We start from the raw sequence: 57,671 nt of genomic DNA on the forward strand, positions 1-57,671 counted from the left end.
CAGTATAGAAAAAGAGCAGGATGCTTCACAAAAATGATCTGTGTACAGGGTCACTTTAATTCTTAATTATCCCTTCTAGGCAATTATGGATATGGATATGCATAATCACCCAATGATGTGTTCTCACATGGTCGTGTGTATTTCCGTTCCTAATTGGGAGATACACAATGGAAAGAAATGTTTTAGACGAAATTAACAATAATAAAATGAGCCGTTACCAATGGTTCGTCATTTTGATTTGTATATTTCTGAATGTGATTGATGGCTTTGATGTCATGGTGATGGCATTTACCGCACCCTCTGTATCTGCTGAATGGGCGTTATCGGGTGCACAAATCGGAATACTTCTCAGTGCTGGACTCTTTGGTATGGCAGCAGGTTCCATTTTTTTAGCACCATTAGCAGATAAAATTGGTCGCCGTTTCTTAATTCTGATTTGTTTAATTATTGCAGGATTGAGCATGTCGGCCTGTGGAATTGTACAAAATCATACGATGCTGGCTGTGCTACGTTTTATCACTGGTATTGGGGTTGGCGGAATCTTGGCAAGTAGTAATGTACTGGCGAGTGAATATGCCAATGCACGTTGGAGAAGTCTAGCAGTCAGTTTGATGTCTACAGGTTATGGTATTGGAGCAACTTTAGGTGGCGTGCTTACCTTTGTTTTAATTGAACATCTTGGCTGGCGCTCCGTCTTTTTAGCAGGTGGTATCACTACGCTCATCATGTTTGCTTTTGCATTATGGTTACTCCCAGAGTCATTGGATTATTTGCTGGCAAAAAAGCCAGTACGAGCGCTGGAAAATACCAATCTGATTCTGCAACGTATGCAGTTGAAGCATTTACAAACGCTGCCGCAGTATATGCAAGTTGAACAGCATAAGAGCAGTGATGTTGCGAAACTGTTCCGTGGTCATCAAGGTTTTCAAACTTTGTGTTTATGGTTTGCGTTTTTCTTGGTGATGTTTGGTTTTTACTTTGTGATGAGCTGGACTCCTAAAATTTTAATTGCGATGGGTATGTCGCGAGATCAAGGCGTCAGTACAGGCATTTTAATCAGTATTGGTGGTATTTTTGGTGCTGCAATTATTGGGCTTCTTGCTTCACGGATTAAGATTTTTCATGCCCTTAGTCTGTTCTTGGGCTTAACAGCACTCTGTATTTTCCTGTTTGTAGCAGTTTCATCTCAAGTGAGCATTGCACTGATGGTCGGTTTGCTACTAGGTACACTCATTAACGGCTGCGTTGCAGGTCTTTATTCAATTTCTCCGACCATTTACGAGGCGGATATCAGAAGTCGCGGTGTAGGTTATGCGATTGGATTTGGCCGTATTGGTGCCATTTTATCTCCAACGATTGCAGGTTTATTTTTAGATCAAGGGATGACACCTCAGCATCTTTATGCGTACTACGGCATTGTCTTTATCTTGGCAATTTTTCTGATTTTAATCTTGGGTAAAGCGGTGTATCGACATCAACAAGCTCAAAATTATTCACTGAATACATCGATCTAACTAGCTGTTTTAAAATTAAAAGTTGAGATAAAAATGAAAAAGACATCTTTATGGATGGGGATCTGCTTGTGCCCAATTTTTGTGAACATGGCACATGCGCAGTTCATGGCAGATAGTCAGGCTGAAATTACATTGCGCAACTTCTATTTTGATCGGGATTATAAAAATGATCCTTATCCCTATACCGCTGCTCGAGACTGGGCTCAGGGTCTGATATTTAAAGGACAATCAGGCTATACCGATGGAGCTGTTGGATTTGGTGTAGATGTGCTTGCGATGGCGGGTTTTAATTTATTGGGCAGCACGGCAGATGATTATGCACGGACTGGTCTTTTGCCCGTCAATACCGATAATTCTAGAGATGATTATTATGGAAAAATTGGTGTAACAGGCAAAGCTCGCTTAAGTAAAAATGAACTTTTTGTTGGAGATCTGGTTCCTCAGTTACCCACCATTTTCTCTTCACCAGCACGATTATTCCCACAAACTTATCGTGGTGTAAGATTGGTTTCGACTGAAATTCCAAAACTGCAATTGGAAGGGTTTTATGTGGATAAAGTCCGCCAACGAGATTCGATTCGCTATACCGACGTTGGTATTGATAATATCAACCGTCGTTTTGAACGTGCTGCAACAACCGATGATTTCTATACACTGGGGGGAGCATATCAGTTCAATAATGCCTATCGCGTGCGGTTGTACCATGCCGAACTACAAGATATTTACCAACAGCAATTTCTAGGGATAAATGGCAAACAGCCTATCTCAGATCAGTATAATTTCTTAACGGATGTACGCTTTTTTAATAGCTATGATTCGGTCAGTGAGAAAATTGGTACTGTAGATAATCGTCATTTAAGTGGGTTATTGGGTCTCAATACGCAAGGGCATACACTCTCAATTGGTTATATGCAGTCTTTTGGTGATACGGGTCTACCATTTTTATCGGGTGCTGAAAGTCCTGTCGTTCTCGATTTTATGAGTTCGGATTATTCCAATAAAGATGAAAAAGTGATTTCTTTACGTTATGACTATGACTTTAAAAATGTCCGTTTAGGTGAAACGTCTTTAAATGGTTTACGCTTTATGACGCGTTATGCCAAAGGCGATGATATTGATTTATTAACATATGGTGATCGACGTTTTGAAGAGGAATCTTTAGAGTTTGAATTAGGTTATCGTGTACTCGAAGGCAGTTTAAAGGGCTTGGGATTTCGAACACGTTTTTCTCATTATCGCAATGATATGCCAACCAATATGACCTTCCATTCAGCAAATGAAACACGGATTAATGTGGATTATAGCTTTAAATTTTAATGAAGAACTTTGAACCATTCAGCCATCAACTTTGATGGCTGAATTGCGTGATAACTCAAGATTAAAGTAGATGAAAATTCAATTAACTCTGCGCCTTGGCTAAATAATTTGCCATTTCTTGCTCAGGTACCATGCCACCCCCCGTACCCCAAATAATATGATTAGCATTTTGCAATTGTTGCGCGGTGAAATTATGCATGGCTGCATATTCTGGATGTTGAGCAATCAACACAGGTCCTAACATACCCGCTAAGGCAGAGGGTTCCAGTTTCAGATGTTCAGTTTGATTAAGTAGACCGAGTAGTTGATACAGGGTTTGGTCATCCAACGTATAAAGCCCATCGAGGAGCCGTTGCATAGCACGTCCGACAAAGCCAGAAGCACGACCGACCGCGAGTCCATCCGCAGCGGTGATGTTATCAATCCCAATGTCCTGCACGGCAATTTGATCATGTAAGCCTGTAGCAATACCCAATAACATGCACGGGGAATGGGTGGGTTCGGCAAAGAAGCAATGTACATGGTCGCCAAAAGCCATTTTCAATCCAAACGCGACCCCACCAGGACCACCGCCAACTCCACATGGCAAATAGACAAACAGGGGGTGCTCTTGATCGACCTGAATCTGGCGGTGTTGTAATTGCTGTTTTAAACGTTCGCCTGCAACGGCATAGCCTAAAAACAGTGCCTTGGAATTTTCATCATCAATAAAGTGGCAGTTCGGATCTGCAAGTGCTGCTTTGCGACCAGCTTCAACCGCCACACCATAATCTTCCAGATATTCGACCACGGTGACGCCGTGCGCACGCAATTTATCTTTTTTCCATTGGCGTGCATCTGCAGACATATGCACAGTCACTTGAAAGCCCAGTTGCGCACTCATGATGCCAATAGAGAGCCCGAGATTACCCGTAGAGCCGACGGCAATACTATATTGACTAAAAAACTGCTTAAACTCAGGCAGATTGAGTTTGGTATAGTCATCTTCGAGGTTGAGTAAACCTGCATCCAGCGCCAGTTTTTCTGCAAAACACAGCACTTCATAAATACCGCCACGCGCTTTAATTGAACCTGAAATCGGTAAATGGCTATCTTTTTTCAGCCAGAGTGTGCCCTGAATCTTTTGTCCGAATTGAGCTTCAAGTTGCTGTTGCATGTTGGGAATTGCGGCAAGTTCAGATTCAATAATGCCATGCGTTAGCGCTGTTTCTGGGAATGCAGCCATGAGATAAGGCGCAAAGCGTGTCAGACGGTCACGTGCAGCATCAATATCTGCTTGATTCAGCCCAACAAAGGGCAATCCTTCTGCCAAAGTGGCGAAATTGGGGTTGAACCATATGGTTTCTTTGAGTTCGATTAATTCCTTGACGATAGGATGTTGTTCACACAATTGCTGGATTTGTTCAGGATTCATATTGGGTACTCATTCAGGTATTTACTGGCTTGCAACGCAGAAATATTCCATTTGCAGAAAACTTATTTTGGATTATTTGAATGGATTTACTGAGCTTGGTCAAATGATGATATTTGGATTTAACATTAAAATAATTCATCTGAAGTGAGAGAAATATCTTATAAATATTCATAAGGATGAGATAAATTAATCTTAAATTTGTGATCTATCTTGCTTTGCTGGTTAATGAATGAAATTGAATCCCGTGGAGAACGTACACATGGCAAAGAGTAATTTAACGGGTTTTCAACTTTCTAAATTGTATACCTTTGAAGTCGCAGCGCGACATCAGTCCTTTGCCTTGGCAGCAGAAGAATTATGTCTGACTCCAAGTGCGGTGAGTCATCAAATCAACCAGCTTGAAAAAGAACTGCAACTGCAGCTTTTTTCAAGATTACACCGCAAAGTGGAGCTAACGTCTGAAGGGCAGCATCTTTTTATTGCATTGCAGTCTTCACTGGAACATTTGAATCATGAGTTGAATGCCATTCAGAATCAGGCTTTGGCAGGCTCGCTCACCATTTATGCACGCCCTTCGATTACCCAATGTTGGTTGATTCCCAGATTGCAGGATTTTATGCAGCAATATCCGTTGATTGAGTTGTCGATTTTGACGGGCAATGACACAGTTAATTTTCAGCGCACAGGTATTGATCTGGCACTTTATTTTGACCATCAGCCTGCAGCCAATTTGAATGATCAGTATCTGATGGATGAGCAGATTATCCCTGTATGTAGTCCAGCCTATGCGAAAAAGATGAATTTGGTTGGTCATGTGCAGCAGCTACAAGATTGTACTTTGCTACATGACAGCCAAGCATGGAACAACGGAACGGGCACCGAAGAGTGGCAGAGCTGGGCACATCATTTCGGGGTAGAGCTGGATACTTCGAAGGGCATGCAGTTTGACCGCTCGGATCTGGCGGTTTTGGCAGCCGAACAGCATTTGGGTATTTGCATGGGCAGAAAAAGACTGGTTCAGTCAGCGCTAGAACGAGGCGAGTTGATCACTCCATTTCCTGAAATGTGGAAGGCGTGTGAGCAACATTATTATCTTGCCTCCGCACAAGGTCGCCTATTACCGAAAGTCGAGGTTTTTGTGACGTGGTTAAAAGCGCAGACTTGATCTTCTCAGCAATATACGCGCATAGTGAAAATAATTTTGTAAACATAAAAAGCCTGAATTCGGTCAAATATTCTGTGAAACGATCTCTTATAAAGCTCCTCAAAAATTAGATAGTGATATAAGAAATGAATTAAATCTATCATTATGATTTTTAATAATATTAATTATAAATTTGAAATTGAATATTTAAAGTATTTTCAATCACCACATCATGCATCTGTAGCATGAATGCTGCTGCGTGATTTTCTGTCCATATTGTCAATTTATGTCACAAAGTGCCGTTAAGTTCAGGTCGGCACTGGTCAAAAAAGCGATTTTTTTATACTATACGGCAAACTTTATAATTACGACATTCACTTTATATTTATTAAAAACATTATGTTGAATCATATTTATGCTGCTTTTGAACAGCTGGGATTCACTACACATAAACGTGTATTGCATATCCAGTTTGCTAATGCGCTGCTGAATCAGCAGGTCTATTTACAGCGAATAGACGGAACACATGGCTTAAACCAAGGCTTAACGGCCAGTTTAATTTGCCTGTCGACACATGCATTTATTCCCCTCAAACAGTTTATTGGCTGTCAGGTCGCGGTTGACCATGTGACAGACACAGGACAACTGAGTCGCATTACAGGCATCATTACCCAAGCTCAAGCGGGGGCAAGCGATGGTGCACTGACCGTATATCGCCTGAGGCTTGAAGACCCGACCATCTTATGGAAACAACGCCGTAACAGTCGCGTGTTCATGAATAAAAGTGTGGTAGATGTGGTCAACATTTTGTTCCAAGAGTGGCAACAAAAAAGTCCGCTGTTTGCCGCCAGTTTGAATCTTGATTTAGCAGGATTGAGTCGAGATTACGACATTCGTCCCTTCATCATGCAAAACAACGAAACTGATTATGACTTTCTGACACGTTTACTTAGAAGTGAAGGGATTAATTGGCTGATTGATGAAGCGCAAGCGTTGCTTGCTCAGATGCATCAACCCATTCAAGCACAAAAGCTACGTCTAATTGATGATAACCAGCACTACCAAGCTCTGCCACGACGCAGTGTCCGCTTTCACCAGAGCAGCGCTGTACAAACCGCAGACAGCATTACCCATTGGCAGGCGCAGCGCCAGTTACAACCGACAGCCGTGCATGTGCAACGCTGGCAAGCCGATGCACTAACCCAAGATGACGGTGCAGGCAGTGTGCAAAGCAAACATCAGCAAAGTGAACAATATGATGTTGCGAGTTTGGGGCTAGAGCAGGCATGGCATTTTTCCCCTGCGTGGATGCAAGACCTGAATGGCGAAGATGGTGCGACGGCATCGGGTAATCCGCAACTGGAGCAATTTAACCAGCAGCTTTCCGATTATTACAATGCGCAAGCCAAGCATTTTTGTGCACAGTCTACGGTGCGAGATGCCCATGTGGGTTACTGGTTCGAACTACAAGATCATCCTGAAATTAATCTGCACAGTGGTGCAGACAAAGAATTTCTAATTACAGAAAAAACTTTTTATAGCCAGAACAATCTGCCTAAAGATCTGAACCAGCAATTAGATCAACTCTTACAACAAAGTAACTGGCAATTCAGCTCTGTACTGGACAACAGCGGCAGTGAGCAGCGCCAAGGCAATCTGCTGAGCTTACAACGTCGGCAGATTAAGACTGTTCCCGCCTATCATCCTGAGCAGCATCGTCCATCGGCACATCCGCAACGCGCTCAGGTGGTTGGGCCGAATGGTGAAGAAATCCATGTCGATGAATGGGGGCGTATTAAAGTCCGCTTTCTATTCACAAGAAATGAAGACCATGCACATGATGGCGGTGCGGGCAGCAATGATAACGATACCGATTCTGCTTGGGTGGATGTCTTAACTCCATGGGCGGGTGAAGGTTATGGGGCACGTTTTCTGCCAAGGATTGGGGAAATTGTAGTCATTGATTTCTTTCAGGGAGACATAGATCGTCCTTTTGTGGTAGGACGTCTGCATGAAGCGCAACGCCATCCAACAAAATTTGATGATGCAGGGCAATTGCCTGGAACCAAAAAACTGGCAGGCATTAAATCTAAAGAATATCAGGGACAGGGTTTTAACCAGCTGCGTTTTGATGACACCACGGGGCAAATTAGTGCCCAGTTGCAAAGCAGTTATGCGGCCAGTCAACTCAATTTGGGTAAACTCAGTCATCCTAAAGACCAAGCGGAAAGTGAAGACCGAGGCGAAGGATTTGAACTTAGAACAGATCAGTGGGGAGCGCTAAGAGCAGGAGAAGGATTACTTCTTTCGACCTATAAACAAGATCAGGCTCAGGGCGAACATCTGGATGCACAAGTTGCCAAGCAGCAGTTGGAAGGTAACCAGAGTAATGCCAAAGCACTGAGTGAAGTTGCCAAAAACCAGCAAACTGATGAGATTGAATCGATTGAACAACTCAAAGAGTTTGCAGACCAGATTCAAGCGCAGATTGCAAAATTTGAAAAGGCGCTATTACTTTTAAACTCGCCAGATGGGATTGGTTTAAGCACCAATGCAGACATTCATGTCTCGGCTGATGGGCAAATTAACCAGTTTGCAGGCGACAGCATCAATTTCACTACGCAAAAAAATCTGATTACGCATGTCAGTGGTAAAGCAAGCTTATTTGCAGCACAGGGTGGCATTAAACAAGTTGCGGCCAAAGGAAAGTTTGAAATGCAGGCTCAGGGTGATGCCTTAAGTATTTTAGCCAAACAAAATATTCAGGTTGTTTCTACAGAAGATCGCATTGAAATTACCAGTCCGAAAGAGATTGTAATTACGGCAGGTGGTTCGCAACTTAAAATTGATGGTTCGGGAGTTTTTCCAACCACCAGTGGCAAGTTTGAGGTGAAGGCGGGGCAGCATGTGTTTATGGGAGGGGAAAAGGTCGAAGTCCCTAAAATACAATTAGAAAATAAACCATGTTATTTAACGTTTGAAATTGTCGATTTGGATGGAAAACCTGCGAACAATGTCGAATATATTGCTTTTAAAGCAGATGGTAGTCACCAGATAGGGCGAACCGATGCATCTGGTAAAACTCAAAAATTTCAAACAGATGGTTCAGAACAGGTTTCAATCCATATTTCTGATAAAAATGCATCAAAATATAAGTTAGTTACGGAAAGTTAGAACGTAATGGATAGATATAACACATTAGAATTTAGCATTATTTTCTATAACCAGAGAAATAAGGGGCTAGGAAATGTAAAATATAAATTGGTTTTTATTTCCACTTCAGGAAATCAACAAATATTTGCAGATATTACCAATGATAAGGGACGCACTAAACCAATTTTATTGACTCAAAATGGAAAACTGCAAATTTTTGTAGAAGGTTATGAGACAATTTTTAGTCAAAAAAAACTGATCAAGCCGAAGCTTGCCTCAGGTGATAATATTATTGAAATAAAAGAAAAAAAATTAGAACAAAATTTAAAGTTTATCACTAAGCAGCAATATGATATAAAACAACAAGTTGCAAAAAAAAATCTTGAGGAACTGAAGAAAATTGCCGCAATCAATAGTAAGTCTAAAATAGGTAATTTTTATAATTATTCTAAAATTACTCCCCCAATTTCACCAACAGTGAAAAAGAATTTAGAAGAAAGTCAAAATTTATCTTATGAAGAATATAAAAAGAGAAATACACATCTGATTAAGAAATCAGAATATTTGAAGTTTAAAACATATGTGATGTATCGATTTGTCGATAACAAAGGAAATGGTATTCCGATTATTGACTACCAAATATTTGGTCAGGGTAAAAACGAACCTATCGTTAATATGAAGCCAGCTAAAGTGGATGGAAAAGGCTTTACTCAACTAGCAGAGACTCATTTAAAAACCCAAGTTAAGTATCGCTTAGGAAGTACAGTCAAAGAGAGTGAATGGTTCGAACCGATTACTTGTGTTGATAAACAGTTAATTAATAAAATTATTTTTCCACTTACCACAGGTATAACCAATACTGATCCAAATAATAAGGTGGGCTTGGGTGCATCACAAAAGCCCCCTATCGTTATTAATCCTCACACTAATGAAGTACTGGTTTTACCGCCCGCAGTTTATGCTGAATTTGATCGAAAAACGCAAATTTTGTCAGATGCAGTAAAAAAGGTTCATCAATCGAATGCTGAACTCACGCGAGCGATTCAGGATAGAAAACTTGAAGAAATTAAAGAGCTAGAAAGTCGGCTAAATATCAATCAAGAAAAAGCAATTGAAAAAATTAATGGTGAGTTTCAGCAGTATGGCGAACTTAAAGAAGTTTGGGTGGTTGAAAGCACAGGCAAAGTCAACCAAAGTGCATCAAAATATAATTTAAAAAGACGTTATCTTAAAGTCACTGAATATGAAGAGCTAAAACGACAACGTCGTAATAATGAAGTAAGAGCAGATATTGTTGACCCTTATGCGACGCAATACACACCACAACGTCATGCTCAGATTCAAAGTAGTTTTGAGAAACTAGGTCAGCAGTTATTGACTGCTAAAGGAAGTATCGGTAGTGAAGAAAAAGCTGTTTATAACTTGATTGGTGGTCTTGGTGGAGAGATTGCAAAAGAATATAAAGACAGCCGAGATATTAATGTCAGTACTGAAGCACAGTGGATGCGGATGGTTGCAGGTGCTAGTGGTGAAGGAATGATTAGCGCCTCGTCTAAAGGTGTGACCATGAAACTTGGTGGAGATGCATCAACCAAATGGACACTTTTTGAAGGGGTAAAAGAATGGCGTAAGTTTTTTCCATGTGAGTCTGGATGGAAACTTGAATATGACAATTATGATTTAGGAACCATTCGTTTTTTGATTGGAGCAGAACTAGCAGGATTTTCTGGAGCAAATTTAGGCATTTCAGGTAACTTATCTGTCGATATTACCCATCAGGGAACCACGCAAATGCTGAAAGCTATGGTACGTAAACCAGAACGCTCAATGTCACAAATGTTTGATCGTCAGGGAAAACCCATGTTCCAACCTGCGCAAGGTAGCTTGAACATGATTGCTGCAAATCAGGAAAATGCAAAGAATCAGGCAAATGCAGGAATTAAGGTATTTGCAGGGGCACAAGTGCAAGGGAAATTGAAGGGCGGAATAGAATGGTTTAAACCCAATAATGACAAGGGGGGGGAAGGAGAATTTGTTTCTATCGCCTCTGTAGCTGGTGGTGGTGGTGTTAGTCTGGGAGCTGGTGCCGAAGGTCAATATCAGATTGGTTATGATGAAGGTTCTGGTAACTTTAAAATACTGGTTGCTGCACACTTGTGTTGGGGTATTGGTGCAAAAGGAGTCGCTGAATTTACGGTTGGTTCAGAACATATCCTAAACTATTTAGGATTTATTAAACTACAGCTACTACAGGCTAGCTTTAGAACGCTAGTCTATATTCATGGGGAGGCTTTCTCATTAATGGCACGAGTCTTAGCGTACTGTATAGGTGAGAATTATCCATTAACTCAGAACGTACAGGAAATAGCAGATGCTTATGATGTCTGGCTTAAGCGTTTGAATAAGGATCATGAGCGTTTAAAGACTGCGAATAATATTAATTCTGCCAAAGGCCGTGAAGAATTAATTTATGCCACACCAGAGACGAAAGGGATTCTTTTATATGCAGTTACACACTGGAGTGATCGTACAGCTCCAATTTTTGATATCTATGTGTCTTTTAGTGAGCGTGAAGTGGAACTTTTTCCTGCGCGAAAAACTGCAGTGATTAATATTCTAAAAACGTGTGTGACGACTGCCGAATGGCAAAATACCATTCAACATATTCACCCTAAAGCAAAGAAATTAAACCCATCTGAATTTGGTAAAGTTGAAGGTGATCTGATTCGGTTTTTAAACTATGGTGATGACGATAAATACGCTGAAGATCTTATCCGTTGTATCAATAGTGGAATAGAGTATGTTGGGCAAAATATTAACAAATGGTTAAAAGATTATCTTAAGTATCGTAAGGGAGCTAAGGCAGTAACAGGTACTTCATGGAATTATATGTTAGTACAAAGCCAAGATGATAATCGCTTTAGGCAGTTTGAGCTGCAGCAAGGCATACAAATGGGGTTTGAAGAGCAGTCATTAATGGCAAGTAATTTAGAAATCTTAGCACCTTTTGAGCAGAATGAGTTAAAACCAACCGTGTATCATGTTTAACATGATACACGGTTAATGTAATGGTTAATGGTTAGCAACGCAACGTACGGAGTTTTTTTGGTTTAGATCTAAGTTATATTTTTTTACAAGCTCTGATTTAGCTTTTTCAGGATCTTCAATAGGATGCATAGAGTGTCTTTGCATAGTTTTTCCACCAAATACTCGTAATGATTGACCATCACTTGGTGGAAAACTTCGTACTACCTTTAAAGTTCCTGAGGTTGGACCTTGAGGATTTTTCTCTGGAGATTTACTGTAATATTCAGGATCATACCAATCTAGCATCCATTCATAGTTATCAGTAACCATGTCATAAAAGCCTAAAGGAGTTGGTGGATATTTTTGCAGTTCAGATATATTTTTATAAACTTTAAATTTATCTTGGGACTGTTGTCTTTGTTCAAAACTCCATACATTACGCCCATTATCAATCTTGCCATTATCGGTCGCATAAAGAATATATTGCCCCCGATTACGTGCTGCATATTCCCATTGAGCCTCTGTGGGTAAGTCCATCTTTAAATTGAGTTGCGTACCAAGCCATTGACAATAATCACGAGCTTGTTGCCAATTAATACCTGCTGCTGCTGTAGGAACTCTTTGTTCAATCGAGTATTCATCAAAATTCCCGACGGCTTTTTGCCCTGTAACTTCTGTATAAATATCAAAATCTGCATAGGTGGCTTTGGTTGCACTTAAATAAAAATCGTCTAGCGTGACTTTATGTAAGGGTTTACTATCCCCATCACCATCATATGGAAGTCCATCGATACTATGTTCAAGACCAAAATCCCCCATTTTATAGGTACCACCTTTTACAAAAATCAGGTTCTTTTTTGTCTTGTCGAGCAGTTGTTGTAATCGCTTTTGTTGTTCAGGAGATAAGTCATTTTTCGTGGTTGGACTTAAAGCTTTCTGATTTGCACTGGAAGTTGGTTTGGCACAAGCAGCTAATGAGATACTTGAGAGTAGAATGATTGCAAGCTTATGTTTAATCATCATTTTTAAAATTATAAAGTTAAAATACAGTGCGGATTTTAAGGTAGTTTGTTGGTATTGAAAAGAAACAATGTGTAAAACCAACCGTGTATCATGCATAGCATGTTACACGGCTAATGATTAAGGATTTGCAGCACAACGTACTGAGTTATTTAAATTAAAATCGAAATAATATTTTTGGTCTTTAGAGTCTTTTACTAATTCCGGATCCGCTACAGGATCAATTGCATGGCGTTGCATAGTTTTGCCATTGAATACTTTTAACGATTGTACATCCGACGGAAGCATACTCCGTACAACTTTTAAAGTTCCTGTTTTTGGACCCTGAGGGGTTTTCTCTGGAGATTTACTGTAATATTCAGGATCATACCAGTCGAGCATCCATTCAAGATTATCTGTTACTATGTCATAAAAACCTAAAGGGGTTGCTGGATATTTTTGCAGTTCAGATATATTTTTATAAACTTTAAATTTATCTTGGGACTGTTGTCTCTGCTCAAAGCTCCACACATTACGTCCATTATCAATTTTTCCATTATCAGTTGCATAAAGAATATTTTGTCCCCGATTCCGCGCTGCATATTCCCATTGTGCTTCTGTAGGTAAGTCCATTTTTAAATTGAGTTGCGTACCAAGCCATTGGCAATAATTTCGAGCTTGTTGCCAATTTATACCTGCTGCAGAAGTTGGAATACGATATTTTTGCGTGATCTCATTAAAATCACCGACGGCTTTTTGTCCTGTAACCTCTGTATAAATATCAAAATCTGCATAGGTGGTTTTGGTGGCGCTTAAATAAAAGTCATCAAGGGTGACTTTGTGTAAGGGTTTGCTATCCCCATCACCATCATATGGAAGTCCATCGATACTATGTTCAGGACCAAAATCCCCCATTTTATAGGTACCACCTTTTACAAAAATCAGGTTTTTCTTGGTCTTCTCGAGCAGTTGTTGTAATCGCTTTTGTTGTTCAGGAGATAGGTCATTTTTCGTGATTGGACTTGAAGCTTTCTGATTTGCATTTGAAGTGGGTTTGGCACAAGCAGCTAATGAGGTAATTGAGAGCAGAATGATTGCAAGTTTATGTTTAATCATCATTTTTAAAATTATAAAGTTAAAATACAGCGCGGATTTTAAGTTAGTTCGCGAATGTTGAGTAGAAATATTGTGTTAAAATCAACATTATGCATTATTGAAAATCTTAAAAGGAAAAGATCCCTATCCAGAGGATTAATTTGAAAAGAAATGATAAAAATCGAAGGTCGTATAATAAATCTTCAGATTGAAGATTCTAAAATCCATCCATTTAAAAACATCGAAAATCAAGCTGCGGGCACTGCAATGATAGGAGCTTTAACTGCAAGTAGTAGCGCAGCAACTAATGCACCAATTTTGTTAATGGCAGCAAGTGGATAAGATGCTAAATCCTTTACTTGTGAAGTTGGTGATTATAGTGTGATTGGTCAGTTTACAACAGTACAATTTAAGAATGGCGATGAACTGGTTTGGGATAATTTGAACAGACTTGTTCGTACTGATCTGAACGGACAGATTACTGAATATGGTTATGATGCATTCGGACGACGGCTTTACAAGAAATCATCCCATGAACTCATATTGTTTGGTTGGGATGAAGACTTAATGATTTGGGAGTCTGTGCAATATCAAGATACTGAACAGAACTATACCAAGCACTATGTGTACGGACCGAATAGTTTTATACCGCTATTTCAAACGGGTTACAGAAGTTTTATACAGTTAATTGAATGAACTGTACCGGATTTGTCGGAGACCAACTTTCTTGAGAGAATGTTCCGATGAAAAAATCAAACTATACCCCTGAAATCAAAGAAAGAGCAGTTCAACTTGTTATTGAATCCGAAAGGGATTATCCATCGAATTGGGCTGCAATCACTGCTACTGCTCCCAAGATAGGTTGTACCCCTGAAACACTGCGTGTTTGGCATCAAAAATATTTGGATCAACAAAATCCAGTTAAAGTACAGCAGCTTTCAGACCAAGAACGTATCAAACAACTCGAACGTGAAAATAAAGAACTGCAACGCGCCAATGAGATTCTACGTAAAGCAGCCGCTTTTTTCGCCCAGGCGGAGCTCGACCGCCCACACAAATAATGGTGGATTTTATCCATAATAATAAAGAGCTGTACGGAGTCGAGGCGATTTGTAGAATTTTACCGATTGCACCATCGACCTATTACCGACAGCTGGAGCTTACCGAGAATCCAGAAAAGCGTTCAAAACGAGATTTTCATGATTAGCATCATGCTGAACCAATTAAACGAATTTGGAAAGAACGTTTGGGCCGATATGGCGCACGTAAAGTCTGGCAACAATTGAAACGTGAAGGCTATGTGATTGCACGTTGTACAGTGGTTCGATTGATGCAAAAGCTAGGTCTGCAAGGTGTTTGGCGAGGCAAGAATAAACAAACGACCCGTAGCCGAGATGATCAGAAAAGAGCAGATGACTTAGTGAAACGCAATTTTAGTGCTGATCAGCCTGACCAGCTGTGGGTTGCTGACTTCACTTATATTCAAACTCATTCAGGCTGGGTCTATACCGCCTTTATTATTGATGTGTTCTCACGAGCCATTGTTGGATGGAAAGTATCTACACGAATGAATACAGATATGGTGCTCGATGCATTGGAGCAGGCATTGCATGATCGAGGCATGCCAAAGAATGTGATTCATCATTCCGATAGAGGTGTGCAATATCTTTCCATTCGCTATACTAATCGTTTAGAAGCCGCAAATTTACGAGCATCAGTCGGTACAACTGGTGATTCATACGATAATGCTTTGGCTGAAACGGTGAATGGCTTATACAAAACAGAGGTGATTGAATATCTAAAAGCAGATTGGCAAGGTTTGGTAGATGTAGAACTTGCGACATTAAACTGGGTGGATTGGTTCAATAAAAAGCATGTATATAGTGCTCTAGGTTATGTATCACCATTTGAGTTTGAAGCAATGTACTATGATAAAATTAATCTGTTAGGTCAGGTAGCCTAACTAAAATAAAAAGTCTCAGACAAACCCGGTACGGTTCAGAAACACCAAACTATTCTAAATTCCAAACAGAAGCTTATTCTATTTATAAAGATCCGGTTTGGCGTGATGATTCAAGACGTAATAGAGCTGAATTGGAGCGAGTCAGCTTTTATCATTGTGACCAGATAGGTACAGCACAAACATTGAGTAATGCAGCAGGTGAATGTGTCTGGGAAATTACGCAGGATACGTGGGGTACTGCACTCGAGATTCAAATATTTAATAAAGACAATCCATTTGAGCAGAGTAATCTCAGATTCCAAGGTTAGTATTATGATCATGAAACAGGACTGCATTATAACCGTTATCGTTATTATGAGCCGTATAGTGCAAGGTATATGAGTAAAGATCCGATTGGATTAGAAGGTGGATTAAATACTTCGGCGTATGTCAGTAACCCTACTCATTGGGTGGACCCAATGGGGCTGCAGCCAGTAGGTGGAAAAAAATCAGGATTAGGTCTAGGTATATTATTACCTAATACAATGTCTGCTTTTGCTAAAAAGGCTGAAGATGCGAGAACTTTAAGATCACTGGGTGCGATTAGAAATAATAACCTAAAAGCAGTGGCAGTGGCAGTGGCTGGTTATGGACCTTATGCTGTGGCAGGGACAGCAGCTACTGGGTCAGCTGTGGCTCCAGCAGTTGGAAGATTGGCAGCACCATATATGGATACTGGAGCACAATTAGAAGGTGCAGGCTTAACTGCTAAAACAGTAGGTATGGCTGCTGCAAAAAGTGCTGGAGTTTGAGGAGGAATAGATGCAAGTATACAAGCATGGCATTGTAAATGCATAAAGGATATTAATTATGTTCGTGTTGGTGGAGTTGCTGTAACAAGTGCTATTGCTAGTGGTTGGGGGGCCGGAACATCATCAGCAGCAGGTTTTGGGCAGTTGGGTGGACTTAGTCTGGCTTAAAACTTACCTAAAATGGGGCAATTTGTAAAAAGTAATGCTTCTGGTCTTGTTATTCGCAAATGAGCAAATGATTGGGCAAGCTGGTTCAAGAGCAGTTAAAGCTGCAACTAATAAAGATAAACCAAGTAAGAAATAAGGCGTAATGATGTTAACAATGCTAGTAGAAGTAATCATGAGTGTTTTTATAGCGAACTTTAAAGTATCAGAGCATCCTATTCTTAATATAGTTATTAGAGGCTTTTTAATTGCAATAGTAATATTTGTTTTGGGTATATTTTCTGATATTAAGAATAGCAAGGAAATTTTTTTTATATTTGGTTTATCTGTAAGTTTGATTGGTGGTTTTTGTATAAGTCTTTTTCTTTTTCTTATTGATAAGTTGTTTAGCTATTTTGATAAGAAATAGTAATGCTGACAATGCTAATTGAAGTGATCAAGAGTGTTTTTATAGCGAACTTTAAAGCAGTAGAGCATCCTATAATAAATGTAATAGTAGGTGGTCTTTGGGGAGGGGCAACAGCAAAAGCAGCCAGTGTAGAGTTTATTGGGGCTACTTAAGTTGTACAGGCTATAAAGAATGGGAGCTGGGGAGGTAAATATTTATGCTAACCAAGCTATTATGCAGCAGCTTGGTTCAAAAGTTGCTCATGGTGTAATTAATGGGAATGAAAAAAACAAAAAATTCATCTAATTACCAAGAGAAATTAACATGCTTACTGTAATTGCAGAAACTATCATTTCATTTTTTGTCTCAACCTATGAGTCAAAAAAATATCCTTATTTAACTTGTTTCGTTAAAGGCATGATTATTGGGTTATTTGCTTTTGTAACAACTAATGTAATTGATTTTATTAATAAAGATATGCTGCAGCTAAAGCAGCAAATCCTCTTTTTTTGTCTTTCGGTTGGTTTAGGAATAATTATGTTTTTATTTTTCTCATTTTTTACATGGCTTGAAAGAACAGATTTTAGCAAAAAATAAGAAAAAAGTATGTTAACGATCCTAGTAGAAGTAATCATGAGTGTTTTTATAGCGAATTTTAAAGCTTCGGAACATCCTATTGTTAATATTTTAGTCAGAGGGGCTTTGTTGCACAAAGCTGTTCGTAAGGTCTGATTCAGCAATATAATTTCTGAATGAAGAAGCCTACACCCAAAACCTACCGTACAACCAACTGGTCCATATACAATCGAGCTCTCATTAATCGTGGGAATGTTGCCATTTGGTTTGATACCACGACTCAATGGTATGCTCAACCAAAAAGTAAACACGGTCGAAATCAAACTTACTCGGATGCAGCCATCCAATGCTACCTCATGATTAAATTTCTATTCCGTTTGTCATTACGCATGGTCACAGGCTTTGTCCAAAGCCTGATTAAACTTTACGGATTAGATTGGACAGCTCCAGATTATTCAACTATTTGCAGGAGACAAAAGCATATTGATATTCAAATTAGCTATGAAAAGAGTTGCCATGGACTGCATCTACTCGTCGATTCCACGGGCTTGAAGTTTTTAGGTGATGGTGAATGGAAACGTAAAAAGCATCAGCCTGAATATCGTCGCCAATGGCGTAAACTGCATATAGGCATAGATGCTGAAACACTACAAATACGAGCTGTTCAGCTCACGACGAATAATGTCAGTGATTCACAGGTACTTGGTGATTTGCTTGATCAGATTCCACAAAATGAGCAGATTGACTCCGTATATACCGATGGCGCTTATGACACCAAGCAATGCCGTCAGGTCATTGCAGATCGGCAAGCACATGCAGTGATTCCACCCAGAAAAAATGCGAAGCCTTGGAAAGATAAAAAAGTTCATTCTCAGGAGCGAAATGAATTACTTCGAACAGTTACACGTTTAGGCAGGACATTATGGAAAAAATGGTCAGGCTATCATCGCCGAAGTTTGGTCGAAACCAAGATGTATTGCATTAAATTATTAGGCGATAAATTAATGGCAAGAAGCTTTCCTAGTCAGGTGAATGAAATTCATGCTCGCGTAGCAGTCCTCAATAGATTTACGGAATTAGGTCAGCCATATACCCAAGTTGTCACTTAAATTTTAGTAACTTAGGGTAACTCTGTCTTTAAAGGCTTTATGCAACAAAGCCAGACTAAGTTAAAGTGCGGGTTTAATTTTTATTTAAAAATGATATTGGAAAGATAAACGCTGATTTTAGGAACTGTATATATACTTTCGTGTGGATCAAATCAAAGAAAAAGCATCTGAAACGGGTGTTCGAAAAAGAAGCCCCATGCATCATCTCCACTCAAATACAAAATTAACAATTTAGCTTCAAGCAATTTCGGACCAATGATCTAGCAGTAACAACCAATTCAATAACAATCAATAAGCCGTATTGCAGAGCAATCCATTCTTCAAGCTGTCCGAAATCTGCGCCGTGCTCAATAAAGAGCAAGGAATATATAGCAATTGAACCTGAAATTTCCCTTAGCTCATAAGTTTCTGCTAGGCGTTTTGAACAAAACTCTCCTCAAAGGCAACCCGCTCATATATCAAATTACGCAATGATGAATCATCGCATTTGAAGTATTAACAACAGAGCAATATATGAATTTTGTTAAGGAGAGATCTATTCCAGTTCATCGAGTCTATGAGTTGGTCTGAATATTGCTTAACTGTAGATAATGGTGCGTTTTGTGAAGGTGATTTATTTTTTGAATCAATTTGGATCAAAAGTAGTACTAAACAAAGTCAAGCATGGAGAAAAAATGGAAATTTATACTCAACGATTAGAAGCAGTTACAGAAAATTGTGACTTTGATGTCATTGAGCTGACTTTCGATACGCGCCAAAAGAGCCGTTTTCGTGCAACTTTAAAAAATGGGATAGATATTGGTGCAGATTTGCCGCGCACAGGCATTTTACGCAGTGGGTCATATATTTCAACGGAGAGCGGAAATATTCTTAAAGTTGAAGCGAAACCAGAAAAACTGATGAAAGTTTCGGCTCAGCAAGAATTTGATTTATTAAAAGCGGCATATCATCTCGGCAATCGTCACGTTCCCTTAATGTTGACGCCAACAGCATTATATTTCGAACCAGATCATGTACTGGCTGAAATGGTAGTGGGTTTGGGATTAAACGTTGCAGAGGTAGATCATCCTTTTGAACCTGAAAGCGGTGCTTATGCACAACATCAACATGATCATCGCTTAAGCCCAATCAAGACTTTACATCATGTCCATCACTAATCCATCACAACTGCTCAGCCTGTTGACCTTGTCATCAACTGCGTTACCGATAGGAGCCTATTGCTATTCGCAAGGCGTGGAAAGTGCCATTGATCGAGGGCTGATTCATGATGAAGCCTCCAGCATTGCTTATTTTGAAGAGGTGCTGGAAATGCTCTTGGTTCGTTTTGAGTTGCCAGTGCTGAAACGTTTAATGCAATACAGTGATGACGAAGAAAATTTCACTTACTGGGCAAACTTTTACCGCGCCAGCCGTGAGAGTAAAGAGTTACTGGCGGAATCGAAGCAGTTGGCATTTTCTTTAAATGCATGGATTAGAGACGTATTAAAGCAACCCGTTAGAGTGAAAAAACAGCTGGGCTTTGTTCCAGTGTATGGAAGCCTGTGTGGCACCTTGAGGCTAAATCAATCCGAAGTACTTACAGCGTATACCTTTACCGTTTTAGAAAATCAGGTCTTGGCGGCAGTCAAAACCGTACCGCTTGGGCAGATGAGTGGTCAGCGTATTTTGTGGCATTTACATGCACTTATTCCCGCAGCAATTGCGCGTGCATTGGCGTTGCAAGACACTGAAATCAGTAGTGCCTTACCGCAATATGCCATGCTGAGTATGCACCACGAGACCCAATATTCAAGACTATTCAGATCATAATTTTAAGAGGAAAAAACATGTCACAACGTAGCCCATTACGTGTAGGAATTGGTGGACCAGTCGGGTCAGGTAAAACAGCGCTAACTTTGAATTTATGTCAGGCCTTGCGTGAAAAATATAATATGGCGGTCGTCACCAATGACATTTATACCAAAGAAGATTCAAACTTTTTAACCCGCAATGAAGCCATGTCTCCAGAGCGTATTGTGGGTGTCGAAACTGGCGGTTGCCCGCATACCGCTATTCGTGAAGATGCCTCTATTAACCTCGCAGCAATTGATGATTTATGCGAAAAGTTTGATGGGCTTGAGCTGATTATTATTGAAAGTGGTGGGGATAATTTGGCGGCAACGTTTAGTCCTGAGCTTTCAGATTTAACCCTATATGTGATTGATGTAGCGGGGGGGGAAAAGATTCCACGTAAAGGTGGTCCAGGCATTACCAAATCTGATTTGTTGATTATCAATAAAACCGACTTGGCACCGATGGTCGGCGCAAATTTAAGTGTGATGGACCAAGATGCTAAACGTATGCGTGGTGATAAGCCGTTCTTGTTTAGCAATATGAAAACCAAAGAAGGTCTGGAAATTATTATTTCGTTCATTGAAAAACAAGGTCTATTCAAAGCGTAATTCGGGGAAACACAATGACTTATTTAAAAAGAACTATCGCCACTTTCGCCGCAGCTTTTCCAATGTGGGCAATGGCACATCCCGGTCATGAACAACAGAATAGTTTTCTGACGGGCTTTATTCATCCCTTTACTGGAATTGATCACCTCACCATGGCAATCGCTTTTGGTGTGCTGCTGTGGTCAGCGGCTAATCGTTGGAAAGTAGGCGGATTGTTGGGTTTAGTTGTTGCCATGATTGCAGGTTTTAGCCTTGGACAGTTGCATATGGTTTCTACGAATATTGCTGAGTACGGCATTGTTTTCTCCTTATCTGTTCTTGCCATTGCCCTATGGACCAAAGCCAATCGACTGTTTGCAGTTGCGACCATGGTTTTAGCAAGTTTTCATGGCATGGCGCATGGTGCCGAATTGAGTCATTCAGGTCATGTGATCGGTTTAGTCTTCGGTATGGTTGTTGCTATGTCTTGCATCTACGCAGGTGGCTTGAGTTTAGGTGCTTTGGTACAAAAATATGTGCCACATGGTAAGAAAATTGTCGGTGGAATTGCCGCCGTTGTTGCATTGATTGGTTTGGCTTAATGATTTTCAGGTCGTTTTGATGTACAAGTTTAAGCACACCAGATTATTGGTATTCATCACGCAGAGGAAGCATGCAGGATTTAACTGTCAGTCGAACGCATGATGCTCAATTATGGTTTGCCAAGTTGGAACTCGGTTTTCAGGCTCAAAAAGAGCCTGAATGCACGGTGTTACATCACCGCAAACATTATGGTCCTGTGCGGGTACAAAAAATGCTTTGGCCTGAAAAAACAGGGGTTTGTCATGCCATTATTGTGCATCCACCTGCGGGTATTGCGGGTGGGGATCACCTGACTTTTGATATGTCTGTCGATGCGCAGGCACATGCCTTAGTGACCACCCCGGGCGCAGGTAAATGGTACAAAACCAATGGTAAAAAGGCTTATCAGCATATCAATATTAGTTTGAATGCTGATGCTATTTTTGAATGGTTGCCGCAAGAAACCATGCTGTTTAATGGTGCGAATGCGCATTCAGAAACCATCATCCATTTGGATCAGGCAGCCAGTTTTATTGGTTGGGACATGTTGGTGATTGGTCGCCAAGCACGTGAAGAGCAATTTAGTGATGGTGCCTATATCAACCAGTTCAAACTGTTCCGTAATCAGATTTTATTGGTGGCCGATACCTTAAGTTTTAAGGGAAATGACCGTTGGTTAAGTTCATGCCTAGGCATGCATGGCCAATCTGTGATGGGGAGTTTCTGGGCAGTTCCACCTACTCAATATCGTGCCAGTCTAGATTTAGAACAGCATCTGGATTTAATCCGTGAACTGATGATGCGTATGGATGTACCCGTCACCTTAACGGTTTTGGATGATGTGATTTGTGCACGCTTTTTGGGGAATGATGTTCGGCAATGTCATGATGCCTTTGCTGCCATCAGAGCTAGATTGAGACGCTATTGGTACGATCTGGATGAAGAATTTCCACGTATTTGGAGAACTTAAAGTCATTTTAGCCTGTAATTTCAAGACCAAATGACACAACGTAATTTTGGTCATGCACGGCTCATGAGCGAAGCATCTCCACGTTTAAATAGGTAAAAGATATGGAATTAAATCCAACAGAAAAAGACAAACTTTTAATTTTTACTGCGGGCTTGGTTGCAGAGCGCCGTAAAGCACGTGGTTTAAAGCTGAATTATCCTGAAGCGATTGCGTATATTTCTGCCGCCTTATTAGAAGGCGCACGTGATGGCATGAGCGTAAGCGAACTGATGCATTACGGCACGACTTTACTGAGTCGTCATGATGTGATGGATGGCATTGCAGAAATGATTGTTGAAGTCCAAGTTGAAGCAACCTTTCCAGATGGCTCAAAACTGGTGACCGTACATCAACCGATTATGTAAAGAACAATAAGGAATAAAGATGATTCCAGGTGAAGTAATTACGCCAGATCGCGATATTGAGTTAAATGTTGGACGTGAAACCCTAAAAATAACGGTTGCGAATGCTGGGGATCGACCGATTCAAATTGGTTCACATTTTCACTTTTATGAAGCCAATGATGCTTTGCAATTTGAGCGCGAGCGTGCCAAAGGCTACCGTTTGAATATTGCAGCGGGCACCGCAGTACGTTTTGAGCCAGGTCAGAGCCGAGATGTCGAATTGGTGGCATTAGCAGGAAAGCGTGAAGTGTATGGCTTTGCGGGTCGAGTGATGGGGAAACTTGACTAAGTCGGGCCATCAAAATCTTTTAAGAATTTAGAGTAATCTATGATGAAAATGTCACGTCGTGCATATGCGGAAATGTTCGGACCAACCGTAGGGGATCGTGTTCGCTTGGCGGATACGGAACTGTTTATTGAAGTCGAACAAGACCTGACCACTTATGGTGAAGAAGTTAAATTCGGTGGCGGTAAAGTCATTCGAGACGGCATGGGGCAGTCCCAATTATTGGCAGATGATGTTGCCGATACCGTCATTACCAATGCGCTCATTGTCGATTGGTGGGGCATTGTGAAAGCCGATGTCGGTTTAAAGAATGGGCGTATCTGGAAAATTGGCAAGGCAGGAAATCCTGATATACAGCCCAATATCACCATTCCGTTGGGAGCTGCCACGGAAGTAATTGCGGGGGAAGGTCAAATTCTCACCGCAGGTGGCATTGACACACATATTCACTGGATTTGCCCGCAACAGGTAGAAACTGCACTCATGTCAGGTACAACCACCATGATTGGTGGCGGAACAGGTCCAGCAGCGGGCACATCCGCAACCACGGTTACACCGGGACCATGGCATATTGCGACCATGTTGCAAGCCATCGATGATTTACCCATGAATATTGGGCTATTGGGCAAAGGAAATTTGAGTTTGCCTGATCCTATCCGTGAACAGATTGAAGCGGGCGTCGTGGGTTTAAAACTGCATGAAGATTGGGGTTCAACCCCTGCTGCCATCGATAATTGTTTAACAGTTGCCGATGAATACGATGTTCAGGTTGCCATTCATACCGATACTTTAAATGAAAGTGGCTTCTTGGAAGAAACGCTGGCGGCATTTAAGCAGCGTACCATTCATACCTATCATACCGAAGGTGCGGGTGGTGGGCATGCCCCTGATATTTTAAAAGCCATTGGTCAAGCCAATGTGTTGCCATCTTCAACCAATCCCACCCGACCTTATACCGTCAATACCATTGATGAGCATTTGGACATGCTGATGGTGTGTCATCATTTAGATCCTGCAATTTCAGAAGATGTTGCGTTTGCCGAAAGTCGAATTCGTCGTGAAACCATTGCCGCGGAAGATATTTTGCAAGATTTGGGCGCAATTTCCATGATGTCGTCCGATTCACAGGCAATGGGGCGTGTGGGCGAAGTGATTATTCGTACATGGCAAACGGCACATAAAATGAAAGTGCAGCGTGGACCGCTGGAAGGTGATACGCCACATACCGATAATCAACGGGTCAAACGTTATATTGCGAAATATACAATTAACCCTGCTATTACCCATGGTTTGAGTCATGAAGTCGGCTCGGTTGAAGAAGGTAAGCTGGCAGACTTGGTGCTGTGGAAACCTGCATTTTTTGGTGTTAAACCTGCCATGATTATTAAAGGCGGTATGATTGCAGCAGCGCCAATGGGTGATATTAATGCGTCCATTCCAACACCTCAGCCTGTGCATTACCGTCCCATGTTTGGCGCAAATGCGCGCGGTGTGCATAACACCTGCATTACCTTCTTGTCGCAGGCTGGAATTAATAATGGTGTAGCGGAAAAATTAGGTTTGAAAAAAATCATTTCTGCATGTAAAAACACGCGCAATATTTCTAAAGCCGATATGAAGCACAACTCCTATACACCAGTGATGGAAGTTGATCCAGAAATTTATGAAGTACGGGCAGATGGCGTGCATTTGACTTGTGAACCCGCAGAAGTATTGCCTATGGCACAGCGTTATTTCTTATTTTAAAAATATCGGATTGTATTAATGGTTTAAAAAAGCCCACCTACTTAGGTGGGCTTTTTATCATGCTTCTTTAACACAGGCTAATGAGGCATTGAAAGCAGGGGATTATTAGAAATGAACCACTGAGCGAATGGATTTGCCTTCAAGCATCAAATCAAATGCTTCATTAATTTTGTCTAAGCCCATGGTATGCGTTACGAAAGGTTCTAATTGAATATCACCTTTCATGGCATCTTCGACCATACCTGGAAGCTGAGAACGACCTTTTACGCCACCAAAAGCAGTTCCCATCCATTTACGACCAGTTACCAATTGGAACGGGCGGGTAGAGATTTCTTGACCTGCACCAGCAACACCAATAATCACGGACTGTCCCCAACCACGGTGCGCACATTCTAAAGCAGAACGCATAACATTCACGTTGCCAATACATTCAAAAGAATGATCAACACCCCAACCTGTCATTTCTACAATCACTTGTTGAATCGGCTTGTCAAAATCTTTTGGATTTAAGAAATCTGTTGCACCAAACTCTTCAGCCAATTTGAATTTATCAGGATTCATATCAACCACGATAATGCGACTTGCTTTTGCCTGACGCGCACCTTGTACAACGGCAAGACCAATACCACCTAAACCAAAGACAGCTACAGTATCGCCTTCCTGTACTTTAGCGGTGTTGTGGACTGCACCAATACCAGTTGTTACGCCACAACCAAGCAAACATACATGTTCAGGGTTTGCATCTGGATTAATTTTGGCTAAAGAAACCTCAGCAACTACCGTATATTCACTAAAGGTTGAACAGCCCATGTAGTGGTAAATCGGTTCGCCATTATAAGAAAAACGAGTCGTACCATCTGGCATAACCCCTTTACCTTGTGTTGCACGCACTGCGACACAAAGATTGGTTTTACCAGATTTACAGAATAAACATTCGCCACATTCCGCTGTATAAAGAGGAATTACGTGATCGCCAGGTTGAACACTGGTTACACCTTCACCCACTTCAACCACAATCCCAGCACCTTCATGACCTAGGACAGCAGGGAAAACACCTTCCGGATCATCACCCGATAAAGTAAAGGCGTCTGTATGGCAAACACCTGTGTGGGTAATTTTGACCAAAACTTCACCTTTTTTCGGTGGAGCCACGTCAATTTCGACAATTTGAAGGGGTTGTCCTGCTGCGAAGGCGACCGCTGCACGTGATTTCATATGTTTTTTCCTTATAGAACTATTTTAAATATGATTTGAGAATTTTGGCTATATCCACAAATTCATCTTTTCTTTCTTGCTCAGTTGAATCACCTGTGACAAGAGTATCTTTTAAATGAACTTCTAACATTTCATTCATTAAGCCATTGATTGCGCCACGCACAGAACAGATTTGTTGAAGTATGGCGCCACAATCTGCATTTTCTTCTAATGCATTTTCAATGGCTTGGGTTTGACCCTTAATGCGTCGAACACGCAGCAGGATCCTTTTTTTATCTTCAATTTGATTGGGCATAGGCATGTTCTTTTATGTTTTATAGCATAGTACCCTATAGTATGCTGGAGAGCAATAAAGCTAAACTTTGATCTTGTGAAAAGATGGATTTTTATACGGATTACTGGCGCAGAGATGCGGCGGATACACTTAAAAGTACGCAGAATACTGCGAGAAGCAGGCAGATTTATTTTAGATTGTTTTTAAATTATAGAAGGTGTATTTGAAACCTAGAGGAAAAGTATCGTAAAAGAATGAGAAATAATAATGGCACTAACGCTTTTAGGTGAATTTGATTAAATACATGATTTATAATATTTTATATTGAAAATTAAATCATGTTGAATATACACAAATCTAAATTTTCCATAATGTAATTCAACTCTTCAAAAGATAAAAAATCTAATCTTAAATCGATTTCATAAAAATATATCTCTCCTAGCTTGAACAGCTTTTTAGAGTGAAAAATTTCATTTTTGTATCCTAACATTTCAAATTTTAGCCCATCACTTTCAGGATTTCAACTTGAGGGCAGTGAGATTTTTTCGCGGACATGCCATCCAGACATCATAAGCATGCTGGTTAAATTTTGAGTGATTTTATACGAAAAAATACCCTTTCTTAGGAGTGGATAAAGTTGTGAATGGTGATGCAAGTCACATGTTTTGAACGGTGAGTCTGAGTCGCCATAGCACGTTGCAATCGAGTTTGCTCCCCAAAGAAGACTGAAAACCATGTCTTAAAAAAGTGCATGTGAAAAAAATATAGAAAAATCTAATTAAAAAAATACATGTTAAAAATGAGGTTTTAATTTTAATTAAAATTTTATATTATTGTTTTACAACTATTAAATAATAAAAAATATGATTTTGTACTGTTTTGTACCCATGATTGCACCAAAATAAAACCAGTAAATTATGTTTGACAATTCAAATAAATTGACGCATTTTTGTTGTATAAGAAAGACGCATCTAAGCGATAAAAGGTGTAGTAGTGAAAAATATTGTGTATGAAAAAATGGCTCTGGGTAGCGGTGCTCTCAGAGTAATGTTGAAGGATACAATCAACATAAAAGGATATAAAACTGTGGGTGGTAGTGCAGCGTTGCTGGATACACAACCTGCAAATGAACATGCCGATATTGTGAATCATATTTTAAAACATGATTGCCAGATTACGGGTAAAACCAATTTGCATGAGCTGGCTTTCGGTACTACAGGTATTAATCATTTTACAGGTACGGCGACCAATCCTAAATATCCTGAATTAATTCCGGGTGGTTCTTCCAGTGGTTCGGCTGCAGCCGTTGCAGCCAATTTGGTGGACTTTTCTGTTGGAACGGATACAGGTGGTTCAATCCGTATGCCAGCAGCCTGCTGCGGAATTTATGGATTAAAACCAACCTTTGGTCGTGTTAGTCGTCAAGGGGTTCTGCCAGAAAGTACGAGTTTGGATTGTGTTGGACCGTTTGCTGCAAGCCTGAATGCCTTGACGCAAGCCATGGCAATTATTGATCCGACTTTTCAATACGAGTTAGCTCAGAAAGATCAAATTCAATCCTTGCGACTGGCGGTGTTGGATGTCGAGGCAAAGCCTGAAATTTGGCAGACCGTAAACGCATTTTTAGCACAAGCGGGCTTTTCAAATCCTGCACGGGTCAAGTTGTCTTATTTTTCTGATGCTTACCGCGCAGGAATGCAGGTCATTAATTATGAAACTTGGCAAGCATTTGGTCATTTGGTTGCTTCGGGCAAAGTTGGACAGGATGTTGCAAACCGACTGCTCAATGCCGCTAAAACCACACTGGATGAAGTCGAATTAGCCAATCAGGTGCGTCAAAGCTTTACCCAAGAAATTGACCAATTACTGAATGAATATGATGTTTTGGTGCTACCGACACTGCCACAAACTCCACCTAAAGTCGCTGATGCTGAAGATACTACGGCATTTCTAAATATGACTGCGCTTATTCGCCCATTCAATTTATCGGGGCATCCTGCAATCACTCTGCCACTTGTAACTCAAGCGGGGCTACCGGCGGGTGTTCAATTGGTGGGGCAACATGGTGCTGATGAAAAACTGTGTGCGATTGCCGCTTATTTAATGGATTTAGTGCAATCAAAACAACAAGGAGAAAAAGAATGAATGGTCTATCTGCAATTAGCTTAAGCAATCAAGTGAATGATGAAGTCGAACTTGAAACCTTATGTCAGGAAATTCGTGAGCGAGCATTAACAGGTGAGTTTGATGATCAGGCTTATGTTTCACTCGATATTATCGAAAAGCTAAAAAAACTTGGAGTTTATCGTGCTTTGGTTCCTGCTCGTTTTGGCGGAGAGGAATGCTCGCCGCGTGAGTTTTGTGAGCTGATTGAAAAACTTTCTATGGCAGATGGGTCTGTGGGTTGGGTTGCAAGCTTTGGAATGAGTCCAGCTTATTTGGCAGGTCTACCAGAGTCTACACTGGCGCAGATTTACCAAGATAGCCCTGATGTGGTGTTTGCTGGCGGTATTTTCCCACCGCAACCTGCCGAAATTACACCTGAAGGATTGCGTGTTAAAGGTCGCTGGAAATTTTCAAGTGGTTGTATGGGTGCGGACATCATTGGTGTGGGGATTACACCAAGCCAAGGTAAGGAAACAAAGGGGTTGCCGCGTATGGCGGTCATTCCAGCCGATCAAGTTCAGATTGATATGACATGGGATACGGTTGGTCTAAAAGGTACGGGGAGCCATGATCTTTTGGTGAATGATGTGCTGGTGCGTGAAGACTGGACCTTTGTACGTGGTGAAGCATCCAAACTTCCTGAGCCATTTTTTAAATACCCATCGCTTTCTTTTGCGACGCAAGTGTTGACGGTGGTTGGTATTGGGGTTGCAGCAGCAGCCTTAGAAGAATTTAAGAAACTTGCACCGGGTAAAGCGTCTATTACGGGTGGCTCTGAAATTGCCAACCGACCTGTAACGCAATATGAATTTGCTCAAGCAGAAGCCGAATTTCTCTCTGCAAAAAACTGGTTCTACCAAACCATGGATGCAGTATGGGATGAGATTCAAAAAGGTCAACAACCGACAGTCGAACAAATTAGCCATGTGCGTTTAGCGTGTACGCATGCAGCGCGTGTTTCTGCTCGAGTTGCAAGAAAAATGCAGATGTTGGCAGGAATGACGGCAATTTATACCAACAACGTATTCAGCCGTTTTGTGAATGACACCAATGTAGTGACCCAGCATGCCTTTATGGGGGATGCAACCTTATTAAATGCAGGTTCTGTGAGTTTTGGTTTGCCGCCAACGCCAGGCTACTTATAAGTACATTTTATTATTTTTTATAGATTACAAAGAGGTGATTTTAAATGGAAGCTAAAAAATCTTTACGTGTCCTATTCTGCATGGGTATTAACCAGAATTTTTTTGATGCAACGCCAGAAGAAGCAAAAGCAGTTTGGGCGGCCTTTGGTGAGATGTGGAACGGTATTCATGATCTGCCAGGCGTACATGTTTTTGGCAATTTAGATGATGACCAAAGCATGGTTGGACCAAGCTCAGGTTGGCCGTGGACCACGTATCTTTTAGCGGATGTACCTAACATTGAAACTGTGCATGCAGCGTGCAATTTATTGCGTACAACCGTGGTTGGCGAAGGTCCATTTAAATTATGGAAATACTGCAAGATTGAAGCACGTGTTGGGCGTGAATTGATTATTCAGCGCTAAGTCGAAACGGGGCAGCACATATGGAGCAAATACTTTTTCGATTACAGCAGCTTGAAGCAGTGAATGCGGTACGTAATGTGCTGAATCGTTACATGGAAATCTGTGATGCACTGGATGCCCACACAGACATCAACGCATTGATGTCGTTGTTTGATGAGCAAGCAGTTTGGGAAGGTGTTGGCAAGCGATATCAGGCGTCATTTGGACGTTATGAGGGGCGAGCAGCCATTCAGGCCATGTTTGAAAGCTATACCCAAAAAGAGTCGCACTTTGTGATGAATGCGCATTTTGTGAATTCCGAGCAGATTGAGGTCAATGCAGATCACGCAGCGGGACGTTGGTTAATGCTACAGACCTCAAGCTTTCAAGATGGTCGAGCACATCTCAATGCTGCAAAGCTCTCCATCCAATTTAAACAACAAGCGGATGGTCAGTGGGCAATGAAGCATTTTCAAACGGAAAATATCTTTAGTCGCCCCATCTCTCATTGGGAAAGTGAAGCCATTTTGCCAGTACCGACAGCAAACAACGAAGCACAATAAATTTTAGAGTAAATAACTATGAACAGCTTAATTCCAATGACACAAGTCGACGTGGATTACGAAAGTCTTGTACAGCATGACCGCGCACATACCTCTTTATATAAAGATGAGCGCATCTTTGATGAAGAAATGGAAAAGATTTTCTATAGCACTTGGGTTTGGGTGGCACATGCCAGTGAAATTCCAGAAGCAGGTAGCTATAAAACCATGAATATTGGTAAACAACCTGTGGTTGCAGTGCGTGATCGTAAGAAAAAAGTACATGTACTGCTGAACCGTTGCCGCCACCGTGCTGCGACTGTATGTGAACATAAAAAAGGCAAAACCAACAGTTTTGTTTGTCCATACCACGGCTGGAGTTATGCACTTGATGGCACATTACGTGGCGTACCATCACCTGAAAGCTATGGCGAATGTTTAGATAAATCTGAATTGCCATTGGTCAGCTTACGTGTTGAAGAATATAACGGCATGATTTTCGCGTCATTCAACCATGATGTAGAGCCTTTAGAGCAATTCCTTGGACCTGCGAAAAAGTGGATTGATTTATTCATGAAGCAGGGTGCGGGTTATCCAGTCAAAGTCTTGGGTGAACACCGTTTTACCTTCCCGGGTAACTGGAAAATCCAGTTGGAAAACACAACGGATGCTTACCATTTCCCATTGGTGCATAAGTCATTCTTAAGTTCGGTGGATGAGAAAACCGAAGAATTATTTAACTTTGAAAATCAGCCTGGTTTTGTTGAAGACTTGGGCAATGGTCACAGTGTGATGGTGATGATTCCTGAACTGGTCGATTTAGATGAAGAGTTGATGGAACGTCCAATTCAGGAACGCTTTGAAGATTTAGCCCAAGCACTGCGTGACGAAGGGCATGCAGAACTTGAAGTGCGTCGTATTGTGCGTGCTGTGGGTGGCTCTGGTTTTAACTTGAACCTGTTCCCGAACATTGCCTGCTCAATGGCATTCTTCCGTGTGATGCAGCCAATTTCAGTTGATAAAACGGAAATTCACCATTCAGTCATTACCATGGATGGTGGTCCGCAAATCGCCAATCAATACCGTTTACGTTTGCATGAACATTTCCAAGGTCCGTTTGGCTTTGGTACGCCAGATGATGCTGAAGCATGGGAGCGTGTGCAAAAAGGCGCTGCGGCAGGTGAAGATCTTTGGATCATGTTGAACCGTGGTTTGCCGGGTGAAGTAAAAACTGAAGATGGTTTGAAAAGTGATGTGAGTGCTGAAACAGGGATGCGTGCAGCCTATCAGCAATGGAAAAAGTTGATGACGGCTTAAGGGGAACAACATGAAAATTGATTTGAACTTATTAAATGAAGTGACTGCTTTTATTTGGGCAGAAGCCGATATGTTGGATCACTCTGAGCATGATGCTTGGCTGAATCTTTGGAATGAAAAAGGAGTGTATATCATTCCAATCGACCCAAGCCTGACCGATTACGAAAACAATTTGAACTATGCCTATGACGATCATCACATGCGCAAAATGCGTGTAGCACGTCTGGAAAATGGTGAAGCGATTTCAACCTCACCCAAGGCAAATACCGTTCGCAGTATTTCACGTGTGCGTATTTTAAAAGATAAAGAAGGTGAAATTGTTTTACGTTGTGCGCAAAACTTGCGTGAATTCCGTAAAGAGAACCTGAAACACTATACCGCAGATGTGACTTATCACTTAAACCGTGATGCAGATGCTGGTTTTAAAATCAATCGTAAAATCATTAACTTGATTAACTCTACCGATACCTTGGCGGGTATTAGCTATATTCTATAGGAGCATCGACATGCAACAGGTTGTATTAGTGACAGGTGCTGCGTCAGGTTTGGGTAACGTGATTGCTGAGTATTTTGCCAGTCAAGGTCATCAGGTGATTTTATCTGCCAGTACTTTGGAGAGAGCCGAGAATGCCAAAGTGCAGAGCCAATATGCAGAGCAGATGTTTCCTGTGAAATTGGATATTTCGGTTGAAGCGGATTTTCATGCGGTGGTGCAATGGATTGAGCAAAAGTTTTCCAAACTGGATGTGTTGATTAATAACGCCACTGTCACTAAGGCAACCCCTGTATTGGAGATTACGGCTGCGGACTTTGACTGGATTACCCAAGTTAACCAGCGCGGTACCTTCCAGTCTTGCCAGATTATTGGTCAGTATATGGCACAAAAAGGCTATGGGCGCATTATCAATATGGCGTCATTGGCAGGACAAAATGGTGGTACTGCCACGGGTGCGCATTATGCAGCGAGCAAAGGTGCCATTGTGACCTTGACCAAAATCTTCGCCAAAGAATTTGCGGCAAAAGGTGTCACGGTCAATGCAGTTGCACCGGGTCCAATGGAGTCTCCGATTGTGCATAGCGTAGTCCCTGACGAAAAGATGGAACAGTTTATTCAAAATATCCCCGTCAAGGCTTTAGGCAGTATGTCATTTATTGCGGAAACCTGCGGCTTGCTGGCGAGTCCCAATGCAGGATTCGTGACAGGCGCGACATGGGATATTAATGGTGGTTTATTCATGCGCTAAGTCATGGGCTTAGAGGGTGAGAAGGAGAATAAAACAATGACTACACTTTATGATGTTGTCGTGAAAAACCGCCATGTAGAAGGTGGAAATATTGCAGTCATGGAATTTGAGTCGGCAACTTCAACTCAGTTGCCGCAAGTCGAACCGGGTGCACATATCGATGTGCATTTGCCAAATGGTATGGTTCGCCAATACTCACTTTGCCAAAATCCAAATCAAGTTGGTAAGTTCCGACTCGGGATTTTAAGAGATGCAGAATCACGTGGTGGTTCGATCTCGGCCTTTGATGATATTCAAGATGGCATGCAGATTCAGGTCAGTGCGCCGAAAAACCTGTTTCCATTGTACCCCGCGAAACATACGGTACTGATTGGTGGTGGTATTGGTATTACACCGTTGCTGACCATGGCGTATCAGTTGTTGCAGGATGGAGAATCTTTTGAATTGCATTATTGCGGTAAAAGTGCAGCCAGCAGTGCCTTTGTAGATGAACTTAAACAGGGTGAATTGGCAGCATTTACGCATTTTCATTTTAAAGATGAAGGCGCAAATCATCGGGCGTTCTTTGAGGAAAGTTTCACGCAAGTCGAACCTGCAACCCATGTGTATACCTGTGGACCCAATGGGTTTATGGACTGGGTGATTAATCTTGCAAAGTCACACAATTTACCTGATACGCAGATTCATAAAGAATACTTTCAGGTCGAAACCGACTTAACGGGCGATAGTTTTGAAGTCGTTGCTCAGCGTAGCGGTAAAATTATTATGGTCAACGCTGAAGAAACCATTCTTACCGCACTGGCGCGTGAAGGCATAAAAATTGAAATGTCTTGCGAACAAGGGGTGTGTGGCACCTGTATGTGCGATGTGATTGAGGGTGAGCCTGATCATCGCGATGTGTATTTCACGGATGAAGAGAAAGCCGATAACGAGCAAATACTGGTTTGTTGTTCGCGTTCAAAATCACCGCGTTTAGTGTTGGATATATAAAGTCTTTCATGATTTGAGACGTATTTGATAGCTAAATGCTATAGGAGAGAATGATGAACTCATTACAAAAAATAAATGATGTAAAAGTTGACCCATTGCAATTTCGACGTGCTTTAGGGAATTTCGCAACGGGTGTGACCATTGTGACTGCGCAAAATGCGCAAGGTGAAAAAGTGGGAGTCACTGCGAATAGTTTTAATTCAGTATCGTTAGATCCACCCTTAATTCTTTGGAGTATTGATAAAAAATCTTCCAGTTTTCCTGTGTTTGAACAGGCAACGCATTTTGCAGTCAATATTTTATCTGGCTCGCAAATTGATTTGTCGAATAAGTTTTCTCGCCGCAATATCGATAAATTTGAGGGAACCAATTATCAGGAAGGTGAAGGTGCGAGCTTATTGCTAGAAAACTGTTCTGCAATATTTGAATGTGAACGTCATCAAGTCATTGAAGGTGGTGATCACTGGATCATTATTGGCAAGGTGGTGAATTTCCATGATCAGGGTCGTAGCCCATTGGTCTATCATCAGGGGGCGTACTCTAGTGTTATTCCACATCCAAGTTTGACGCTAAAACAGAACCTTGATCAATCTGAACTAGATTCAATTCATCATGGACATTTATACAGCAATGCCTGCTACTTGATGAGTCGAGCATTTAAGAGCTACCAAACCGATTATTTACCCAAGCAACTTGCTTCGGGATTCCGCACCAGCGAAGCACGTTTGCTGTTGGTTTTAGCCAGTGGAACGGCTTCTTCTAAAGAGGATTTACCGCGAGATATCGCTATGCCAATGCAAGAAGTAGAGCGTGCGGCAGCCATGCTGGCCTCACAGAAACTACTCAATGATCAAGGTGAATTTTTCGAGTTGACGGAAAAGGGTCGTCAAACAGCGCATTATTTATTTGAAATTGCAGACAGTCATCAGAACGAGGTATTTGACCAATATTCTGAACAAGAAAAAGAAGTCTTTATTAAGATTTTGAGAGATTTGGCAGGTATTTAATTAACTGCACCTCAATTATTATTTTAAAATAAATAAACTTATTTTCTATGTATCATTTTTGAGTAGATAAAATGATGCATAGAATTAACTTATTATTATTTTATATCTTTATAAATGGATTTTTTAGGTGTGGACATAATATTGTTCAGCATGGGAATAAAAAAGTCTAAAGGAAGCGTTTCCATGTCTTGATTAAAAGCGGGTGAGTCATATTTAAAACAAAATTCGGCTGTATATTCATAATAAGGATGATCTTTATATTTTTCACATTGATAACGGTCTAAACCAATGTGATGGAAAAAATAATATCCTTGAAAAATACCATGGTGTTTTAGCATCCAGTAGTTTTTTTCACTAATAAATGGCTCTAAAAGTGTGGCTGCGAGATCGGCATGATTGAAACAAGCCAGTGTATCGCCAATATCATGTAATAGCGCGCAGACAATATATTCTTCATCGCGACCATCTTGGTAAGCGAGAGTAGCTGTTTGTAAACAATGAGTTAGGCGGTCGACTGGAAATCCTCCATGATCATCTTTTAGAAGTAGAAGATGGTCAATCACTCTTTGCACGTGTCCTTGTTTAAACGCATTAAAATTCTGAGCAATAATTTCAAAGTCAGTTTTTTCACTATGCATAATATTGGTGAAATTGGCTTTTGTTGCTTTGTTCATTGCTTTCCTTAAATTATTGATTATTTATTTTTAATAAGCAAATATTATTCCATATTTAGAGTTGTTTACTTTGGTGCACTTTAAAAAATAATCACCTTGTGTTTGAAACAAAATATTTCATAAAAAATCAAATTGTTTGACATTTCAATATAAATGTAGGATTTTTATAGAGCTGAAAGTGGATTGAAAAACGAACAGTGAGTTTTGTGCACCATTAGGGTGTATCTATTGTTATATCTGTGATTGCAGCATTGTTATGTATGGTTTTGGTGCAATCCACAACTTTGACAATTCAATTAAATAAATGGATATTTTGATTAAGTCGTGATGATTTAATCTTTGCTATTAGAAAGGGATGGTTATGGTATTTAAAGTTAAACCTAAGTTTTCATTTAATAAAATTAGCCTATTATGCATGCTTGGTTTGGTTGGGGCTGGAAATGCATATGCAGACTTTATAGATGATTATAAAGGCACAATTTATCTAAGAAACTTTTATATAGAGCGTGATTTTGAAAACCCTGTATCTCCAGATATTGGGAGTTGGTCACAAGCTGCAACTCTTCGCTTAGAATCGGGCTATACCGATACAGCACTTAAAGTGGGTGTGGATGTCTTGGGTCAATATGCAGTGCGCTTGAATGATATGCATGAAGATCTACCAGACAGTATTTTGCCGTATGATTATTCTAAAGGTGAGCAGGAACGTTCGTATGGAAAGGCTGGTGCAACCTTAAAGCTCAAATATAACAACTCGGAATTTAAAGTGGGTACGCTTGAACCGAAACTGCCAGTTATATTCTTTGATGATTCTCGTCAGCTCACCACGATTTTTTCTGGGGCATTATTACAGTCTAAAGACATTAAAGATTTAGTGCTTACTGCGGGATTTATCAATCGTATCAATGCGCGTAATGATGACGAATACGAAAAATTGAGTCTATTTACGGGGAGTCCAGTCAATAAGTATGAAAGTGATGGTTTGGGCTTTGTTGGCTTGGACTATAACTTTACGCCTTCGGTTTCTGGTTCGTATTGGTATGGTCAATTGCTTGATATTTATCAACAACATTATGCCAACTTGGCTTATAGCACTAAGGTGGGTGATACCAAAGTCCGTTTGGATGGACGTTATTTTAATAACTCAGAATCTGGTAAAGCTTTGTATGGTGATATAGATAACCAATCTTATGGCTTTATGACCACCATCAATACAGGGAATCATACGTTAGCGACTGGTGTTCGTAAGAATGATGGTAAGAGTACGTTCCCAACAATTTCTGGTTATGTTCCACAGCCATTCTTGCATGCATGGTCGTTACTGGGGTTTGTGAAACCTGAAGAGCTGACTTGGCATGTACTTTATAGCTACGACTTTAAGGGCTGGGGAGTACCTGGTTTGTCCACTACATTGCGTTACTTACATGGTAGTGACATTTATCGTGCGGGCTATAGCGACAATGCTGAAATTGAACGCAGTGCAGCACTGAAATATGTAGTGCCTGAGGGAATGTTTAAAAACTTTGGTTTGGAGTACATCCATTACGATACCGACACGAAATATGGTGTTGGTTATGCAAGGGGGAATTCATTTGATGAAGATCGCGTAATTGCGAGTTATACCTATAAATTTTAAATTGCTTGGGAGTAAAAGCTAATGAGTAATTTAAATATTCATACTGAAACAGTGAATAGTAAAACAAGCATTTATGCATGGTATGTCGTTATATTGAGTATGTTGGCTTACTTGTTTTCATTCATTGATCGCCAGATTTTGGCGCTGATGATTGAGCCAATTAAGACGGATTTAAATTTAACGGATACCCAATTTAGTTTACTGCATGGATTGGCTTTTTCATTGTTTTACGCATTTATGGGTTTACCGCTGGCTTATATCGCAGATCGATTTTCACGACCTAAACTTATTTCAATCGGGATTATCTTTTGGAGTCTTGCAACGGCTTTGTGTGGTTTAAGTAAGAACTTTGTGCAATTGTTTTTAAGCCGTATGGGGGTTGGAATTGGGGAGGCTGCACTTTCTCCAGCGGCTTATTCGATGTTTAGTGACTTATTTACTAAAGAAAAGCTAGGGCGTGCAATTGCAATCTATTCAATTGGTTCCTTTGTAGGAGGTGGTGTCGCTTTTCTGGTGGGTGGTTATGTCATTAGTTTATTGAAAGATATGACGTTAATTAATGTTCCAATGTTTGGTCTGCTTAAAGCATGGCAAGTGGCTTTTATTTTGGTGGGTTTACCAGGAATTTTAATTGGTTTGTTGTTTATTTTGACGGTAAAAGATCCAAAACGTAAAGGACAGCGTTTGGATGAAAATGGTCAAGTTGCAAAAGTTAGCTTTAAAGAAGGTTTTCAATTTATTGCAAAACATAAGCAAACATTTACCTGTCACTATTTAGGCTTTACTTTCTATGCTATGGCTCTATTTTGTCTAACCAGTTGGACGCCTGCATTTTATATCCGTAACTTTGGTTTAACGCCAACAGAAGCAGGATACATGTTAGGTACAGTATTGTTGGTTGCAAATACTTTAGGGGTTTTCTCTGCGGGTTGGTTAAATGATTGGTTTATCAAAAAAGGACGTAAAGATGCTCCGATGATTACGGGAGTGATCGGGATTATTGGATTGATCCTGCCGATGATTCTGTTTACTCAGGTGGGTCAATTGTGGCTATCAGTAACTTTATTGGTTCCAGCAATGTATTTTGCTTCGTTCCCAATGCCAATTTCAACGACGGCAATGCAAATGTTGGCACCAAATCAATTACGTGCACAAATATCTTCAATTTTTCTATTAATTAGTAATTTGATTGCATTGGGAATTGGCACTACGTTGGTTGCTTTAATTACGGATAAGGTGTTTGGTAATCCAATGATGGTGGGTATGTCATTATCCATTGTGGGGGCATGTTCATGTGTGCTTTCTTTCTTGTTGCTTAAAAAAGGTTGCCAAGCCTTTATTCTTAGTATGCAAAAAGAACACGCAAGTTAAGTTTGGTAGAACGATACGAAATGCTCATTTTATCGTGAGCATTTTGTTTTTTAATCGTAATCTAATTCGGAAAAAATAAAATGATCCCTATGATGAGACAGCTACATTCTCTAGATAATTTCTTGATATTTAATTCGAATGATTACCAAACCATCAAAGAAAAAATTAGCCAATATCTGTGCCCTCATCGATTCGATGTGGTGAGTCATCAACAATTAAATACACGACTAAATGGTTTTTTATTCGGAACATCAGCATTGTACGACTTGAAATACAATGCTCCTGTGGAAATTACCATTGATGCGCAATCTGAGCATTATTTATTTAGGCTAACCCTTGAGGGTGAGTGCTTAGTGCAAGATAGTCAGCAGCGTTTGGTACAGTCTCCTGGTGTCATAACTGTTTCAAATCCACTGATTCAAAGTCGGATTGTTACAAATCAACATTGTCGAAATATTATTTTGAAATTATCAAAACCCGTCGTGGAAAAGCAGTTATTTAAAATATTAGGGTGTTCCATGCATGAAGCCTTGGCTTTTGAAAATGGTTTATCCTGCTCTGCGGAAGGAGCTGATGCTATTATTCAAACTTTGAGTTATTTATGCTACGCCCACGATCATATAGAAAATTGGAGTGTGATTTCTCAGAGTTTTGAGCAATATTTAATTGAGCTTGTTTTGCTTAAATTACCCAATAATTACAGTCGGCAGCTGAATTTACAGCAACCCATATTGTTGCCGAGCTATATGAAGCGAGCCAAACAGTACATCACATTGCACCTTCAAGAAAACATTACATTGTCTGAACTGGGAGAGTATTGTGGCGTTTCGGTGCGAACCCTGCAAAAAGGCTTTAGTGCTTATGTTGGACAAACACCTGTGGAGTACATTCGTGACTTGCGGATACAACAGGTTCATCATGAGTTATTGAATGCAGAATCTAATGAAACAGTTACTGACATCTTGCTAAAAAATGGAATCAATAGTTTTGGGCATTTTTCCTCACAGTATAAAAAGTGTTATGGGTGTTCACCTTCACAAACGTTAAAACTCGCAATAAAGCAAAAATCACTGTGAATTATGAATACAGTATTTCGTAATTTGAAGCTTAAATTCGCAATTGGATAAGCCGAAATCGACTCACTCTTTTACTATCGAATAATAAGCGAAAGGAGTGATGGATAATGAAAATTACAGTATTAGGTGGTGGACATGGCTGTTATGCGGCAGCTGTTGAAATGGCGGAAAAAGGGCATGAAGTGGTACTTTGGCGAAGAGATACTGATGCATTTACCACGTTAAATCAATTAGGACATATTTCAATTCGTGATTTCAAAGGAAATCGGCAAGTGAGTGTTGGGTTTCAAAATGCTCAAATTCAACTAGAAAATGATTTAAAAACAGCGATTCAGTTTGCAGAATTAATTATTATTCCGCTCCCCTCTACAACGCATTTGGATCTAGCACAGGCGTCTGCAGCTTATTTTAAAAATGGTCAGGTTGTTTATTTACCACCTGGCACATTTGGCAGTTTTATATTTGCTAAAGCAATGAAAGCTGTTGGAAATTTAGCACAAGTTGCATTTGCGGAAACGGGCACGCTGCCATATCTAGTGCGTAAGCACAGCGAAAATGAAATCGTAGTCAGTGGTTATGCAACACGATTACCGACAGGTGTGTTTCCGAGCACATTGTCTCAACATGCATTTGCTGTATTGAAGCAAGCTTATCCTAGTGTAGAGCCGATAGAAGATGGTTTGAGTGGTGCACTCATGAATGCGGGACCAATTATTCATCCGCCGTTAATTCTCATGAATGCAGGGCCACTTGAGCATTTTGAATCGTGGGACATTCACAACGAAGGAACACAGCCTTCGATTCGTCGAGTAACTAATCAATTGGATGCAGAGCGGATGCGCGTAAGAGAGGCTTTGGGTTACAACGCACCACATTTTCCTCTTGCAGATCACTACAACAAGGAGGGTCAAGGGGACGAGTGGATGTATGGGCGTGGTGCACATGGCAAACTTACGGATAGCGGTGATTGGCGTGAAGATATTGATTTAAATGCCCATCGATACATGCTTGAGGATACTCGACTGGGATTATCTTTTTTGGTTTCAGTTGGACGCTGGGTGGGGGTAGATACACCAGTTGCGGAAGGATTGCTAAATATTGCTTCAGCGGTCACTGGGCAAGATTTATATGATCAAGGCCGTACTTTTGAGAATCTGGGGCTTGCGAACACAACCAAGCTGGAATTGACTGAAATTCTCAAAAATGGGGTGTGATATGTTTGACTTTAAACGGATTTGTGTGGTTGGTGCAGGGCGAATGGGGAAAGCAATTTCCATTGCATTTGCATATTCAGGGCTGATGGTCAGATTGATTGATGTAAAGCAACGTACAGATGAAGAATTTTATGATTATCAGGAAAAAACTTATTCTGAATTGGAGCAGGAAATTTTCTATTTAGAAAAAATAGGAATGATTACGTTAGATCAAGTTGGATTTATTCAGCAGCGTATTCATGTCATCAATAAACAAGTCGCGGAATCATTCTTGCCAACATGTCAGTTAATAATGGAAGCAGTGCCAGAAGTTATTGAGACAAAAAAAGAGGTTTTTGCATGGATGGATGGGCTGATTGATTGTGATTGTGTTGTGGCATCCACGACATCGACTTTTTTGGTATCCGAGATTGCTAAAATGTTGTCACATCCAGAACGTGTGATCAATGCACACTGGTTAAATCCGGCTTATTTAATTCCATTGGTTGAGCTCAGTAAAACAGAACAGACATCGACTGAAGTGGTTGGGAAGTTAAAACATTTTCTACAGCAGATTGGTAAAGTTCCTGTGATATGTAATGCAACTGCTGGATACATTGTGCCGCGAATTCAAGCCTTGGCAATGAATGAAGCAGCAAGAATGGTTGAAGAAGGTGTGGCTTCTGCTGAGGATATTGATATTGCCATACGCACGGGATTTGGACTTCGGTTTTCAGTATTGGGTTTGCTTGAATTTATTGATTGGGGTGGGGGTGATATCTTATTTTACGCCTCTCAATATTTGAAACAGGAGTTGGGAGATCGTTATAACACACCTGAAATTATTCAGCGCAATATGCAGAATAAACAAAATGGATTGCGTGAGAACCAAGGTTTTTATGACTATCGGAATGTTGATGTTGAGGCATATAAGTTAGATGTACTGAAAAATTTTACGCAACGTATTACGAATAGTAATTTAAAACCTAAATTTAATATCTTGGGTTTGTAGGTGGGCGTACTGAATAGTAAAAAATTACTCAGACCTAGATTATTTTGGCTGAGATTATTAAATTCGGCTTAGCTATTGAAACTAGTTAGATTGTCAGTCACTCGCTTTAAATTTTAAGCATCTATTTTTAAGCCGCTCTATTTTAGAGCGGTTTTTGCATTTTGTAGGCTTAGTTTGCTCAGTGCTTGTATTTGTAGATGAGATTGTTTATTCAAAGATCGGCTTAAATCAAGCGTTGTTATCGGTCAGGAGTGAATAACTGAAATGCCGTCGTTCGAAATGCTGGAGGGGAATTGTAAATCTTTTTTCAGAGGCACAAAAACGCCTATTTTGATTCTAGTCTGGGTTCAGGCTGGCTATATGTTTCTTATATCTCAATTTTTTCATTCCAGGAATTTTATATGGTCGAGATGTCCAAATAAAGTGGCGTTCAGATTGGGGCTTTTTTATTGAAAAGTGAATTAATGTGGTGCAAAAAGTGTTAGAAAATTCTAATTTATTTTTGGTGTTTTTTTTGATTATGTGTTAGTTTAAATTAATGATAAATAAAATTAATAACTTAAGTTTGTTGTATCTAAGTGGCATGAAAGCTGCTTAGTTAAAGGGAGTAATATCTTAGATATTTCAATAAAAATATATCTAGGATGATATCAATAAGGAGAAAGGTTCAAATGAAATTCACTCAACTTGCTGTTTTAAGTTCAATCATCGTTGCAGGCGTTTCAAGCGCTTATGCAGATATCAAAGTTGGTGTGGTGACTTCATCGAGTGGTCCAGTCGCAATGGTTGGGATTCCACAAAAAAATACCATTGCGTTATTACCTAAAACGCTCGGTGGCGAGAAGGTTCAATATATTTCAATTGATGACGCCAGTGATCCTACTGCTTCGGTTAAGGCAATCAATAAATTGATTAAAGAGAATAATGTGGATGTGATTATTGGTCCTTCAGGTTCTCCAAATGCCATGGCAGTGATTGGAACAATTGCCAAAGCAGGCGTGCCATTACTTGCACCTGTCGGGACTTCAGCGGCTGTATTGCCAATGAATGAGCAGAAGAAATGGGTATTTAAAACCACCCAGAATGATGATGTGATTGCCCAAGCACTTGTTGAAGATATGGTGAAACGCAAAATCAAAACGCTAGGCTTTATTGGTACCGCAGATCCGTATGGCGATAACTGGGGCAAGGTAATTGCCTCGTTGGCAGCCAAGAATGGTATTAAAGTGGTTGCCAAAGAAAGCTTCCAACGACAAGACACGTCTCTGACAGGTCAAGCTTTGAAGTTAATTGCCACCAAACCACAAGCGATTTTAGTGGCTGCGCCAGGCAGTTCCGCGGTACCACCACAAACTGCCTTATATGATCGCGGATATCGTGGTCAGATGTATCAAACCCATGGTGCGGCTTTAGACCAGTTCCTAAAAATGGGGGGTAATAAAGTCAATAACACCATTCTTGCTGCAAGTTTAATGTTGGTGATTAACGAAATTCCGAACAACAATGTTTCGAAGCCAATCGCCTTAAAATACATGAATAGCTACAAGAAAATGTATGGAGAATATCCAGCGACATTTGGTGCCAATGTTTATGATGCAGGGCTACTTTTGGAAAAAGCCGCTCCTGTAGCTTTGAAGAAGGCGAAGCCGGGAACAGCACAATTCCGTCAAGAGTTGCGTACAGCTTTGGAGCAAACCAAAGAATTAGCAGGGACACAGGGTGTGTATAACATGACCTCATCAGATCACAGCGGTTTTGATAAACGTGGTCGGGTCATGATTACAGTTAAAAATGGTAAATGGACGTTGCTGAAATAATTTAAGTAGCACCTTTCTTCACTTATTCATCTAGATTTTTTAGAGATTAATTCGGTCTCTTCGGGGTCGTTTTGTCTCTAAAAATGACTAAGGGTAAGGCATATGGATTTTAATATTGCTTTAATACTAGGACAGGATGGAATTACCAGTGGTGCGATTTACGCGCTGCTGGCACTTTGCATTATCTTAGTTTTCACCGTCACACGGATTTTACTCATTCCATTAGGCGAATTTACCGTTTTTGGCGCACTCACCCTCGCATCCATTCAGGCGGGAACACCAAGTACCATTGTTTGGCTGGTCTCAGCTTTCTGTCTGGTCAATTTATGCTTGGATGCTTGGGAATCTCTCAGAAATAAAACAGCATTCCAGTGGAAAAAACAGCTCGGCTTAGTCGGGTACTGCATAATTTTAGTGTTGTGTATGTATCAACTGCCATTGGCGGATTTACCGACTTTCTTCCAGATTTTGTTAACCCTTGCGATTATCACCCCACTGGGTCCAATGATGTATCGTACCTTCTTCCAATCTCTAGCATCCGCTAAATCCTTGGTATTGTTGATTGTTTCGATCGCATCTCATGTTGCATTAGTAGGTGTGGGACTAATTATTTTCGGGCCAAATGGCGCGCAAACCAGACCGTTTAGTGAAGCCACTTTTGAATTGGGAATGCTCAGTGTGAATAGTCAAACGCTGTGTATTCTGTTTGCCTTTGTATTGTTGATTATTGCCTTGTGGTACTTCTTTGATAAGACCCTTTATGGTAAGGCTTTGCATGCGACAGCGGTCAACCGTGTGGGCGCTCAGCTCATGGGCATCTCGCCAATTTTCGCAGGAAAAATCACCTTTGCCTTGGCGGCATTTATTGGCGCACTCTCAGGAATCTTAATTTCACCAATCACCACTTTGTATTACGACTCTGGTTTTGTTATCAGCTTGAAAGGTTTTGTGGGTGCCATTATTGGGGGCTTGGTTAGTTTCCCTGTGGCAGCCGTCGGTTCGATTGTGGTGGGCTTGATTGAATCATTCTCAATGTTCTGGGCGAGTGACTATAAAGAAATCATTGTCTTCACATTAATTATTCCATTCTTGATTTGGAAATCCCTCACTTCTCGTCACTCAGAGGAGGATGGCGAATGAAAGCAAAATATTTATTTATTGGCTTCGCGCTAATGACCATGATCAGTCCATTTATTCTGCCTGATTATCAAGTCACTTTACTTAACTACATTGGTTTAAATGCTTTGGTAGTACTGGGTTTGGTCTTGCTCACGGGTGTTGGCGGCATGACTAGCTTTGGTCAGGCTGCACTGGTGGGTATTGGTGCCTATACCACGGCATATATTACCGCGACTGAACAATTGCCATCATGGTTAGCATGGACGCATGGCAGCCCTTGGGCAGCCCTGATTTTAGGTGTCATCATTACCATTATTTCCGCAATTATTGTTGGGGGCATGACGCTTAAATTATCAGGACATTATTTGCCACTCGGCACCATTGCGTGGGGCATTTCACTGTATTACTTTTTCTCCACCATTGAATCTTTAGGCGGTCATTCGGGAATCTCGAATATTCCAAGTGTTTCAGTGTTTGGTTATGCCTTAGATAGCAGCAATAAAATGTATTACCTAATTTGGTTGATTTTATTCATTGCGATTATCTTGACCAAAAACCTGCTCAACTCCCGTGAAGGACGTGCTATCCGTGCCTTAAACGGTGGTCAGCTCATGGCAGAGTCTATGGGGGTAAATACCTTTAGATCGAAGCTGGTTGTTTTTACCATTTCCTCTATTTTTGCCTCTATTTCAGGGTGGCTATATGCCCACAATCAAGCCTTCATTAACCCAACGCCGTTTGGGTTGCAAATGGGGATTGATTATCTCTTCATGGCATTACTGGGCGGTGTAGGACATATTTGGGGTGCGATTCTCGGTGCTGGTATTTTCACCATGGCACGCCAATGGCTACAAGATTTCTTGCCCATCATTTTTGGTTCCGAAGGGCATTATGAAACCATCGTTTTTGGTTTATTGATTGTCGTGTTGATGCAAAAAGCACCATCAGGCTTATGGCCAATGCTGGTGAAATGTATTCCACAACGTTTTAAACCTGAAAAAGATGCACATCTTGATATTGTGCCACCAACACGTGAATTACCGTCTTTAGCGTTACCGCAGCAAGGCACATTAATTCTGGAAGCCAAAGACGTCACCAAAAAATTTGGTGGACTGGTGGCCAACAACAACATGAACCTGAGCATTTATGCGGGGGAAATTCTGGCCTTGATTGGACCGAATGGTGCGGGCAAAAGCACGATGTTCAATCAGCTTTCAGGGGTAGATGTCCCGACCAGTGGTGAAGTGATTTTTCTGGGTGAAAAAATCAATGGACAAAGTTCACGCGAGATTGCCAAGAAAGGTTTAAGCCGTACCTTCCAGCACGTAAAAATCATGCCTGAAATGACAGTACTGGAAAATGCGGTGATCGGTGCACATCTACGTGGGCAGAAAGGGGTGTTGTCTTCAATGTTCGGTCTAGACCGCGAAGAAGAAAACAATCTGCTCAATGAAGCTAAATTTCAATTAGAACGCGTGGGCTTGGGCGATTATCTGTATACCGAAGCAGGCAATTTGGCGCTTGGGCAACAACGAATTTTAGAAATTGCCCGTGCGCTATGTGCACATCCTTCACTGTTATTACTGGATGAACCTGCTGCTGGTCTGCGCTTAAAAGAAAAGCAAGCCTTGGCAGACTTACTCACCAAACTACGCGCTGAAGGCATGGCAATTTTGCTGGTCGAGCACGATATGGATTTTGTCATGAATTTGGTTGACCGCGTGGTGGTGATGGAATTCGGACAAAAAATTGCAGAAGGCCTGCCAGAAGATGTTCAAAAAGATGAAGTTGTACTCGAAGCCTATTTAGGGGGTGCTGCATGAGCACAATAAATAATGATCAAGGTAAAGCACTGCTGGAAGTGAAAAACCTGAATGTTGCATATGGCAAAGTCGATGCCTTAATTGATTTCAATATGCGCGTGAATGAAGGTCAGATTGTTTCTGTGGTAGGACCGAATGGCGCAGGCAAAACTACTTTACTGTCTGCAATCATGGGCGTGCTGTCTTCTAAAGGCAATGTCGACTTTGATGGTGAAGTCGGGCAATGCCCGCAGATTGAACGGATGGTGGTCAGAGGCTTAGGACTGGTGCCTGAAAAGCGTGAATTGTTCAGCTCTATGAGTATTGAAGACAATTTAATGCTGGGGGCATTCCAACGTTATCGTCATGGCGATCGTGGTTATAAAGATAGTCTGGAAGAGGTCTATAGTATTTTCCCAAGACTGAAAGAACGTCGTCAGCAGGAAGCTGGTACTTTATCTGGGGGGGAGCGTCAAATGCTGGCTGTGGGGCGTGCCCTCATGGCGAAACCGAAACTTCTCATGCTAGATGAACCGAGCCTTGGATTGGCGCCACTGATTACCCGTGAAATTTTCAAAATTATTGATCAACTCCGCGGTCAGGGCGTGTCTATTTTATTGGTTGAACAAAACGCGCGTGCAGCCTTGAAGCTGGCGGATTATGCCTATGTGCTAGAAATGGGTGAGCTGTCGATTCAGGGTAAAGGGGCGGATTTATTGGAAGATAAGCGCATTATTGAAAGTTATCTCGGTACCAATAGTAAGCACCAAGATGTATTGGCAATTTAAAGTTGAGAGGGTGAAATGGACAAGTCAGCAAAAATCACGATTTTAGGCGCAGGTGCCATTGGATGTACCGTCGCTGCTCGACTCATTTTGGCTGGCTATGAGCACGTCAGCCTGATTGCCCGTGGTGAAAATTTAAAGCAATTGAAGTCACAAGGAATCCAGCTTCAAGATTTGACTGGAACGCATCAAGTGCATCCCTATCAAGTGGTTGAACACACTTCTGAACTGGGTGCACAGGATGTTATTTTTATTGCAACCAAAGCGGGTGCCTTAAAGCAGATTACGGCAAGTCTGCATCCCCTTTTGCATGATGAAACCGTGATTGTCCCGCTCATCAATGGCATTCCATTCTGGTATTTCTATCAGGGGGATAGCTCGCAACAGCCTTTAAAAACCATCCAATGTCTCGATACCGATCAGTATTTGATGCAGCATTTCCCACTGAAACATTTAATTGGTGCGGTGGTATTTATCACGGCTGAATTGCAGGGTTATGGCAAGGTACAGTCCAGCAATCCTTATCTGATTATTTTAGGCGAGCCATCCCACCAGATCACGCCTCGAGTGGAGCAGCTTCAGCAACTGTTTGCAGATACAGGCATTGAATCGCGTGTGCATGAAAGTATCCGTGATCAAATCTGGACCAAAGTGATTGCCAATTTAAGCTCCAACCCATTGTCGGTTTTAACGGGAGCAACCTTGCATGACATTTACTCACATCCACATTTACATGATGTTGTGACCAAAATGATGCTCGAAGCCCGTCAAGTTGCCGCCTGTTATGGCGCACGCATCAACATTGACCCTAAATTGTTTTTACAGTTGGGTGCGGACATGGGGGAAGTACATACCTCTATGTGGCAGGACTTTCAGAAGAAACAGCCTTTGGAACTTTCCGTGATTGCAGATGCCGTGCTTGAACTGGCAGAAGGCTATAACTGTCCGATGCCAGTCACAAAACAGATTTGTGAATTAACCAAATATTTAAGTGATCGCAATATGCAATCTGCCACAGAAAAAGTGGCTTAACACATAGAACAGATATAGGAAAATCAAAGATGAACTCTACAGTGAACGCGTTAAATGTTTCAAAAGAAGAATGGGAACTGCGAGTTAAATTGGCTCATTGCTATCATTTAATTGACTATTTTGGCTGGACGGAAACGATTTTTAATCACATTTCCGCGCGTTTACCGGGCGATGAGCACTACTATTTGGTCAATCCATTTGGACTAAATTATAGTGAAGTGACACCAGAGAATCTGTTAAAAGTCGATTTGCATGGCAATAAGGTTTTAGCATCTGAATATGATGGCAATCCTGCAGGTTTTGCCTTACATAGCGCGGTTCATGGTGTTCGAGATGATATTCGCTGTCTGATTCATACCCATACCACACCCATTAGTGCCGTGGTGCAAAAAAAGTCAGGCTTTAAATATGACAGCTTCTATGGTGCACAACTTTATGGGCGTGTTGGATACCATAGTTTTGAAGGCATTACGTTATTTGCTGAAGAAAAGGAGCGAATGATTCAAAGCCTTGGCGATCATCATATTTTAGTGCTCAGAAATCATGGCATTGCTGTCGGTGAAAGTAGCATTGAGAAAGCCTTTTTCTTGTTGTGGACCGTACAACGCGTGGCTGAAATTCAGTGTCAAGCAGATGCAATGGGCGGAGAAGATGTGCCTTTGAGTGAAGATGTGAAACAAAAATGTACCGATCTTACAGCAATGCTGATTCGAGAAAGTGGTTTCGCCAACAAGTTTTTTGATGCCATGGTCAGAAAAATGCATGAGAAATCTCGATACTAATTTTTCTGAATCTGTCTCATTTCGTAAAGCTCAAAAATTGATTTGAGCTTTACTTCGGATCTTCAAAAGCGGCTTTGCTCAGGCTTACAAAGAGAGGAATGAGTACTTAAGTAATAGATGATTTTAAAAAGATGGATGAAAGTGCTTAAATAAATAACTCGGTAGCGACTAAAATTTATCTTTGTTCAAATTTTGATGTAAGATAAAGCATTATAAAATTTAATTTGTTAGAAAAATCAAATAAATTTCAATATATTGATTTAACTTTTTTCTTTGAAAATGGGGTCTGACTGAATGTGTATTTTTTTATAATTTTATAGATTTATGTTATTTAACAAAATCTTATGACTTAAAAGTGTAATGGTGGTGCTTGTATGTATATAGCTACCTCCTTTAGAATCCAATTTAATATTCAATTAGTCTGAAGCATATGACCAATAAATACTCTAAATATTTCCCAATTCATGATGATTTTAATATTGATGATTTTCCGTATTACTGGATTTCACAAGTTTACGGCTTATATATTCACAAAATGGACAATGCGCTGAAAAACTATGGTTTAGATAACTCTAGACGACGTATTATTTTAGCGGCTTCTGCACGTCCAAACTCGAGTATTTCTGAGTTAGCAGAAATGACCATTATCAAAATTCCGACTGCGACCAAGATTATTTATCGTTTAAAAGATGAAGGTTTTTTAAATACCACTGCGTGTGAAACCGACAGTCGCATTACCCGTGTCAGCTTGACGGAAAAAGGTCATGAGATGGTGATTAAGATCAATGAAATTACCTCACTGTTACTGAATGATAGTTTTGCAGGGATTAAGCCTTCAGAACTTAATAAGTTGAATGATTTATTAAAAATTATTAAGCACAATTTGGCTTAATCTTATTCCAAATGCCTATATTCAATAGGCTTCTTTACTCAGTTCCTTTTATTGTTCCCTATGGAAGAAAATAAAAAAGGGGATGAAATAATGAAGAAGTCTGATTGTTCAGATGGACCGCTATTCATTTTTGGGTGGCGGTTTTTTTATGTTTATAACGAAAACTGTCTTTGTTCAGACCTAGATCAAATTGATTGAAAATTCTTCAAATGCAAGGCGTTTGTTCCTAGCGCGTCAAGTCATGACGTTCGAGCCTTTTCTTTTCTTGGCATCACATTACAATTCTCCAGATCAGGAGGTATTGGTTATGAAAGCATGTTCTGTGCGCATAATGCAAAATGAAGGAAAGGCATTTGAATTAAATTGCCAGCGCGATACAAACAATGAAGTGATTCAAATTTTTGATTTGGAAGGCAATGCACTGCCATTAAATCTGCGTAATCGTTGTGTGATTTGGAATGCAGAGGTCTGGTATTACTAAACCAGCCGACAAATAAAGTGCATCCCGAGTATTTTGGCAATGTGCAAGTGCATTGCCAAAATTTGTTATTGGTGGCTTTTGTGGGAATGCCATCATTCAGGCGGGTATTCACGTGAATAGGTTTTAAGCCTGACATATTTGAAATTTCGCGACGTGGCTAAAATTCAAGTTGTGCATTGGTTCAATAAAATGATGGAAAATTGCGAAATGGAATTTTAAATGCTATGTTTGATAATAAGTAAGTATATGATTATTATAAAAATTAAAACATAAAACTATTTCATAAGATGTGACTTTCTAAATACAAAATCAATCGGTATGATGGGTATGAAATAGCAACTTTGAAGTGTTTTTAAAAATAAGTATAAAGCTATACCTTTGTGGTACTTCACATCAGGTGATTTATATTTTAAAAATGAAAGGGACAAGTTTTTAAAAAGCACGTTGCTAGAGGTGTTCCTTCTATAAAACAACCAATCTCAGGATTTTGATTGGCATAAAAGTTGCTGATTAAGCAATATGGTCTTCGCTAGGTGAAAAGGATATGACATCACTCAGCCAACAGATGAATCTAAATCATTATTCGAGTCAGGCGGATTTTGCCCAAAATTTAATGTCGACAATTTGCGGCGAGCATCGCCTTGATACCAGTGCTCGCGATACGCTGGATTTTCATTATGATGGTATGCGGTTGCCCAATCGGAAAATGGCGATTGGAACGATTCGTTATGGTGCTAATGTCGCCATTAATATCTCCAATTTAAAAGCCTATAGCATCAGCTTGCCTTTACAGGGAACGCAGGCACTTTGGATGCGTGGTGAACAGTATCGCTCCAATGAAAACCGCGGTTTGATTGTCTCGAATAATGATCATCAGGAATTGATCATCGATCGGGACTGTCAGAAGTTACAGGTGGTGATTCCCGAACGCAGTATGCACATGGTTTTGGCAGATCTACTCAATCAACCTATTGAGCAGCCGATCATTTTCAATCCTGAAATGCGGGTGGAATCGACCCAACTGATTGATGCGTGGTGGAAGAATATTCAGAATTTTTTGCAGTTTAATACGCAAAATAATGGATTTTTCGGTTTGCAAATGTTGTCCGATGATTATGAAAATTTTGTGATTAAGGCGTTATTGCTTTCACAAGAGCATAATTATTCTGCTGCATTACACGCGCAGGCACAGCAGCAAGAACCGACGTATATCCGCAAGGTAAAAAGCTTTATTGTTGATCATGCGCATGAAGAGATTTGTGCTGAAGATTTGCAGCGCTTGGCGGGCGTTTCAAAGTCCAAACTGTATGATGAGTTTCAGCACTATTATGGCACCAGCCCAATGTCTTATTTGCGTAAATACCGTTTGCAGCAAATTTATAAAACCTTAAGCCATGCCAATCCGAATGCCAAAATATCCATTTCAAAACTGGCTTATGATTGGGGTTTTACCCATCTCAGCCGTTTTTCACAAGACTATAAAGAGGAGTTTGGTGAAAAACCGAGTGAAACCAAAAGTAAGTCGCGTGAATAACTCCTAATAAACAACAAACCCCTGATTCATCAATCGAATCAGGGGTTTTTTTATGCAGGATTAAAATAATTTAGACCGAACTTTCCAAGCTATACGCGACTTTGGCTTTAGACTTTTCATAAATCACTTTTAGGGTTAAAGCGGTAAATGAAATAAAGGTTGGAATTGCCAATACAAAGAAGATACCACCTAAACTTAAATTAAAGGTGAAAATGAGCGAACCGAAGAAAGCACCTAAAATTGCGCCAATACGACCAATACCATGCATCCAAGACACACCAACTGCGCGGCAAACGGCTGGATAGAACATAGTCGCCAATGGCAGTAGTGATGACTGTGCCCCTGCAAGCAATGCACCAATCAAGAAAATCGTAATCCCAAGCAATAAAATATTGGAGCTGACTGCACCTGCAACTAGGAATAAACCGAATGCGATGAGGTAAGCATATTTAATGACCGTGGTTGGGTTCACTTTATCCATATACCAACCCATGATGGTTGCACCAATCACACCACCGAAAGGGAAGATGGCGGCAATTAAGCTGAATTGTTGTGTGCTAAAACCTGCAGTTTTTAAAATGGTCGGCATCCAGCTGGTCAAAAGATAGAACACCAACAGGCTGGTAAAGCAGCATAACCACAGCATGCTTGAACCCCATAAGTATTTGCCCAATACAATTTTAACTGGGCTTTCATTGGTGCTTTCTGTTTGTGGCAAGACCAGTTTTACAGGTTCGCTAAACGGTTGTCCCTGAATTTTTTCCAAAATGGCAAGGGCTTTGTCTTGGCGATTGCGTGCAATTAGCGATTGGGTAGATTCGGGTAGCATGACAATAAGGGCGACTACAAGTAGCAATGGAATACTGCCACCAATCATGATCACTTTTGCCCAGCCAAATGCTTCGAGTAAGTAGGCAGACAATACTCCACCACAGGAAATACCCAACATAAAGCCGCAACCTGCCAATCCAGTAAGGAAGGCTTTGCGCTTAACTGGCATATATTCAGACACCATGGTACTGATGTTGGGCATGGCTGCGCCTAATCCGACCCCAGTAATAAAACGGAAAATCATCAGTTCTTGGGTCGAGCTGGCGAAACCACAGAGGATGGTAAACACTGAGAACAACAGGGTCGTAATAACAACGATGCCTTTACGACCAAATTTATCCGATAGTGGTCCAGATATAATTGCACCAATCGACATCCCGACCAATGCAGCACTCAAGACGGGTGCTAATTGAGGTTTGGTAATGCCCCAATCATCCAGTAAAGCAGGGGCAATAAAGCCAATAATGCCCGTATCTAAACCATCACAGAAAAACACCAAAAAGCCGAGAATAAAAACCAGCCATTGTAAGGGGGAGAGTTTCTCCCGATTGATAATTTGGTTGACTTCAATTGTTCTCATCATTATTCCTTCCTAACTTTTATTAATCTGGCGGGTGGATTCCCCGAGTCATCCCTTGCACCAGCGTTATGATTGGTTGAATTGCATGCTTCATTCAAAATGTGTGGCGTTAATGTCTGTATTGGGTTTCGTAGCAGTCTTTGCTATGACAGGCTTGCTACGCAGTAATCTGTTGACTGAGGAAATAAGGGCTGAAAATCAGAATGAAGTAAGAACAAGAAGTTCATATTCAACTTGAGTCATCGGCTGGAGTATTTCCTGTGGACCTAACTTGATTGAACTATTTTTATATCCAAGGGACTATCCATTAACTCCTGAACTTCATCCATTTTTTCCATTCATGCTGGATAGTTTTTTAGGGATAGTTTTTTAGGGATGGTTTTCTTGAAGCTACATAATTCCTGAATAATCAATATTGAGAAATGCAATTTAGAATTGCGCATGGATTGGATAGTGCTCGCAGCTTTTGGACAGTCAACCTGAAAATTTGGATAGAAGATAAAGCCATAACAAAGTCAGGAGTTGACGATTATGGCTGGTCAAACGATTCAGATAAAAACCAAGACTGGTAAACAATTTAGTGCTTACTTGGTCACCCCATCTACAGCGAAAGGACCGGGCATTGTACTGTGTCAGGAAATCTTCGGGGTCAATGCCGCGATGCGGGAAAAAGCAGATTTCCTTGCCGAGGAAGGCTACACCGTTCTAGTCCCTGACTTATTTTGGCGCAGTGCACCCAATATTGAATTGGGCTATACCCCAGAAGATTTTCAAACCGCTTATGCGCTTTATCAGCAATACGATGAAAACTTAGGTGTGGAAGATATTCAGGACAGTCTGGCTTATCTACAAACACGTCCTGAGTGTGATACCTCAGTTGGACTTGGGGTTGTGGGATATTGTTTGGGTGGAAAGCTGGCGTATTTAGCTGCCTGCCGTTTACCAGAAGTTGCCTGCGCCGTTGGCTACTACGGGGTCGGTTTGGAAAATGTACTGCATGAGCTGGCAAATATTAAAGGGCGTTTGGTGCTGCATATTGCAGAGCTTGACCAATTCACCCCACCAGATGCACGACAAGCGATTCTGCAAGCCGCGAGCCAATATAGCAACGTCACAGCCTATGTCTATGAAGATGTCGATCATGCTTTTGCACGACCAAAAAGCGAGCATTACCACAAACCCTCCGCACGCTTTGCCCATGAGCGTACGGTGACTGCACTGCATGACAGTATTGGGCCACATTATGACTTGGTGGCGTTATGGGAAGAGCATATTCGACATGAATTTGATACCCGTGATGTCCCAGCGACAATGGCAACCATGGTGGCAGAACCTTATGTCAATCACATTCCCACGCTAACAGGTGGTGTGGGTCAAAGTCAGTTGGCTCGATTCTATCGCTACCATTTTGTGCATCAAAACCCTGAAGACATGAAGATCACGTCCATTTCGCGCACGGTGGGATCAACGCAGGTGGTCGATGAATTCATCATGAGTTTTACCCACGACACCGAAATTGATTGGCTGCTCCCAGGGGTGAAACCTACAGGCAAATACGTCGAAATTCCAATGTTGGGTGTCATTCAGTTTCGTGGATCTAAACTGTGTCATGAACATATTTATTGGGATCAGGCATCGGTACTGGTGCAAATTGGCTTACTCAATCCCGAGGGTTTGCCTGTAGCTGGGGTTGAGACGGCCAAAAAACTCCTTGATGAAGATTTACCTTCCAATACCTTGATGCCGTCATGGAACAGCAGTGAAGGCAAGCCGATTGGAGAGGGAGTATGACCATGAATATAGATTTAAAAGGCAAGGTTGCCGTGGTCAGTGGTGGTGCAACCCTCATTGGCAAAGCCGTGGTACAGGCTTTGGTGAATGCAGGCGCACGCGTCGCCATTCTGGATATCGATACCAATGGCAAGCAAGTGGCTGAAAGTTTTCCTTATGACGTGATGTTCATTCAGGTGGATTTGACCAGTGATGTTGCGATTCAGCAGGCGGTCAAAAACATTCATCAACATTTAGGTGAAGTTAGTTGTTTGGTGAACTTGGCATGTACCTATCTGGATGATGGTTTTCAGTCTTCTCGTCAGGATTGGTTAAAGGCACTGGATGTCAATCTGCTGTCCGTAGTGGAGTTAACAAGGGCCTTCTATGCGGATTTAAAAAAGCAGCGTGGTTCGATTGTGAATTTTACTTCGATTTCCGCCAAGTATGCGCAAACAGGGCGTTGGTTATATCCAGTATCTAAAGCGGCTATACGCCAATTAACCCAAAGTATGGCCATGGATTTTGCCGCAGATGGCATTCGGGTGAATTCGATTTCCCCAGGCTGGACATGGTCACGGGTGATTGCCGAAGTCAGCGGCAACAACCGTGAAAAAGCAGATGACGTGGCTGCGGATTATCACTTATTGGGTCGCTTGGGGCATCCAGAGGAAGTCGCCAATGTAGTGCAGTTCTTACTCTCATCCGCAGCAAGTTTTGTGACTGGGGCGGATTATGCCGTCGATGGTGGCTATTCAGTGATGGGACCTGAAGGTTCACAACCCGCCATTCCACGCTTAGCCAGCTAAGACAGACATTCATTATTCAGAACATTAAGAAATTTGGAGAAGCATATGCGCCGTATTGCAATTGTTGGAGCAGGACAATCAGGTCTGCAACTGGGATTAGGTCTGTTAGATACAGGCTATGACGTAACTTTAATTACCAACCGTACTGCCGATGAAATCCGTCAGGGCAAAGTTATGTCTAGCCAATGTATGTTTCATACTGCCTTACAAACTGAACGGGATTTAGGGCTGAATTTTTGGGAAGAGCAATGTCCTGCAGTAGAAGGAATTGGTTTGGCTTTGGTTAATCCTGAACATGGGGGCAAAGCCTTTGAATGGAGTGCACGTCTGGAACGCTATGCACAATCGGTCGATCAGCGCGTAAAAATGCCTTTTTGGATGCAGGAATTTGAAAAACGTGGCGGGCGGTTAATCATTCAGGATGTGGGGATAGAAGAACTAGAGCAACTGGCAAATGAATATGAGTTGGTGCTTTTGGCAGCAGGCAAGGGCGAGGTGGTAAAACAGTTCGAACGTGATGCGGAACGCAGTACTTTTGATCGTCCGCAACGTGCCTTGGCGCTGACCTATGTTAAAGGCATGCAACCCATCTCTCCCTATTCACGAGTGACGTTTAACATTATTCCAGAAGTGGGCGAATACTTTTCCTTTCCCGCGCTCACCATTAATGGACCTTGCGACATTATGGTTTTTGAAGGCATTCCAAATGGTCCAATGGACTGTTGGCAAGATGTCCAAACGCCTGAACAACATTTACAGCGTAGTCTGGAGTTACTGAAAAAATATGTGCCATGGGAGTTTGAGCGTTGCCAAAAGGTTGAACTTACTGATGCAGGCGGTTATTTGGCAGGTCGTTTCCCACCGACCGTGCGTAAACCTATCTTGACACTCCCTTCAGGCAAAAAAGTCTTTGGTATGGCAGATGCCTTAGTTGTAAATGATCCAATTACTGGTCAAGGCTCAAATAATGCAGCCAAATGCAGCAAGATCTATTTCGATGCCATTTTGTCTAATGATGATCAAGCCTTTAGCGAAGCATGGATGCAACAAACCTTTGAACGCTATTGGGCATACGCCGAAAAAGTCGTGG

At 41.0% G+C, this 57,671-nt stretch carries 50 protein-coding genes, 4 pseudogenes and 1 other annotated feature (1 of these 55 cut by a window edge); of the genes and pseudogenes, 47 read left to right on the forward strand and 7 right to left on the reverse strand.

The genetic code is table 11. The annotated features are described in order from the left end of the window. Positions 1–167: 167 nt before the first annotated feature. On the forward strand, positions 168–1,514 hold the full coding sequence (locus GWK51_RS00525; protein WP_161932269.1) for an MFS transporter: 1,347 nt from the start codon (positions 168–170) through the stop codon (positions 1,512–1,514). A 33-nt stretch (positions 1,515–1,547) separates the two neighbouring features. Beyond that, complete coding sequence (locus tag GWK51_RS00530; protein WP_161932270.1) at positions 1,548–2,831, forward strand: OprD family outer membrane porin; 1,284 nt, start codon at positions 1,548–1,550, stop codon at positions 2,829–2,831. A gap of 82 nt (positions 2,832–2,913) precedes the next feature. Here the strand turns inward: GWK51_RS00530 and GWK51_RS00535 are convergent, their stop codons facing one another. Further along, positions 2,914–4,245, reverse strand: a complete 1,332-nt coding sequence (locus tag GWK51_RS00535; RefSeq protein WP_161932271.1) for a D-serine ammonia-lyase — start codon at positions 4,243–4,245, stop codon at positions 2,914–2,916. Positions 4,246–4,504: 259 nt separating this feature from the next. On the opposite strand from GWK51_RS00535, the gene dsdC reads away from it, so the two are divergent. The 3 genes from dsdC to GWK51_RS00550 all read left to right on the forward strand — a co-directional run bounded on the left by dsdC (position 4,505) and on the right by GWK51_RS00550 (position 11,590). Further along, the gene (dsdC, locus tag GWK51_RS00540) at positions 4,505–5,410 is read left to right on the forward strand and encodes a DNA-binding transcriptional regulator DsdC (protein ID WP_161932272.1); all 906 of its coding nucleotides are present in this window, start codon (positions 4,505–4,507) and stop codon (positions 5,408–5,410) included. 378 nt (positions 5,411–5,788) lie between these two features. Then, positions 5,789–8,563 carry a type VI secretion system Vgr family protein gene (locus GWK51_RS00545; RefSeq protein WP_161932273.1) on the forward strand — a complete coding sequence of 925 codons (2,775 nt, stop codon included), beginning with the start codon at positions 5,789–5,791 and terminating at the stop codon, positions 8,561–8,563. A gap of 6 nt (positions 8,564–8,569) precedes the next feature. After that, positions 8,570–11,590: a hypothetical protein gene (locus GWK51_RS00550; RefSeq protein ID WP_161932274.1), complete on the forward strand. Its 3,021-nt coding sequence runs from the start codon at positions 8,570–8,572 to the stop codon at positions 11,588–11,590. Positions 11,591–11,614: 24 nt separating this feature from the next. On the opposite strand, the gene GWK51_RS00555 is transcribed toward GWK51_RS00550, so the two are convergent. Beyond that, positions 11,615–12,604 carry a formylglycine-generating enzyme family protein gene (locus GWK51_RS00555; protein ID WP_161932764.1) on the reverse strand — a complete coding sequence of 330 codons (990 nt, stop codon included), beginning with the start codon at positions 12,602–12,604 and terminating at the stop codon, positions 11,615–11,617. A gap of 105 nt (positions 12,605–12,709) precedes the next feature. Further along, a complete protein-coding gene (locus GWK51_RS00560) occupies positions 12,710–13,684 on the reverse strand; it encodes a formylglycine-generating enzyme family protein (RefSeq protein WP_216071653.1) in 975 nt (324 codons plus the stop codon). Positions 13,685–13,834: 150 nt separating this feature from the next. Here GWK51_RS00560 and GWK51_RS16420 point away from each other — a divergent pair. From GWK51_RS16420 to ureC, 16 genes and pseudogenes are all read left to right on the forward strand, one after another. Next, positions 13,835–14,098: pseudogene (locus GWK51_RS16420) on the forward strand (putative type VI secretion system effector); the annotation flags it as partial. Beyond that, positions 14,087–14,356, forward strand: a pseudogene (locus GWK51_RS00565) (RHS repeat domain-containing protein); the annotation flags it as partial. The pseudogenes GWK51_RS16420 and GWK51_RS00565, both read left to right, overlap by 12 nt. A 50-nt stretch (positions 14,357–14,406) precedes the next feature. Beyond that, a pseudogene (locus tag GWK51_RS00570) lies at positions 14,407–15,626 on the forward strand (IS3 family transposase). Beyond that, positions 14,682–14,798, forward strand: a sequence feature (AL1L pseudoknot). (Overlaps the previous pseudogene by 117 nt.) A gap of 38 nt (positions 15,627–15,664) precedes the next feature. Then, positions 15,665–16,126, forward strand: a pseudogene (locus tag GWK51_RS16495) (RHS repeat-associated core domain-containing protein); the annotation flags it as partial. 613 nt (positions 16,127–16,739) lie between these two features. Continuing rightward, entirely contained in the window at positions 16,740–16,991 is a 252-nt protein-coding gene (locus tag GWK51_RS00580; protein ID WP_328703722.1) for a hypothetical protein, read from the forward strand. A gap of 2 nt (positions 16,992–16,993) precedes the next feature. Then, positions 16,994–17,143 carry a hypothetical protein gene (locus GWK51_RS16425; RefSeq protein ID WP_171519119.1) on the forward strand — a complete coding sequence of 50 codons (150 nt, stop codon included), beginning with the start codon at positions 16,994–16,996 and terminating at the stop codon, positions 17,141–17,143. Positions 17,144–17,294: 151 nt separating this feature from the next. Continuing rightward, on the forward strand, positions 17,295–17,567 hold the full coding sequence (locus tag GWK51_RS00585) for a hypothetical protein (protein WP_161932275.1): 273 nt from the start codon (positions 17,295–17,297) through the stop codon (positions 17,565–17,567). A 155-nt stretch (positions 17,568–17,722) separates the two neighbouring features. After that, on the forward strand, positions 17,723–18,655 hold the full coding sequence (locus GWK51_RS00590; RefSeq protein WP_161932276.1) for an IS5 family transposase: 933 nt from the start codon (positions 17,723–17,725) through the stop codon (positions 18,653–18,655). Between the two features lie 674 nt (positions 18,656–19,329). Further along, positions 19,330–19,812, forward strand: a complete 483-nt coding sequence (gene ureE / locus GWK51_RS00595) for an urease accessory protein UreE (protein WP_161932277.1) — start codon at positions 19,330–19,332, stop codon at positions 19,810–19,812. Further along, positions 19,799–20,464 (forward strand): urease accessory protein UreF, encoded by a 666-nt coding sequence (locus GWK51_RS00600; protein ID WP_161932278.1) that lies wholly within the window; start codon positions 19,799–19,801, stop codon positions 20,462–20,464. The genes ureE and GWK51_RS00600 overlap by 14 nt, the downstream gene beginning before the upstream one ends. Before the next feature lie 17 nt (positions 20,465–20,481). Further along, on the forward strand, positions 20,482–21,096 hold the full coding sequence (gene ureG, locus GWK51_RS00605; RefSeq protein WP_005100598.1) for an urease accessory protein UreG: 615 nt from the start codon (positions 20,482–20,484) through the stop codon (positions 21,094–21,096). A gap of 14 nt (positions 21,097–21,110) precedes the next feature. Beyond that, positions 21,111–21,677: a HupE/UreJ family protein gene (locus GWK51_RS00610; RefSeq protein ID WP_161932279.1), complete on the forward strand. Its 567-nt coding sequence runs from the start codon at positions 21,111–21,113 to the stop codon at positions 21,675–21,677. 71 nt (positions 21,678–21,748) lie between these two features. Continuing rightward, positions 21,749–22,627 carry an urease accessory protein UreD gene (locus tag GWK51_RS00615; RefSeq protein WP_161932280.1) on the forward strand — a complete coding sequence of 293 codons (879 nt, stop codon included), beginning with the start codon at positions 21,749–21,751 and terminating at the stop codon, positions 22,625–22,627. Between the two features lie 101 nt (positions 22,628–22,728). Continuing rightward, the gene (gene ureA, locus GWK51_RS00620; protein WP_161932281.1) at positions 22,729–23,031 is read left to right on the forward strand and encodes an urease subunit gamma; all 303 of its coding nucleotides are present in this window, start codon (positions 22,729–22,731) and stop codon (positions 23,029–23,031) included. Positions 23,032–23,050: 19 nt separating this feature from the next. Beyond that, a complete protein-coding gene (locus GWK51_RS00625; RefSeq protein ID WP_005244909.1) occupies positions 23,051–23,359 on the forward strand; it encodes an urease subunit beta in 309 nt (102 codons plus the stop codon). 42 nt (positions 23,360–23,401) lie between these two features. After that, positions 23,402–25,102 carry an urease subunit alpha gene (gene ureC / locus GWK51_RS00630; protein WP_161932768.1) on the forward strand — a complete coding sequence of 567 codons (1,701 nt, stop codon included), beginning with the start codon at positions 23,402–23,404 and terminating at the stop codon, positions 25,100–25,102. 105 nt (positions 25,103–25,207) lie between these two features. Here the strand turns inward: ureC and GWK51_RS00635 are convergent, their stop codons facing one another. Together GWK51_RS00635 and GWK51_RS00640 are read right to left on the reverse strand one after the other, a co-directional pair. After that, a complete protein-coding gene (locus tag GWK51_RS00635) occupies positions 25,208–26,317 on the reverse strand; it encodes an S-(hydroxymethyl)glutathione dehydrogenase/class III alcohol dehydrogenase (protein ID WP_161932282.1) in 1,110 nt (369 codons plus the stop codon). A gap of 19 nt (positions 26,318–26,336) precedes the next feature. After that, the gene (locus tag GWK51_RS00640) at positions 26,337–26,612 is read right to left on the reverse strand and encodes a metal/formaldehyde-sensitive transcriptional repressor (RefSeq protein WP_142768511.1); all 276 of its coding nucleotides are present in this window, start codon (positions 26,610–26,612) and stop codon (positions 26,337–26,339) included. Between the two features lie 1,026 nt (positions 26,613–27,638). Here GWK51_RS00640 and GWK51_RS00645 point away from each other — a divergent pair. Genes GWK51_RS00645 through GWK51_RS00685 form a run of 9 tightly spaced genes read left to right on the forward strand, consistent with a single transcriptional unit; the run spans position 27,639 to position 35,385 of the window. Then, positions 27,639–28,736: an amidase gene (locus GWK51_RS00645; RefSeq protein ID WP_235941028.1), complete on the forward strand. Its 1,098-nt coding sequence runs from the start codon at positions 27,639–27,641 to the stop codon at positions 28,734–28,736. Then, the gene (locus tag GWK51_RS00650) at positions 28,733–29,902 is read left to right on the forward strand and encodes an acyl-CoA dehydrogenase family protein (protein ID WP_142768512.1); all 1,170 of its coding nucleotides are present in this window, start codon (positions 28,733–28,735) and stop codon (positions 29,900–29,902) included. Before GWK51_RS00645 ends, GWK51_RS00650 begins: the two co-directional genes overlap by 4 nt. Before the next feature lie 44 nt (positions 29,903–29,946). Continuing rightward, positions 29,947–30,306, forward strand: a complete 360-nt coding sequence (locus GWK51_RS00655; RefSeq protein ID WP_142768513.1) for an IacB protein — start codon at positions 29,947–29,949, stop codon at positions 30,304–30,306. Between the two features lie 20 nt (positions 30,307–30,326). Next, positions 30,327–30,848, forward strand: a complete 522-nt coding sequence (locus GWK51_RS00660) for a nuclear transport factor 2 family protein (RefSeq protein WP_161932283.1) — start codon at positions 30,327–30,329, stop codon at positions 30,846–30,848. An 18-nt stretch (positions 30,849–30,866) separates the two neighbouring features. Then, positions 30,867–32,144: an aromatic ring-hydroxylating oxygenase subunit alpha gene (locus tag GWK51_RS00665; protein ID WP_032068775.1), complete on the forward strand. Its 1,278-nt coding sequence runs from the start codon at positions 30,867–30,869 to the stop codon at positions 32,142–32,144. A 10-nt stretch (positions 32,145–32,154) separates the two neighbouring features. Further along, positions 32,155–32,640 (forward strand): aromatic-ring-hydroxylating dioxygenase subunit beta, encoded by a 486-nt coding sequence (locus tag GWK51_RS00670; protein ID WP_161932284.1) that lies wholly within the window; start codon positions 32,155–32,157, stop codon positions 32,638–32,640. A 10-nt stretch (positions 32,641–32,650) separates the two neighbouring features. Next, positions 32,651–33,388 carry an SDR family NAD(P)-dependent oxidoreductase gene (locus tag GWK51_RS00675; protein WP_161932285.1) on the forward strand — a complete coding sequence of 246 codons (738 nt, stop codon included), beginning with the start codon at positions 32,651–32,653 and terminating at the stop codon, positions 33,386–33,388. Between the two features lie 36 nt (positions 33,389–33,424). Next, a complete protein-coding gene (locus GWK51_RS00680) occupies positions 33,425–34,378 on the forward strand; it encodes a PDR/VanB family oxidoreductase (protein ID WP_161932286.1) in 954 nt (317 codons plus the stop codon). A gap of 50 nt (positions 34,379–34,428) precedes the next feature. Then, positions 34,429–35,385 (forward strand): p-hydroxyphenylacetate 3-hydroxylase reductase component, encoded by a 957-nt coding sequence (locus tag GWK51_RS00685; RefSeq protein WP_109428773.1) that lies wholly within the window; start codon positions 34,429–34,431, stop codon positions 35,383–35,385. Between the two features lie 95 nt (positions 35,386–35,480). On the opposite strand, the gene GWK51_RS00690 is transcribed toward GWK51_RS00685, so the two are convergent. Continuing rightward, on the reverse strand, positions 35,481–36,059 hold the full coding sequence (locus GWK51_RS00690) for an HD domain-containing protein (protein WP_161932287.1): 579 nt from the start codon (positions 36,057–36,059) through the stop codon (positions 35,481–35,483). Positions 36,060–36,414: 355 nt separating this feature from the next. On the opposite strand from GWK51_RS00690, the gene GWK51_RS00695 reads away from it, so the two are divergent. From GWK51_RS00695 to GWK51_RS00755, 14 genes are all read left to right on the forward strand, one after another. Next, complete coding sequence (locus GWK51_RS00695) at positions 36,415–37,695, forward strand: OprD family outer membrane porin (RefSeq protein ID WP_407925951.1); 1,281 nt, start codon at positions 36,415–36,417, stop codon at positions 37,693–37,695. A gap of 21 nt (positions 37,696–37,716) precedes the next feature. Then, on the forward strand, positions 37,717–39,066 hold the full coding sequence (locus GWK51_RS00700) for a spinster family MFS transporter (protein WP_161932288.1): 1,350 nt from the start codon (positions 37,717–37,719) through the stop codon (positions 39,064–39,066). An 80-nt stretch (positions 39,067–39,146) separates the two neighbouring features. Continuing rightward, positions 39,147–40,142, forward strand: a complete 996-nt coding sequence (locus tag GWK51_RS00705; protein ID WP_161932289.1) for an AraC family transcriptional regulator — start codon at positions 39,147–39,149, stop codon at positions 40,140–40,142. A gap of 107 nt (positions 40,143–40,249) precedes the next feature. After that, positions 40,250–41,356 carry an NAD/NADP-dependent octopine/nopaline dehydrogenase family protein gene (locus GWK51_RS00710; protein ID WP_161932290.1) on the forward strand — a complete coding sequence of 369 codons (1,107 nt, stop codon included), beginning with the start codon at positions 40,250–40,252 and terminating at the stop codon, positions 41,354–41,356. A gap of 1 nt (position 41,357) precedes the next feature. After that, complete coding sequence (locus GWK51_RS00715; RefSeq protein ID WP_161932291.1) at positions 41,358–42,347, forward strand: 3-hydroxybutyryl-CoA dehydrogenase; 990 nt, start codon at positions 41,358–41,360, stop codon at positions 42,345–42,347. 671 nt (positions 42,348–43,018) lie between these two features. After that, positions 43,019–44,164, forward strand: coding sequence for an ABC transporter substrate-binding protein (locus GWK51_RS00720; protein WP_161932292.1), 1,146 nt, complete (start codon positions 43,019–43,021; stop codon positions 44,162–44,164). 102 nt (positions 44,165–44,266) lie between these two features. Further along, entirely contained in the window at positions 44,267–45,304 is a 1,038-nt protein-coding gene (locus tag GWK51_RS00725) for a branched-chain amino acid ABC transporter permease (RefSeq protein ID WP_161932293.1), read from the forward strand. Further along, complete coding sequence (locus tag GWK51_RS00730) at positions 45,301–47,106, forward strand: branched-chain amino acid ABC transporter ATP-binding protein/permease (protein ID WP_161932294.1); 1,806 nt, start codon at positions 45,301–45,303, stop codon at positions 47,104–47,106. Before GWK51_RS00725 ends, GWK51_RS00730 begins: the two co-directional genes overlap by 4 nt. After that, positions 47,103–47,873, forward strand: a complete 771-nt coding sequence (locus GWK51_RS00735; RefSeq protein ID WP_100242810.1) for an ABC transporter ATP-binding protein — start codon at positions 47,103–47,105, stop codon at positions 47,871–47,873. Before GWK51_RS00730 ends, GWK51_RS00735 begins: the two co-directional genes overlap by 4 nt. Before the next feature lie 15 nt (positions 47,874–47,888). Next, a complete protein-coding gene (locus GWK51_RS00740) occupies positions 47,889–48,902 on the forward strand; it encodes a ketopantoate reductase family protein (protein ID WP_161932295.1) in 1,014 nt (337 codons plus the stop codon). Positions 48,903–48,931: 29 nt separating this feature from the next. Next, the gene (locus GWK51_RS00745; RefSeq protein WP_161932296.1) at positions 48,932–49,684 is read left to right on the forward strand and encodes a class II aldolase/adducin family protein; all 753 of its coding nucleotides are present in this window, start codon (positions 48,932–48,934) and stop codon (positions 49,682–49,684) included. A 430-nt stretch (positions 49,685–50,114) separates the two neighbouring features. After that, positions 50,115–50,576, forward strand: a complete 462-nt coding sequence (locus GWK51_RS00750; RefSeq protein ID WP_032068911.1) for a MarR family winged helix-turn-helix transcriptional regulator — start codon at positions 50,115–50,117, stop codon at positions 50,574–50,576. Between the two features lie 307 nt (positions 50,577–50,883). Beyond that, positions 50,884–51,057, forward strand: coding sequence for a hypothetical protein (locus GWK51_RS16430; RefSeq protein ID WP_171334116.1), 174 nt, complete (start codon positions 50,884–50,886; stop codon positions 51,055–51,057). Between the two features lie 544 nt (positions 51,058–51,601). Further along, positions 51,602–52,591 carry an AraC family transcriptional regulator gene (locus tag GWK51_RS00755; RefSeq protein ID WP_161932297.1) on the forward strand — a complete coding sequence of 330 codons (990 nt, stop codon included), beginning with the start codon at positions 51,602–51,604 and terminating at the stop codon, positions 52,589–52,591. Between the two features lie 70 nt (positions 52,592–52,661). Here the strand turns inward: GWK51_RS00755 and GWK51_RS00760 are convergent, their stop codons facing one another. Further along, positions 52,662–54,002, reverse strand: coding sequence for an MFS transporter (locus GWK51_RS00760; protein ID WP_161932771.1), 1,341 nt, complete (start codon positions 54,000–54,002; stop codon positions 52,662–52,664). Positions 54,003–54,533: 531 nt separating this feature from the next. Between GWK51_RS00760 and GWK51_RS00765 the strand changes: the two genes are divergently transcribed. The 3 genes in view from GWK51_RS00765 to GWK51_RS00775 are tightly spaced (at most 45 nt apart) and all read left to right on the forward strand, a layout consistent with a single transcriptional unit that may run on beyond the window. Then, positions 54,534–55,793, forward strand: coding sequence for a dienelactone hydrolase family protein (locus GWK51_RS00765; protein WP_161932298.1), 1,260 nt, complete (start codon positions 54,534–54,536; stop codon positions 55,791–55,793). A gap of 2 nt (positions 55,794–55,795) precedes the next feature. Beyond that, positions 55,796–56,581 (forward strand): SDR family oxidoreductase, encoded by a 786-nt coding sequence (locus GWK51_RS00770; protein WP_161932299.1) that lies wholly within the window; start codon positions 55,796–55,798, stop codon positions 56,579–56,581. A 45-nt stretch (positions 56,582–56,626) separates the two neighbouring features. Beyond that, positions 56,627–57,671, forward strand: partial view of a styrene monooxygenase/indole monooxygenase family protein gene (locus GWK51_RS00775; RefSeq protein WP_216071654.1) — the 5' portion only. The gene runs 194 nt beyond the window's last position; 1,045 of the gene's 1,239 nt are visible here — the first part of the coding sequence; its start codon is at positions 56,627–56,629; the stop codon falls past the right edge of the window.

It is taken from the genome of Acinetobacter kanungonis (assembly GCF_009939195.1).
Lineage (GTDB): Bacteria > Pseudomonadota > Gammaproteobacteria > Pseudomonadales > Moraxellaceae > Acinetobacter > Acinetobacter kanungonis.

Coding starts and splice junctions, on each gene's coding strand:
- GWK51_RS00650 (WP_142768512.1), top strand. CDS start 28,733: ATGAATGGTCTATCTGCAATTAGCTTAAGCAATCAAGTGAATGATGAA.
- GWK51_RS00560 (WP_216071653.1), bottom strand. CDS start 13,684: ATGATTAAACATAAACTTGCAATCATTCTGCTCTCAATTACCTCATTA.
- GWK51_RS00760 (WP_161932771.1), bottom strand. CDS start 54,002: ATGAGAACAATTGAAGTCAACCAAATTATCAATCGGGAGAAACTCTCC.
- GWK51_RS00585 (WP_161932275.1), top strand. CDS start 17,295: ATGCTTACTGTAATTGCAGAAACTATCATTTCATTTTTTGTCTCAACC.
- GWK51_RS00700 (WP_161932288.1), top strand. CDS start 37,717: ATGAGTAATTTAAATATTCATACTGAAACAGTGAATAGTAAAACAAGC.
- GWK51_RS00715 (WP_161932291.1), top strand. CDS start 41,358: ATGTTTGACTTTAAACGGATTTGTGTGGTTGGTGCAGGGCGAATGGGG.
- GWK51_RS00705 (WP_161932289.1), top strand. CDS start 39,147: ATGATCCCTATGATGAGACAGCTACATTCTCTAGATAATTTCTTGATA.
- ureC (WP_161932768.1), top strand. CDS start 23,402: ATGAAAATGTCACGTCGTGCATATGCGGAAATGTTCGGACCAACCGTA.
- GWK51_RS00610 (WP_161932279.1), top strand. CDS start 21,111: ATGACTTATTTAAAAAGAACTATCGCCACTTTCGCCGCAGCTTTTCCA.
- GWK51_RS16425 (WP_171519119.1), top strand. CDS start 16,994: ATGCTGACAATGCTAATTGAAGTGATCAAGAGTGTTTTTATAGCGAAC.
- GWK51_RS00635 (WP_161932282.1), bottom strand. CDS start 26,317: ATGAAATCACGTGCAGCGGTCGCCTTCGCAGCAGGACAACCCCTTCAA.
- GWK51_RS00640 (WP_142768511.1), bottom strand. CDS start 26,612: ATGCCCAATCAAATTGAAGATAAAAAAAGGATCCTGCTGCGTGTTCGA.
- GWK51_RS00600 (WP_161932278.1), top strand. CDS start 19,799: ATGTCCATCACTAATCCATCACAACTGCTCAGCCTGTTGACCTTGTCA.
- GWK51_RS00550 (WP_161932274.1), top strand. CDS start 8,570: ATGGATAGATATAACACATTAGAATTTAGCATTATTTTCTATAACCAG.
- GWK51_RS00545 (WP_161932273.1), top strand. CDS start 5,789: ATGTTGAATCATATTTATGCTGCTTTTGAACAGCTGGGATTCACTACA.
- GWK51_RS00680 (WP_161932286.1), top strand. CDS start 33,425: ATGACTACACTTTATGATGTTGTCGTGAAAAACCGCCATGTAGAAGGT.
- GWK51_RS00755 (WP_161932297.1), top strand. CDS start 51,602: ATGACATCACTCAGCCAACAGATGAATCTAAATCATTATTCGAGTCAG.
- GWK51_RS00625 (WP_005244909.1), top strand. CDS start 23,051: ATGATTCCAGGTGAAGTAATTACGCCAGATCGCGATATTGAGTTAAAT.
- GWK51_RS00765 (WP_161932298.1), top strand. CDS start 54,534: ATGGCTGGTCAAACGATTCAGATAAAAACCAAGACTGGTAAACAATTT.
- GWK51_RS00590 (WP_161932276.1), top strand. CDS start 17,723: ATGAAGAAGCCTACACCCAAAACCTACCGTACAACCAACTGGTCCATA.
- GWK51_RS00525 (WP_161932269.1), top strand. CDS start 168: ATGGAAAGAAATGTTTTAGACGAAATTAACAATAATAAAATGAGCCGT.
- GWK51_RS00535 (WP_161932271.1), bottom strand. CDS start 4,245: ATGAATCCTGAACAAATCCAGCAATTGTGTGAACAACATCCTATCGTC.
- GWK51_RS00665 (WP_032068775.1), top strand. CDS start 30,867: ATGAACAGCTTAATTCCAATGACACAAGTCGACGTGGATTACGAAAGT.
- GWK51_RS00725 (WP_161932293.1), top strand. CDS start 44,267: ATGGATTTTAATATTGCTTTAATACTAGGACAGGATGGAATTACCAGT.
- GWK51_RS00720 (WP_161932292.1), top strand. CDS start 43,019: ATGAAATTCACTCAACTTGCTGTTTTAAGTTCAATCATCGTTGCAGGC.
- ureE (WP_161932277.1), top strand. CDS start 19,330: ATGGAAATTTATACTCAACGATTAGAAGCAGTTACAGAAAATTGTGAC.
- dsdC (WP_161932272.1), top strand. CDS start 4,505: ATGGCAAAGAGTAATTTAACGGGTTTTCAACTTTCTAAATTGTATACC.
- GWK51_RS00685 (WP_109428773.1), top strand. CDS start 34,429: ATGATGAACTCATTACAAAAAATAAATGATGTAAAAGTTGACCCATTG.
- GWK51_RS00740 (WP_161932295.1), top strand. CDS start 47,889: ATGGACAAGTCAGCAAAAATCACGATTTTAGGCGCAGGTGCCATTGGA.
- GWK51_RS00735 (WP_100242810.1), top strand. CDS start 47,103: ATGAGCACAATAAATAATGATCAAGGTAAAGCACTGCTGGAAGTGAAA.
- GWK51_RS00745 (WP_161932296.1), top strand. CDS start 48,932: ATGAACTCTACAGTGAACGCGTTAAATGTTTCAAAAGAAGAATGGGAA.
- GWK51_RS00730 (WP_161932294.1), top strand. CDS start 45,301: ATGAAAGCAAAATATTTATTTATTGGCTTCGCGCTAATGACCATGATC.
- GWK51_RS00770 (WP_161932299.1), top strand. CDS start 55,796: ATGAATATAGATTTAAAAGGCAAGGTTGCCGTGGTCAGTGGTGGTGCA.
- GWK51_RS00675 (WP_161932285.1), top strand. CDS start 32,651: ATGCAACAGGTTGTATTAGTGACAGGTGCTGCGTCAGGTTTGGGTAAC.
- GWK51_RS00750 (WP_032068911.1), top strand. CDS start 50,115: ATGACCAATAAATACTCTAAATATTTCCCAATTCATGATGATTTTAAT.
- GWK51_RS00645 (WP_235941028.1), top strand. CDS start 27,639: ATGTTGAAGGATACAATCAACATAAAAGGATATAAAACTGTGGGTGGT.
- GWK51_RS00660 (WP_161932283.1), top strand. CDS start 30,327: ATGGAGCAAATACTTTTTCGATTACAGCAGCTTGAAGCAGTGAATGCG.
- GWK51_RS00580 (WP_328703722.1), top strand. CDS start 16,740: ATGCTAGTAGAAGTAATCATGAGTGTTTTTATAGCGAACTTTAAAGTA.
- GWK51_RS00615 (WP_161932280.1), top strand. CDS start 21,749: ATGCAGGATTTAACTGTCAGTCGAACGCATGATGCTCAATTATGGTTT.
- GWK51_RS00690 (WP_161932287.1), bottom strand. CDS start 36,059: ATGAACAAAGCAACAAAAGCCAATTTCACCAATATTATGCATAGTGAA.
- GWK51_RS00670 (WP_161932284.1), top strand. CDS start 32,155: ATGAAAATTGATTTGAACTTATTAAATGAAGTGACTGCTTTTATTTGG.
- GWK51_RS00695 (WP_407925951.1), top strand. CDS start 36,415: ATGGTTATGGTATTTAAAGTTAAACCTAAGTTTTCATTTAATAAAATT.
- ureG (WP_005100598.1), top strand. CDS start 20,482: ATGTCACAACGTAGCCCATTACGTGTAGGAATTGGTGGACCAGTCGGG.
- GWK51_RS00710 (WP_161932290.1), top strand. CDS start 40,250: ATGAAAATTACAGTATTAGGTGGTGGACATGGCTGTTATGCGGCAGCT.
- GWK51_RS16430 (WP_171334116.1), top strand. CDS start 50,884: ATGAAAGCATGTTCTGTGCGCATAATGCAAAATGAAGGAAAGGCATTT.
- GWK51_RS00530 (WP_161932270.1), top strand. CDS start 1,548: ATGAAAAAGACATCTTTATGGATGGGGATCTGCTTGTGCCCAATTTTT.
- ureA (WP_161932281.1), top strand. CDS start 22,729: ATGGAATTAAATCCAACAGAAAAAGACAAACTTTTAATTTTTACTGCG.
- GWK51_RS00655 (WP_142768513.1), top strand. CDS start 29,947: ATGGAAGCTAAAAAATCTTTACGTGTCCTATTCTGCATGGGTATTAAC.